Origin of the sequence: Burkholderia sp. Ac-20353 (assembly GCF_017104785.1) — a bacterium.
Classification (GTDB): domain Bacteria; phylum Pseudomonadota; class Gammaproteobacteria; order Burkholderiales; family Burkholderiaceae; genus Burkholderia.
In genome coordinates this window covers 1-57542 of the sequence record NZ_JAAGPL010000021.1, presented here as the reverse complement: position 1 = coordinate 57542, position 57542 = coordinate 1, and the positions used below count along the sequence as shown (strand labels likewise).

At 63.5% G+C, this 57542-nt stretch carries 50 protein-coding genes and 1 pseudogene (1 of these 51 running past the window's edge); 36 read left to right on the top strand and 15 right to left on the bottom strand.

Translation table 11 applies throughout. The annotated features are described in order from the left end of the window. A protein-coding gene (locus tag G3N94_RS10275; RefSeq protein WP_346778680.1) for a LysR family transcriptional regulator crosses the window boundary here: on the top strand, positions 1–254 show its 3' portion. It extends 766 nt beyond the left edge of the window; 254 of the gene's 1020 nt are visible here — the last part of the coding sequence; its start codon lies beyond the left edge, outside the window; its stop codon occupies positions 252–254. A 195-nt stretch (positions 255–449) separates the two neighbouring features. Here G3N94_RS10275 and G3N94_RS10270 read toward each other — a convergent pair whose 3' ends face one another. The 5 genes from G3N94_RS10270 to G3N94_RS10250 all read right to left on the bottom strand — a co-directional run bounded on the left by G3N94_RS10270 (position 450) and on the right by G3N94_RS10250 (position 3601). Continuing rightward, entirely contained in the window at positions 450–1232 is a 783-nt protein-coding gene (locus tag G3N94_RS10270; RefSeq protein ID WP_205792274.1) for a glucose 1-dehydrogenase, read from the bottom strand. A gap of 114 nt (positions 1233–1346) precedes the next feature. Continuing rightward, positions 1347–1574, bottom strand: a complete 228-nt coding sequence (locus G3N94_RS10265; RefSeq protein WP_205792273.1) for a hypothetical protein — start codon at positions 1572–1574, stop codon at positions 1347–1349. Positions 1575–1851: 277 nt separating this feature from the next. Then, a complete protein-coding gene (locus tag G3N94_RS10260; RefSeq protein ID WP_205792272.1) occupies positions 1852–2697 on the bottom strand; it encodes an MBL fold metallo-hydrolase in 846 nt (281 codons plus the stop codon). 18 nt (positions 2698–2715) lie between these two features. Beyond that, positions 2716–3042 (bottom strand): hypothetical protein, encoded by a 327-nt coding sequence (locus G3N94_RS10255; protein WP_205792271.1) that lies wholly within the window; start codon positions 3040–3042, stop codon positions 2716–2718. 7 nt (positions 3043–3049) lie between these two features. After that, complete coding sequence (locus tag G3N94_RS10250) at positions 3050–3601, bottom strand: sugar ABC transporter (protein ID WP_205792288.1); 552 nt, start codon at positions 3599–3601, stop codon at positions 3050–3052. An 89-nt stretch (positions 3602–3690) separates the two neighbouring features. Between G3N94_RS10250 and G3N94_RS10245 the strand changes: the two genes are divergently transcribed. After that, positions 3691–4743: an RNA-guided endonuclease TnpB family protein gene (locus tag G3N94_RS10245; RefSeq protein WP_205792270.1), complete on the top strand. Its 1053-nt coding sequence runs from the start codon at positions 3691–3693 to the stop codon at positions 4741–4743. Between the two features lie 183 nt (positions 4744–4926). Then, a complete protein-coding gene (locus G3N94_RS10240; protein ID WP_205792269.1) occupies positions 4927–5832 on the top strand; it encodes a LysR substrate-binding domain-containing protein in 906 nt (301 codons plus the stop codon). A 69-nt stretch (positions 5833–5901) separates the two neighbouring features. Here the strand turns inward: G3N94_RS10240 and G3N94_RS10235 are convergent, their stop codons facing one another. Continuing rightward, positions 5902–6312, bottom strand: a complete 411-nt coding sequence (locus tag G3N94_RS10235; RefSeq protein WP_205792268.1) for a RidA family protein — start codon at positions 6310–6312, stop codon at positions 5902–5904. Between the two features lie 60 nt (positions 6313–6372). Next, positions 6373–7413, bottom strand: a complete 1041-nt coding sequence (gene hppD / locus G3N94_RS10230; protein ID WP_205792267.1) for a 4-hydroxyphenylpyruvate dioxygenase — start codon at positions 7411–7413, stop codon at positions 6373–6375. 103 nt (positions 7414–7516) lie between these two features. Between hppD and G3N94_RS10225 the strand changes: the two genes are divergently transcribed. The 3 genes from G3N94_RS10225 (at position 7517) to G3N94_RS10215 (ending at position 9955) form a co-directional block, all read left to right on the top strand. Next, positions 7517–7981, top strand: a complete 465-nt coding sequence (locus tag G3N94_RS10225; RefSeq protein ID WP_205792266.1) for an Lrp/AsnC family transcriptional regulator — start codon at positions 7517–7519, stop codon at positions 7979–7981. Between the two features lie 181 nt (positions 7982–8162). Then, a complete protein-coding gene (locus tag G3N94_RS10220) occupies positions 8163–9086 on the top strand; it encodes a LysR family transcriptional regulator (protein ID WP_205792265.1) in 924 nt (307 codons plus the stop codon). Positions 9087–9229: 143 nt separating this feature from the next. After that, positions 9230–9955, top strand: coding sequence for an alpha/beta hydrolase (locus tag G3N94_RS10215; RefSeq protein ID WP_205792264.1), 726 nt, complete (start codon positions 9230–9232; stop codon positions 9953–9955). A gap of 221 nt (positions 9956–10176) precedes the next feature. Here the strand turns inward: G3N94_RS10215 and G3N94_RS10210 are convergent, their stop codons facing one another. Next, positions 10177–11187 carry a hypothetical protein gene (locus G3N94_RS10210; RefSeq protein ID WP_205792263.1) on the bottom strand — a complete coding sequence of 337 codons (1011 nt, stop codon included), beginning with the start codon at positions 11185–11187 and terminating at the stop codon, positions 10177–10179. Positions 11188–11454: 267 nt separating this feature from the next. Between G3N94_RS10210 and G3N94_RS10205 the strand changes: the two genes are divergently transcribed. From G3N94_RS10205 to G3N94_RS10160, 11 genes and pseudogenes are all read left to right on the top strand, one after another. Continuing rightward, the gene (locus tag G3N94_RS10205) at positions 11455–12081 is read left to right on the top strand and encodes a tyrosine-type recombinase/integrase (RefSeq protein WP_205792262.1); all 627 of its coding nucleotides are present in this window, start codon (positions 11455–11457) and stop codon (positions 12079–12081) included. 253 nt (positions 12082–12334) lie between these two features. Further along, positions 12335–13207: an HNH endonuclease gene (locus tag G3N94_RS10200; protein WP_205792261.1), complete on the top strand. Its 873-nt coding sequence runs from the start codon at positions 12335–12337 to the stop codon at positions 13205–13207. Between the two features lie 772 nt (positions 13208–13979). Then, positions 13980–14588, top strand: a complete 609-nt coding sequence (locus tag G3N94_RS10195) for an SEL1-like repeat protein (RefSeq protein WP_205792260.1) — start codon at positions 13980–13982, stop codon at positions 14586–14588. A gap of 371 nt (positions 14589–14959) precedes the next feature. Continuing rightward, positions 14960–15088 (top strand): annotated as a pseudogene (locus G3N94_RS42310) (integrase); the annotation flags it as partial. Beyond that, positions 15085–15792 carry an AAA family ATPase gene (locus G3N94_RS10190; RefSeq protein ID WP_205792259.1) on the top strand — a complete coding sequence of 236 codons (708 nt, stop codon included), beginning with the start codon at positions 15085–15087 and terminating at the stop codon, positions 15790–15792. The pseudogene G3N94_RS42310 and the gene G3N94_RS10190, both read left to right, overlap by 4 nt. A gap of 108 nt (positions 15793–15900) precedes the next feature. Next, positions 15901–16434 carry a GNAT family N-acetyltransferase gene (locus tag G3N94_RS10185; RefSeq protein WP_205792258.1) on the top strand — a complete coding sequence of 178 codons (534 nt, stop codon included), beginning with the start codon at positions 15901–15903 and terminating at the stop codon, positions 16432–16434. A 76-nt stretch (positions 16435–16510) separates the two neighbouring features. Then, positions 16511–17380 (top strand): DUF817 domain-containing protein, encoded by an 870-nt coding sequence (locus G3N94_RS10180; RefSeq protein ID WP_205792257.1) that lies wholly within the window; start codon positions 16511–16513, stop codon positions 17378–17380. 219 nt (positions 17381–17599) lie between these two features. Further along, positions 17600–18409: a hypothetical protein gene (locus G3N94_RS10175; protein ID WP_205792256.1), complete on the top strand. Its 810-nt coding sequence runs from the start codon at positions 17600–17602 to the stop codon at positions 18407–18409. Positions 18410–18736: 327 nt separating this feature from the next. Further along, complete coding sequence (locus tag G3N94_RS10170; RefSeq protein ID WP_205792255.1) at positions 18737–21718, top strand: EAL domain-containing protein; 2982 nt, start codon at positions 18737–18739, stop codon at positions 21716–21718. A gap of 211 nt (positions 21719–21929) precedes the next feature. Beyond that, a complete protein-coding gene (locus G3N94_RS10165; protein WP_205792254.1) occupies positions 21930–23411 on the top strand; it encodes a DEAD/DEAH box helicase in 1482 nt (493 codons plus the stop codon). Between the two features lie 206 nt (positions 23412–23617). After that, positions 23618–24367, top strand: a complete 750-nt coding sequence (locus G3N94_RS10160) for a transporter substrate-binding domain-containing protein (RefSeq protein ID WP_205792253.1) — start codon at positions 23618–23620, stop codon at positions 24365–24367. A 159-nt stretch (positions 24368–24526) separates the two neighbouring features. On the opposite strand, the gene G3N94_RS10155 is transcribed toward G3N94_RS10160, so the two are convergent. Further along, positions 24527–24829 carry a DUF1330 domain-containing protein gene (locus G3N94_RS10155; RefSeq protein ID WP_205792252.1) on the bottom strand — a complete coding sequence of 101 codons (303 nt, stop codon included), beginning with the start codon at positions 24827–24829 and terminating at the stop codon, positions 24527–24529. Positions 24830–24932: 103 nt separating this feature from the next. Further along, on the bottom strand, positions 24933–25766 hold the full coding sequence (locus G3N94_RS10150) for a helix-turn-helix transcriptional regulator (protein WP_205792251.1): 834 nt from the start codon (positions 25764–25766) through the stop codon (positions 24933–24935). A gap of 65 nt (positions 25767–25831) precedes the next feature. Here G3N94_RS10150 and G3N94_RS10145 point away from each other — a divergent pair, with 65 nt between their 5' ends. From G3N94_RS10145 to G3N94_RS10135, 3 genes are all read left to right on the top strand, one after another. Beyond that, positions 25832–26335: a DinB family protein gene (locus G3N94_RS10145; RefSeq protein ID WP_205792250.1), complete on the top strand. Its 504-nt coding sequence runs from the start codon at positions 25832–25834 to the stop codon at positions 26333–26335. Positions 26336–26485: 150 nt separating this feature from the next. Then, positions 26486–27514 (top strand): D-alanine--D-alanine ligase, encoded by a 1029-nt coding sequence (locus G3N94_RS10140; protein ID WP_205792249.1) that lies wholly within the window; start codon positions 26486–26488, stop codon positions 27512–27514. Between the two features lie 135 nt (positions 27515–27649). Next, the gene (locus G3N94_RS10135; RefSeq protein WP_205792248.1) at positions 27650–28378 is read left to right on the top strand and encodes a M15 family metallopeptidase; all 729 of its coding nucleotides are present in this window, start codon (positions 27650–27652) and stop codon (positions 28376–28378) included. 89 nt (positions 28379–28467) lie between these two features. On the opposite strand, the gene G3N94_RS10130 is transcribed toward G3N94_RS10135, so the two are convergent. Next, a complete protein-coding gene (locus tag G3N94_RS10130) occupies positions 28468–28773 on the bottom strand; it encodes a hypothetical protein (protein WP_205792247.1) in 306 nt (101 codons plus the stop codon). 79 nt (positions 28774–28852) lie between these two features. Next, on the bottom strand, positions 28853–29848 hold the full coding sequence (gene senB, locus G3N94_RS10125; protein ID WP_205792246.1) for a selenoneine biosynthesis selenosugar synthase SenB: 996 nt from the start codon (positions 29846–29848) through the stop codon (positions 28853–28855). On the opposite strand from senB, the gene senA reads away from it, so the two are divergent. The 3 genes from senA to G3N94_RS10110 all read left to right on the top strand — a co-directional run bounded on the left by senA (position 29847) and on the right by G3N94_RS10110 (position 34490). Beyond that, positions 29847–31043: a selenoneine synthase SenA gene (gene senA, locus G3N94_RS10120; protein WP_205792245.1), complete on the top strand. Its 1197-nt coding sequence runs from the start codon at positions 29847–29849 to the stop codon at positions 31041–31043. The two genes, senB and senA, sit on opposite strands and share 2 nt — an antisense overlap. 147 nt (positions 31044–31190) lie before the next feature. Continuing rightward, positions 31191–32636: an HD domain-containing phosphohydrolase gene (locus G3N94_RS10115; RefSeq protein ID WP_205792244.1), complete on the top strand. Its 1446-nt coding sequence runs from the start codon at positions 31191–31193 to the stop codon at positions 32634–32636. A gap of 84 nt (positions 32637–32720) precedes the next feature. Then, complete coding sequence (locus G3N94_RS10110; protein WP_205792243.1) at positions 32721–34490, top strand: histidine kinase; 1770 nt, start codon at positions 32721–32723, stop codon at positions 34488–34490. A 120-nt stretch (positions 34491–34610) separates the two neighbouring features. Here the strand turns inward: G3N94_RS10110 and G3N94_RS10105 are convergent, their stop codons facing one another. Next, positions 34611–35363, bottom strand: coding sequence for a DJ-1/PfpI family protein (locus G3N94_RS10105; protein ID WP_205792242.1), 753 nt, complete (start codon positions 35361–35363; stop codon positions 34611–34613). Positions 35364–35450: 87 nt separating this feature from the next. Here G3N94_RS10105 and G3N94_RS10100 point away from each other — a divergent pair, with 87 nt between their 5' ends. The 10 genes from G3N94_RS10100 (at position 35451) to G3N94_RS10055 (ending at position 52871) form a co-directional block, all read left to right on the top strand. Then, on the top strand, positions 35451–36386 hold the full coding sequence (locus G3N94_RS10100; RefSeq protein ID WP_205792287.1) for a GlxA family transcriptional regulator: 936 nt from the start codon (positions 35451–35453) through the stop codon (positions 36384–36386). A 130-nt stretch (positions 36387–36516) separates the two neighbouring features. Next, positions 36517–37761: a polysaccharide pyruvyl transferase family protein gene (locus G3N94_RS10095; RefSeq protein ID WP_205792241.1), complete on the top strand. Its 1245-nt coding sequence runs from the start codon at positions 36517–36519 to the stop codon at positions 37759–37761. A 237-nt stretch (positions 37762–37998) separates the two neighbouring features. Then, positions 37999–39213: an NO-inducible flavohemoprotein gene (gene hmpA, locus G3N94_RS10090; protein WP_205792240.1), complete on the top strand. Its 1215-nt coding sequence runs from the start codon at positions 37999–38001 to the stop codon at positions 39211–39213. A gap of 419 nt (positions 39214–39632) precedes the next feature. Then, on the top strand, positions 39633–40943 hold the full coding sequence (locus G3N94_RS10085; RefSeq protein ID WP_205792239.1) for a hypothetical protein: 1311 nt from the start codon (positions 39633–39635) through the stop codon (positions 40941–40943). Continuing rightward, positions 40940–42979 carry a hypothetical protein gene (locus G3N94_RS10080; RefSeq protein WP_205792238.1) on the top strand — a complete coding sequence of 680 codons (2040 nt, stop codon included), beginning with the start codon at positions 40940–40942 and terminating at the stop codon, positions 42977–42979. Before G3N94_RS10085 ends, G3N94_RS10080 begins: the two co-directional genes overlap by 4 nt. After that, positions 42976–45762, top strand: a complete 2787-nt coding sequence (locus G3N94_RS10075; RefSeq protein ID WP_205792237.1) for a DEAD/DEAH box helicase — start codon at positions 42976–42978, stop codon at positions 45760–45762. The genes G3N94_RS10080 and G3N94_RS10075 overlap by 4 nt, the downstream gene beginning before the upstream one ends. A 238-nt stretch (positions 45763–46000) precedes the next feature. Further along, on the top strand, positions 46001–48502 hold the full coding sequence (locus G3N94_RS10070; protein WP_205792236.1) for a dynamin family protein: 2502 nt from the start codon (positions 46001–46003) through the stop codon (positions 48500–48502). Positions 48503–48523: 21 nt separating this feature from the next. Beyond that, the gene (locus G3N94_RS10065) at positions 48524–49195 is read left to right on the top strand and encodes a hypothetical protein (RefSeq protein WP_205792235.1); all 672 of its coding nucleotides are present in this window, start codon (positions 48524–48526) and stop codon (positions 49193–49195) included. Next, entirely contained in the window at positions 49192–51045 is a 1854-nt protein-coding gene (locus G3N94_RS10060) for a dynamin family protein (RefSeq protein ID WP_205792234.1), read from the top strand. Before G3N94_RS10065 ends, G3N94_RS10060 begins: the two co-directional genes overlap by 4 nt. After that, the gene (locus G3N94_RS10055) at positions 51042–52871 is read left to right on the top strand and encodes a dynamin family protein (RefSeq protein WP_205792233.1); all 1830 of its coding nucleotides are present in this window, start codon (positions 51042–51044) and stop codon (positions 52869–52871) included. The genes G3N94_RS10060 and G3N94_RS10055 overlap by 4 nt, the downstream gene beginning before the upstream one ends. A 40-nt stretch (positions 52872–52911) precedes the next feature. Here G3N94_RS10055 and G3N94_RS10050 read toward each other — a convergent pair whose 3' ends face one another. Further along, positions 52912–53964, bottom strand: coding sequence for an RNA-guided endonuclease TnpB family protein (locus G3N94_RS10050; RefSeq protein ID WP_205792232.1), 1053 nt, complete (start codon positions 53962–53964; stop codon positions 52912–52914). Between the two features lie 89 nt (positions 53965–54053). Between G3N94_RS10050 and G3N94_RS10045 the strand changes: the two genes are divergently transcribed. From G3N94_RS10045 to G3N94_RS10035, 3 genes are all read left to right on the top strand, one after another. Beyond that, positions 54054–54509: a hypothetical protein gene (locus G3N94_RS10045; protein ID WP_205792231.1), complete on the top strand. Its 456-nt coding sequence runs from the start codon at positions 54054–54056 to the stop codon at positions 54507–54509. Next, positions 54506–54838: a hypothetical protein gene (locus tag G3N94_RS10040; protein ID WP_205792230.1), complete on the top strand. Its 333-nt coding sequence runs from the start codon at positions 54506–54508 to the stop codon at positions 54836–54838. The genes G3N94_RS10045 and G3N94_RS10040 overlap by 4 nt, the downstream gene beginning before the upstream one ends. A 279-nt stretch (positions 54839–55117) precedes the next feature. Next, positions 55118–56206, top strand: a complete 1089-nt coding sequence (locus G3N94_RS10035) for a sigma-54 dependent transcriptional regulator (RefSeq protein ID WP_205792229.1) — start codon at positions 55118–55120, stop codon at positions 56204–56206. A 100-nt stretch (positions 56207–56306) separates the two neighbouring features. On the opposite strand, the gene G3N94_RS10030 is transcribed toward G3N94_RS10035, so the two are convergent. Then, positions 56307–57416, bottom strand: a complete 1110-nt coding sequence (locus tag G3N94_RS10030; RefSeq protein WP_205792228.1) for an LLM class flavin-dependent oxidoreductase — start codon at positions 57414–57416, stop codon at positions 56307–56309. Between the last annotated feature and the right edge of the window lie 126 nt (positions 57417–57542).

The following is a 57542-nucleotide window of genomic DNA, read 5'->3' as shown; positions in this document are numbered from 1 at the left end:
GGTTCGAGCCTCGGACCAACGCCACATGCCGTGGATCCGAAATGATCGAAGCGATGGTAGCCTCCGGCTGCTCGGTGTCAATCGTCCCCGGACTCAGGAAGCTGCGCTCGCCGCGCGGCGTGGCATGGGTCAAGCTGAGGCCGGAGGTTCGCCGAAAAATCTACGTCGCTTATCGACGCGGCGAGCGCAACCATCCAATGGTCAAGGTGTTCGTCGAGGAAATCGTCCGGACGGCATCGAGACTCCTCGGTTAGCCAAATCGCGATGATCGCGTCGCCAAGCGTTCGTTAGTTGATTGGAGCCAACGTTCGAGTGGCTGTGCTAACGCCGAGCTGAATGACCGCTCCCTGGCGCGGCGCCGCATCGTCAGGTCCCGGCCAGCTTGAGACACTCATCCGCACGGCCCAATTTCTACAAGCAGCGCCCGGTTTCTATGGTCGATGCATATCTCACCGGACGTGTGGAATTGAGACCCCGCCGTCGACCATCAAAGTTTGTCCAGTAATGAAACGGGCTTCGTCGGTCGAAAGCCAAACGGCGACATCGCCCGCATCGGCCGGATTTCCGACGCGGCGTAGGGGCGTGAACGACTCAATCAGATCCAGGTGCTCATCGCCGCCGAGCCTTTCAAACATAGGTGTTCTGATAGCACCGGGGTTGATATTGTTAATGCGAATATTGTGCGGACCATATTCGATCGCCACGGCGCGGATCAGCGCATCAAGGCCGCCCTTGCTCGCGGAATAGGCCGTAGATCCAACCGATGCACCCTTTGCCAGAAAGGAGGATGTATTGACGATAGAGCCACCGTTGCCGAGGCTTAGCATCGCAGCAATCTCATACTTGATCGACAACCACGCCCCTCTGAGGTTGATGCCGATGACTTCATCAAAATCGGCCTCTGCCAGTTCCGCAATCGGGGCGAAAGTGCCCTCAATCCCGGCATTATTGAACGCTGCGTCCAGGCGTCCATAGCGCTCGACAGTCACGTCGACCAGTTCACGCACTTGTTGAGCAACTGCTACGTCAGTGGAAACAGCGTAACCCACGCCACCGTTCGCCGAAATGAGTCGGACAGTCTCGTCGATGTCTGAGCTACGCCGTCCAGCAACAACCACTTTTGCCCCCTCCCTGGAATAAGCCAAGGCGGCGGCACGGCCAATACCGGTTCCGCCACCAGTAACGAGTGCAACTCGACCTTCAAGACGGCGAGATTGAAACTCTCGGGGCATGTTTTATCTCTCTTATGGGGAAAACAAAATCCAGATCGGGGATTACAAGATCGTCCCATGCTTTTTAGGCATTCTGCCCGAATCGGCGTGCAAAAGTGCACGCAAGATTGAAGGTCAGCCAACGATCGCGCGTCGCAGCCGTCGAGCCGCGTCCGGCATGTTACTCGGCAGCGTCGCACCGAAACCGATCACGAGCCCGGCTTCGCCGCCGGCCCGATGATGAGACGACAGGGGCGGCGTCTGCAGCCCCAGCGCCGTCGCGGCATCCCACACCGCCAGATCCGCATCCGGCGTGGCTGCTCGGCGCAGCTTTGCAACGAGATGTAGCCGAGCATCAGGCACGGCTCCCCGGTCCAGCACGTCCGGGCAATGGCGTTCGAGCGCGGCCAGCAGTGCGTCCCGCCGCTCCGCCTAGAGCATCCGCTTGCGGCGCAGGTGTGTCGCGAAGTGCCCTTCGCAGATGAACTCCGCAAGGACGATCTGCATCGGCATTGCGTTCTTCAACGCACCGGGCGGTGGCAGCGGCGCGGCGGCACACGCTCATGCGATGCGCGTCGGTCTGAATGCGATATTGGTGCCGCTTGCCGCAGGCTTCTGTGTCACCGTCTGTTTGCGGGCCTCAGCCTTCGGTCTCGTAAAGCAGACCGTATTCCCCTCTCGTTCGCTTGATGCGTGCGAAACCGAGTTCCCCCAAATGCATGCCGGCGATCAAAAGCCCGTCCGAGCTGACCTGATCCAGTAGCCGTGATCGTGTGGTGACTGCCAGCGACGCGTCCTGATCGAAGGCAATCGATACGTCCGGCCGCTGAATCTGGATGTGCGGGAAATGAACCACATCCCCCCAGACAAGCAGGCCCTGATCACGGGATTCGATAACATATCCGGTGTGTCCATCGGTGTGTCCCGGTAGCGGCATCGCGCTGATACCGGGGAGCACTTGCCCGTCGTCGAACGTACGGAGCTTGTCACCATAAGCGTCGAACACCTGACGCGCTACCAGGAAGTTGCCGCGTGCCCGCTCGCTGGCGCGACTCAGGTTTCCGTCGTCCTGCCAAAACTTGACCTCTCGCTGATGCGCAACCAGCTCGGCATTCGGGAAGGCGACTTGTGCTGCTCCATTCACCAGCCCGCCGACATGGTCGGGATGGGCGTGCGTGAGCAGGATGGTGTCAATCGTGGAGGGTTCGATACCGGCAAGCACCAGGTTGGCCTTCAGGCGGCCGCCCCATTGCTTGAACCCTCCCGCGCCACCGTCGATGAGAATGGTGCGGCCCGCCCCGCGTACCACGTAGCAGTTGATATGCACGGCGGCGGGCTCCTTCTGCCCTGCGTCACGCTGCATTCTGGACGCCTCGGACGTGTCGATATTCGCGAGGAAGTCGAGGCTGGCGGTGAGATAGCCATCGCTGATGGCGGTAATCGTGAAATCCCCGACTTGCTGACTGGGAAAGGTAAGGGTGGACACAATGCTTCTCCGGACCTGTCAATTTCGGGCGTGAATGTTCGACGCGGCGTAACCAAAACAACGGATGCGCGCCGTGAGACCGGTGCGGCGAGCGATGGCGTGATCCAACGCTTCCATGAACTGGTTCATCACCGGTGGCGTGCGAAACGCCTCGACGCGATACTGGATTTCCGCGAAGACGGGATGTCCGTGCCCATGGCGGACATCCAGAAAAATGACGTGAACGTTCTTGAGCTGCGCTTCAAGAACATTCGTACAGAGTTCGACGCAGTCGCGCGACAGCTCGGCAAGGCTCTCGTCGGACGGCATCCGCTTCGCATCGATATGGAAAGTGATGTTTGGCATCGCGAACCTATTCCTGCGCAGTCGGAACGGAGCGGGTGGAGCGGGCGCTCGTCAGTTGCGCCGTCATCGGCGAGTAAAGGTGAATGTCTTCGGCGATGTTCTCGACAAGCTGAGCGTCCTTCCGGGGCAGTACGGCGAGCCAACGGCGCTCCGGAAACTTCTCCAGCGCAACGGCCTGCATGGCCAGCGGTTCGACGCCCATCCGGATCAGCGGATCGGGGCCGTTTGCACAAAGCACGAGGAGTTGATCGTCTTTTACCGCTGGGGCGAGGCCGATGTCGCTGTAGAGATTTCGATGCCAGTCGGTGATGTGTTGCTGCCACCTCGCGAAATTGCCGCCGCCTTTCTGGCGATATTCGTCGCCGGTCAGCACGTCGAGGCCGTCAATCGTGTGGATGGCCAGATAGACGGGGCAACCAGCGCTTATCGATTTGAACCGCTGCGACGTGTGAAACCCGGTCACCGAGATAAGGGCGGGCAGCTTTTCAAGGCTGTAGAAGTCGTTCCATTCGGCTTCGCTGTTGAGGTCGGCGAAGCTGCATTCCACGGTATAGATCATCATCAGTTGCTCCTAGAGACCTCGCCATTGATGGCGAGGAGGAAAGGAGCGCCGCCGACAGGCGGCATTCCTTCGTTAGAATGACCGGCATGATTCTTGTTTATCGCTACCGGGTGAAGTCGCTCAACGGCTTGCTGAACAAGCAGAGCCGCGCGGTGAACTACGTCTGGAACTTCTGCAACGACACGCAGAAGCACGCGCTCAAGTGGAACAAGAAGTGGCCAACGGGTTTTGAGCTGAACGTGCTGACCACCGGCAGCAGCAAGGAACTGGGCATTCACTCCGGCACGGTCAACGCGACCTGCGAGCAATACGCGAAATCGCGCAGCCAACACCGTCGCCCCTACCTGCGCTATCGCGGCAGGAAATCGCTGGGCTGGGTGCCGCTGAAGGGCCGCGACCTGAAACGCGAGGGCGACGCGTTCCGCTTCGCCGGCAACACCTTCCGTGTATTCAACAGCCGCCCGCTTCCCGACGGCAAGATCAAGGACGGAACCAACTTCGCACAGGATGCGCGCGGCAACTGGTTCCTCAACATCGTGATCGAGCTGCCCGATGTTCAGGCGCGCCCGATCCGTTCCGGCGTCGGCATCGATCTCGGTCTGAAAGACTTCGCAACACTTTCGACCGGCGAGAAGCTGCCGAATGACCGGTTCGGCCGACTCGCGGCCGACAAGCTGGCGAAGGCGCAACGGGCGCGCAAGCACAAGCGGCATATCGCGAAGCTGCACGCCAAGGTGGCGAACTCGCGCAACGATTTCCAGCACAAGCTCGCGCTCGATCTGGTGCGACGCTTCGATTACATCGCGGTCGGCAACGTATCGGCCGCGAAACTCGCCAGAACCAGGCTGGCGAAGAGCGTCTACGACGCAGCCTGGTCGTCCTTCCGGGACAAGCTCCGTTACAAGGCGATGGCGCACGGAGCCACGTTCGTGGAAGTGGACGAAAGCGGTTCGACCCAGTCCTGTTCGTCGTGCGGATCGAAAGACAGCACGACGCGGCCGAAAGGTATCGCAGGACTGCGAGTAAGAGAGTGGACCTGCAGCAACTGCGGTGTCGAGCATGATCGTGATACCAACGCTGCGTTGAACATTCTCCGATGCGGACGTGCATCGCCAGTCGTGGGAATCCGCTCCCTTTAGGCAGCGGAGAACGTCAACAGATTGTCCTTGGAGGGGGATCCGCATCCTGCGGCGAACGTTCCATGTTCATTGCAGTAACGTAATGCTAAGCTCGCGTTTCCAGCGTATAAAACGAAATAAAGTCAGGCTTCAGTGATATTTGCTCAAGCTGACCGTGAACCCCCTCTGATCGGCGAGACGCCCATGCCACGCAAGATTCCAAGCAATTCCGCACTCCAGGCGTTCGAGGCCGCGGCCCGACACGGAAGCTTCGCCCGAGCCGCCGAGGAGCTGGCACGGACGGAGGGCGCCGTCAGCCGTCAGATTGGCCGGTTGGAGGCGTTTTTGGGCGTCACCTTGTTCGAGCGAATTGGCAATCGGGTACGGCTTGCACCCAACGGTGCGCGATATGCGGTGCAGGTTCGCGAGACTCTGGATCGGCTGGAACGGGACAGCCTGTACCTGATGGGGCAGCCCATCGAGGGCGCGAGCATCGATATCGCCGCCATTCCGACCTTCGCCACTCGTTGGCTGATCCCCCGGCTGAAACATTTTCAGAATCAGCATCCGAACATTACGGTGCATATCGCCGAACGTATGGAGCCGTTCCTTCTCGCGGGTAGCGGTTTCGACGCAGCCATTCATTTCGAGCATCCGGCATGGGCGGGGATGCATCTGCATCCGCTGCTGGAGGAGGTGCTTGTGCCTGTCTGTAGTCCGGCGCTCCTCGCGGGCGCCGTGGCGAACCCGTCGCTGGATGAACTGCCACGCCTTCACCGGCGACAAAACCCGGACGCCTGGCAGATTTATGCACAGGAGTCCGGCATCGTGCTGACCAATTCGGCGATTGGCGCACGTTACGATCTCCATTCCATGCTGATAGAAGCGGCGCTGGCCGGCCTGGGTGTCGCTTTGGTGCCGCGCCTTTACATCGGAGCCGAACTCGAGCAGGGCCGTTTGGTCGCGCCCTGGCCCGATGGCAAGGCGATTACCAAAAACTTCTGCCTCGTCCTGCCTGAGCCGATCGAGTTGGCTGACGGGCCACTACAGGCATTTGCGAAATGGATGCTGAATGAAGCCCGAGGACAAGCGCCTCATCGCAGCGCCTGACGCTCATCACGAAACGGCCATCCCTCGGGAGGCTCCGTCGCCAGGCGGTCGCCTCGCTGCGAACTGACCTCAGGTCGCAGCCACCGCCTTGATCTCGACGAGGAGGGCCGGCCGCGCCAATGCCGCCACCCCGAGAATGGTCCACGCCGGCGCATTCTCCTTGATATAGCGATCCTTGATTTCGCGAAACACCGCAAGCTGGTTGCCAATATCGACGTGATAGCTGACGAGCTCGACGAGATCATCGAAGCCCAGCCCGGCTGCTTGCAGGATCGCGCCCAGCCGCTGAAACGCGAGATCGATCTGTTCTTCGACGTTCGCGGGAACGGTCCCGTCAGCCCGGATCCCGATCTGGCCGGCGACGAACAACAGACCCCCTGCCGCAACAGCGGGAGCATAGTTGAACGTGTTGAACACATCGGTGTTGCCGAGAACCGGATGGGGATTCGAAAGAGTGATGGTGGTCCTGGATGCTTGCATGGTGGGTACCTGGGTATCGAAAGAGACTATTGGCTGACTGTTGGTTGACTATTGGCTGAGTTAAGAGGCGTTAAGCGATCCGCGCCGGACCTGGTCCTGTTCCTGCGATTCGAAGAGCGCCTTGAAATTGCCTTCACCGAAGCCGTCCTCGCCGCGCCGCTCGATGATCTCGAAGAAGATCGGTCCGATCTGGCGTCGCGTGAACCGCTGCAGCAAGATCCTTCCATCACCCTTGCCGTCCAGGAGGATTCCCCGGCGTTCGATGCTGTCCAGCTTCTGACCGTGGCCCGGAACCCGCGCGTCGAGATTCTGGTAATAGGTCTTCGGCGGGGCCTCCATGAACTCGATTCCCGCTGCTTCCAAAGCGTCGATCGTCAGCTCGATGTTCGAGGACAGAAGCGCAATGTGCTGAATGCCCTCGCCGTTGTAGTCACGGATGAACTCGTCGTTCTGGTTCAATACGCCGGGCTCGTCATGTGCGGCCGCGGCAATCGGGATCGAGACCTTCCCGCAGGGGCTGACCATCGACCTGGCCCGCATGCCGGTCTGGTTGCCTTTCACATCCAGATACTGCTTCTGAACAAATGCGAAGGTATCCTTATAGAAATCGGCCCACCGATCGAGGTTCTCCGGCCTCACGATATTCGACGTGTGATCGATCGCTTCGATCGCAGCCCCGACAACCGCGGTAGATTCGCCCAGCCGGTAAGGAACTGCAAACTCCGACATGAAGTCGTGATCGACGAAGTAAACCAGGCTGTCGCCGATACCCGCGATGGCAGGTGAATCGACGGCGAAATCGCCAAAGGCGGCGGGCGTCGCCAGGCGCGCGCCGCCCTCGAGGGCTTGCGCCAACGCTTTCGCCGCGTTATCGACCTTGATACCGATTGCGCGCGCCGAAGCGCCGTGGACATCGCGGAACGGGTTTGGCGTCGGATTTGCGATGACGACAGCCTCGTTCTGACGCAGAAGGACGGCGCCTGTCCTTTCGTGTTGTCCCACGACCCTGAACCCGAACTTCCCGAACAGGGAAACGAGCGCCTCCTCGTCCGGGCCCACGAACTCGACGAAGGCGAATCCCGATGTAGTAACGTGCTGCATATGGCCGTCCGCAAATAAGTTGGCAATGACTCAAGTTTGCTTCATATTTGATCGATGGCTGCTTTAGAATCGAAAGTCAGCATCTACTTGTTCTTTTGTTTTCATGGAAAACACCGACCGAAACTTTCTCGATGCGACGGACCTGAAGCTGGTCAGGATGCTGCTGCGTGACGGCCGGGCGCCCTACAAATCGCTTGCGGCCGAGGTCGGGCTCACGGCCCCGGCATGTGCCGAGCGGGTTCGCCGCCTGAAGGAGCGGGGAGTCATAAAGGGGTATCGCGCCGAAGTGGACTGGACACGCGTTGGCTTCCCGATCCATGCGGTGATCCGGATCGGCGCTTCAGCCGAGAGAGGCACGAGCCTTCTGAAGACGTTTCGCGAGACGCCAAACGTCGTGGAGGTGCTGCGGGTTACCGGGTCGGACAGCTACATTCTTCAGGTGCTGGCCCGGTCAAGCGTGGAACTGGAGGCTGTCATCGACAGGATCGGCAGCTTTGGCACCATCACGACGTCCCTTGTGCTTTCGGTACCCGTGCCTGCGGCCGAACGTGTGAGCCAAGTGCTTTAGGCTGGCTGGCATGGTGATCGGGCGGCCGACCGTGAGCGTCTGCTTTGAGGCAGCAAATAAAGGGGGCATGGCCTGGAACCGGAGCCCGCTCCAGGCGGTCTTTATCGTGCACGGGAGCAGCCCCGAAAGGGCTGTATGAAAGTTCCGTGCTTCGAGTTATCACCGAAGAATCCAATACAGCATGAAGCCCCTGGATCTGACGCGTTTCGATCTCAACCTTCTGGTTGTACTTGAGGCGCTTTGGGCCGAAAGGCACGTCGGCCGCGCGGCCGAAAGATTGCATTTGTCCCAGTCCGCAACCAGCCACGCCTTATCGAGGCTGCGTACAGCCTTTGATGATCAGCTTTTCATGCGTAATCCCCGCGGGATCGTGCCGACACCGCTGGCCATGGAGTTAATGCCGAGAGTCGCGGCGGTGCTCGAGTCGGTCAGGCTCGTCGCCAGTCCACGTGGCCCGTTCGATCCAGGTCGTTTGCAAGCGACGCTCTCAGTGGCGGCCACCGATCACGCCGTATTGACCGTCATCGCCCCTGTCCTGGCCAAGATTCAGGCCGCTGCGCCGGACGCCGTGCTGAAGCTCGGGCCGGCCGATGTCGAATCCTCTCTGCGCATGTTGGACGCGGGCGAACTCGACATCGTGCTAGGGTCGGGCTCTTTTGTTCAGATCCCGCAGCGCTTTGATTGCCAGCTTGTCCATAAGGAGCGTTTCGTCGGCATCGCGCGCAAGGGCCACCCGGCTCTGATCAAGCGAGGCAAGAAGCTGCACATGGACCTGGATGACTTCGCTCGCCTGCTCCACATTCTGGTTTCGCCGCGCGGCGATACGCGGGGCGCTGTCGACGATGCGCTGGAGAACCTCGGTCGTACCCGCAAGGTGACCGTTACCTGCCCGAGCTTTCTGGCTGTTCCGTTCATGGTTGGCGCTTCGCAATCGATTGCCGTTGTTGCTGAGCGGGTCGCATTGCGGATGCAGGAGACCGCGCAGTTGAGCCTTTTTGAGCTGCCCTTGGCGCTACCCACTTGGGAGGTGCTCGTTATTCGAGCTCGAGGGCGCGCCAACGAGCCCGCCGTTGAGTGGATGACGAACATGATTATCGCCGGCTAAACATCGGCGTGGCCTTGCTGCGGCCAGAGCGCCCCGGGGCCATGAATCTCGTGCATCGACATGGTGTGTAAATGCCATTGGATCGAATGCCTCGGTCCTCCTAGAGTTGGGTCGACGTTTATTCAACCCGCCAGGAGTACCCCATGAAAACAGAGCCCACCTTGGTCATGATCCCTTGCTTCGCCGGGGCCCCGTGGCAGCTTGACCAGTTGACCTGCTTGCAGGATCGCACCATGCGTACCCTTCGTTTGCCGGACGACGTGTGCGAACTGGAAACGTTGGCCGACTTCATCGCTGACCAGGTGAAGGATCTCGAAAGCTATGTCCTGGTTGGCGATTCGTACGGCGCGGTCTCCACAATCGCGGTTGCGACGCGGCAGCCGAAGGGTCTTAAGGGCCTGGTGATCTCTGGTGGTTTTGCCAAGAGCCCAATCTCGTCGCCCTTGCTCAAGACGCTGGCAGCGCTTGCACCATTCTTCCCCGGGCCCTTTTACCGACAGACGACCCTTCGGGTCCACGCAGCACAGTTGGCTTCGTCGTTTGACAGCGAGGGGGAAATCCCTTGGTCAACCGAAAAGAGTCGCGCCTTCTTCGTCAAGGAGACGCCCCACAAAGCCTACGTCAACCGCATGCGCTCGATCGAGAAGGTGGACTATACGATCCTTCTGAAGAAGATCGACGTCCCCACGCTGATCCTGACTCCCGAGGAAGACAAGCTGATCGGCGAAGAAGCCGCGGGGATCCTCCTGAAGGGTATAAAGGGCTCACAGGAAGTCATCATGCCGCGCACCGGCCACATGTTCAGATTCTCGCATCCCGGAGCCTACTCTCTCGAGATCAAGAAGTTTCTGGAGCGGGCATCGCTGTAAGCGTATGCCCACGGGCGCGGATTGCGTTTCCGCTGGCAAGTTGCGCGCGCCTTCAACGCACTGACTGCTCGAATGTCCGGTTCCGGGCACGTTACCTCGGCCCATTCAACTTCGGCTTTGGGTCGGCATCGCCGGTTGCTTTTGACCGCTGTCGGCCATAAGCAGTCAGTCATCCAATGCCGATGATGGACACTCGAGTGGCGCATCCAATTACATAAGGGTCATTCACGCCTACGTTGAGGCAGGACCAGTCCATCTTTGACCGCGCAAAATACCCGCTCGTGACACTGGTAGACGACGTGCCCGTTGTAGATGGCAAGCAGCTCACGGTTGTTACGCAAAAATTGAACATCAATCGGCTTAAGGGGAAGCGACTTTCGATCAGCAAGCACCTGGTCCAGGAACTCGGGATGCGCCTTGCCGTCCAGAAGCGTACGAGGATCGGCAAAAATATAGGTTATGAAAGCATTCCGACGCAGATTGAAGGAAAATGCCATATGCGGGCCATTGGCAATCGGCTGACTATATCCTCGGTCAGGAAGCAGACAGCTTTCATGATCATATTCACAGACCCATACGGCTAGATAATTGTCACGGTCTTCAAATAATTTTTTTATGATTTGATCAAAAAAATTGGGCTGCCCGTTTTCCAACGGCACGAGCAACATGAACAGAATCCGCAGCCATTCGAGATACTGTACATTGCTTATCCCGAGTTCCGAACATCGGTGTGCTTGATGCGGTTTCCTTCCGTCAACAATGCGCCGGTACATTCTGAGCAGCTCTGGATTTGTCGGGTCGTGTGCGGCAAGGCCAGGAAACGTGTTGATGATCTTTACAACCGAGAACGGATTTCTCACGAAGTTCAGAAGTTTGGCAGAAAACAGATTGATGATTTCGGTCTTTATGTCTTTGTTGTTTGCCTTGAGCTTATCTAGAAGATTACTGGTATGCGTTGCAACATGGCCTTCGTATTTTTGAAACAATGTTTCAAAATTGAACCGCTTATCGCTGTTGCCTGCTACATCAAAACTGAAAATATCCGAGGCCGACAAATTTTTACTGATGCGGTTTCCGTCCGGTTTTTCAAGAGCAAGTCCGTAATTTTCGCGGTCGACAAGTTTGAACGAATAAATACGCTTATTTTTATCATCAGCCTCGGGATTGGCGGCGTTGAGCCTCTGCTCGGCCTGGGTGACAAAATGTTGATTTTTGGTGTCGTTTTCGAACATGCTGCGTCCCTTGGTTGGTTCAGGCGTTGATCAGACCAAGCGCTGAAGAAGCTTGGCGAGATCAGGCTCCGTAGCGGCCGCCCGCACAACGGCGTCTAACCTCAGGGTCAAACAATACCGTTCATTCTAGCCGCCGCGTTCTGTATGACCGATCACACGCGGAAGCAGCCATTAGACAGATCGCTGATTAGCCGACCGTTCAGGGTCGGTTAGCGACCGCCTGAAGGAGCGCAGACTGAATCTCCCTTCGACTGAAAGGAGATTGTCATGAAAACCGAGAACCTGACTACCGGTCATCGTGTGCCCTGGAACAAGGGCAAACTTACCGGGCAAAAGCCCCCATTGAAGCTCCGAGAGATCTGGGCGATTCGGACGAGACTTCAAATGGCATCGAACATTCGTGAACTGGCGATTTTCAACCTCGCGATCGACAGCAAACTGCGGGCGTGCGACCTGACGCGGCTGCAAGTGCAGGATGTCTGCCCGGGCAGTCATGTTGGATCACGGGCGACAGTCATGCAGCAGAAGACGCAGCGGCCGGTGCAGTTCGAGATAACGGAGCAGACTCGCCGGAGCCTCGAAGCCTGGATCGGGTCGCGGAGCTTGAAGGCTGCCGACTATCTTTTTCCCAGTCGGCAGCATGCTTCGCCCCATCTGTCGACGCGGCAATATGCCCGACTGGTACATCGCTGGGTCGCCTCGATTGGACTCGACGATGCCGCGTATGGCACCCACACGATGCGCCGCACAGAGGCTTCATTGATTTACCAGCGAACGAAAAATCTGCAGGCGGTACAACTGCTGCTCGGACATACCAAACTGGAAAGTACTGTTCGCTACCTCGGCATTGAAGTCGACGATGCCATCGAGATGGCGGAGCAAACCAAAGTTTGATGGCATGACGGCCGGCGAGCGGTCGCTTGCCGGCCACAAAGCGTCGTTCGCCCGCAGCGTCGGTCAGACGTTCAGGCGTCGGCACTGCTCCGTAACCGGCCATCGGATCATCACCGACGAACGCTCGTTGATCGGCAGACTGTAAGAGAAGTCGCGATATGCAACGATCAATATACTGTCAGCATTTCACTACTGTACCTTTTCCATGCCTGATTTATTGACCTATACGGGCGAACCGCCCAATGCGTTTGCAATGAGCGTCATCGACGCACTGGAAGCGGAGGATTTCTTCGTCAAGACAACGGAGCAAGGCCCAAGACACGACCAGCGCAAAACCCTACACGTTACCTGGCGAGGCGTCGTCATAGGCTCGATGAACGCGGACCTTTGGGGACGAAAAGGGTATGCCTGCGCGTACCGATTCTCAAAGGCGGGATCGCGATCGTTCAGGAACAAGATTCCTGAAGGTTTCGACATGGGGACGTTCGCCAAGCAACATGGCTGTCACCCGGAAGCGCTATACGTCCACACTGACTACAGTGGGTCCTATCTTTGGGTCAAAGATAAAGCGACGACGCTGCTACTGATGCGGGACTGGGCAAGGCGCATCGACGAAGATTTTTTTCCGTCGACGGGAAGCAGCGATGCGGTGCAGATTCAGAATGATGTACTTGCCATCCTCGCGGACACATCGAAATCCGAAACTGAACGCCTCGCTGAAGTGGCTGTGCGACTGGGGCAAGGACAATTCCGTTCTGATCTGGACGCGGAGTTCGGCGGCGCATGCGCTGCCACTGGGCTGAGCGTCCGCCCGGCGCTGCGAGCTTCGCATATCCTGCCGTGGAAAAACTCGTCGGGCACGCAAAGGCGCGACCCCAAAAATGGGCTTCTGCTTTCGGCAAACCTCGACGCGTTATTCGACCGTTACATGATCACTTTTCGGCCCAACGGCAAACTGGAATGCTCGGCGGTTTTAAAGGGACTCGACCGGGAGAGGCTGGGCCCGATGCCCGATCTCGCGGTCATGCCCTGCGACGAACGGGCTGCGTACCTTCAGCTCCACAACGCCGAGTTTGAGAGGCTGGAGAAGAGGCGCGCCGAATACGTTAGGGCTTCCGTTCGCTGACAGTCGATCGGTAGCGGCGCGCCTGGGCGCTTGTGAATACCTCGCTGCTTGAGATCGCAACGTCTCCATTGACGGAAGGAGCGCGAAAGCAGTCGTTGCGGCGGCGGCAGTCCGAACGGGTGTTGAGGGTCGACTTCAGCCGACCGCATCGGGCAGTGGCCGGCCAATTTCTGACTTTCGACTGCGCGGTCGGCAGGACGCTCCAGTGGCCGTTTTGTCCCCCAACTTTGATCGCTCACAACGGACGGACGTTGGTGGCGGGACATCGAGCGCGCCCGATGACGCTGTCGTTCAACCGCGCGCAGGTGTCCCGCCTGCTTCAGTCTTGTAGCTACGCCTGAAGCTGCGTTCGCTCACGTGGAGTCGTGTGGCTAGCATAGGGACGGAAAGATCAGACGCAAGGTGTCCCACCATTCATGCGTACAAACGGCAATCGCACGCAATTTGGTAATGACGTGCGAGAGCGTCATATATCAAAAATGATGCCTCGAACGTGACCGAGACATACGGCTATGACGTGAACAGTAATGTGGCTTACCTGACGGACAGCAAGGGGTAGTCGACGGTGAAATCGTTGGACGGTTTGGGGACAACGAAAATTGGCTCGTCGACTTGCTTCCGCGGCGGCGCCAATACAGACTGTGGCTTGAGACGAGACGAAGCATCAATGGCAGTGGGTTCGCGCCGCCGCTTCCAGTTACGTTGGACTGTTTGGGCAATACTATTACTGCTCGTCATCATGCGAAGGGCACAAATTTAGGTGGGCGCCAACATGAATGAATATGACTGCTGGTGCGTGGTGACAAGATTTGCCGAAAGAAAGCAGTATGATAGGGCGATTGAGTTTTGTGAGACTGAGCCATACTCAAGGCTTCCTTATTGTCAAAATTATCTTGGATGGACATTTTATGGGCTGAAAAAATATGAGACATCGGCTCATTGGTTCAGTAAGGCGGTAGAGCAGGGCAATGCTGAGGCTTTGTTTGGTATGGGCAGTATTTTTATGGCTCAAGGAGATTTGCAGTCCGCCATTCCGTGTTTGGAGGATTCGGCAAAGAAGGGTTTTTCAAGGGCGTATTTTTGGATCGCGCTGGTATATTATTATGGTAATAATGATGTTCCCAGGGATATGGGGCGGGCGACTCATTATTTCCAAATTGCAGCGGATCACGGATCCATTATGGCAAAGCGTTTTATAATATTCCTTGAGTCTCGGGGGTGGACGTGGAGGAGGTTTGTATGGTGGTTTAAACTTGCTCCGCTGTTAATTAGGGTAATGATTATTTCGTCGCGTAATCCGTATGATTTTCGAATTATAGATATCGGATATCAACACAAAAGTCCGTTTCCAAATCCTTACTACAAATTACCGGAACTTTAAAAATCTGATCACGACATACGGATTCCGTATCTGCGCTCGCGGTGCTGCCCGACGGGAGGTCCGCCTGGGGATCACGGGATCGTCGGATCAAGCTGTGGACCCTCAGTCGGTGACTTTTCGCTTTCAGCAATGCGGGTTTGTCGGCAAATGAGCCGGTACCTACCGTCCACGCACTCGAAATTTCGGCTGCGGCTGCTTCAGGCTGATTTTCTGAAGGCCCGTTCCACACCTGTGGACTGACGGCTGTGAGTCGGCGGCCGAGCGTCTCCTCCGGGTCGGGTAGCGCCCGTTGCTCCGGACTCAGACTGGATCTCCCTCAAGTGAAAGGAGATTGTCATGGGAGCGACAATCGGCATGGGGCCTTCGCGGGTAGAACGAAAAACCTGCAGGCAGTACAGCTGTTCCTCGGACATACCAAACTGGAAAGTACAGTTCGGTACCTCGGCATTGAAGTCGACGACGCCCTCGAGATGGCGGAGCAGACCGACGTGATTACGTGACGGCCGGCGAGCGGTCGCTAGCCGGCCACAACCGCACGTTCACATCGCTGTATGAATGGTCGACAATCGATGTCGAACATCTGCGTTCGCATGCTCTCGATGGATTGCCCATGAAAATGCCGACAATAGAGAAGCAAGACTCGCCCTACGGGTCAATCATCGTAATCAATGGCCCGAGCAGTTCTGGAAAAAGTACCTTGTCGAGATGCCTGCGTGATGAACTGCCGGGGCATCATCTGCATCTCGAGCTGGATGCATTTCGAAATATGGAGCCTGCGGGCTACTGGGACGTCGAGAAGCGATTGGCGCAGGTTCGCGTTGCTGCGTTATGCAGAGCGATAAATGCCACCGCCGCTACCTATTCCCGGCACGGTCAGGCGGTGATCGTCGATCACGTCCTTTCAGCCGACGCATGGCATTACATGCTTGAGGATTTGTTCGGTTTTCCTGTCTTCATCGTCGGTGTTTTTTGCTCGCTAGACAAATTGATTGAGCGTGAGCAAGCGCGCGGCAACAGGAAGATCGGGTTGGCCAAATCGCAGTTCGATTCGATCCACGCCGATCGCCATTACGACCATGTTGTTGACACGTCATCTTCGAGCGCGCTTGCCTGCGCGCAATCGATAGCGGAATGGTTGAGAAGTCAACCGGCTCCGATTGCGTTCGCGGAGATGTACCAGCAATTTTTCGGAAACGTGCGGTAGGCGGGTCTCGGCCAGAAGCGGGCGCTCGACGCCAAGGCGAGAATCGCTGACAATCCAGCCCCATAAGGCCCCCACGCAGGCCGTCTTGTCAGGAGCTTTCAACAGGAAATGGCGAGTTCAACGAGTTCCGACTGTGCAGGCGTTTCCCCTCATCGGCTGCATGTCCGTGATGCCAGGGCGGAGGACGTTCCCCTTCTTGCGACTATTCGCAACGATGCAACTGCGTACAAACTGAGCAGGGGAGACTTCGTTTGGGGACGAAGCGGGTGGACGGTCGAGGCGGCCCAGCGGACACTGGATCAAGGCGGTTTATACGTTGTCGAGCAAGACGGGATCGCGGCAGGGATGATGTCACTTTCGTGGCAAGACGACGAATACTGGGGACCACGGGAACCCAATGCCGGATACCTGCATGGACTTTCTGTTCGCGATGGCTTTCGCGGTCTTGGCCTTGGCAACTACGCAATCGACTGGTCTGCGGAATTCGTTCGCGCCCACAACCGTGATCGATTACGACTGGACTGCGAAGTGAAGAACGCAAGACTATGTGCCTATTATGAATCGCTGGGCTTCGCTCGCGTCGGAATGAAACCGTTTCCTAGCGGATATATTGCATCGCTCTACGAGCGGATCATCCGGTAGATCGGACGAAACGGGGCGCCATGTCGAACACTGACCTGCCGCTTTCCAAACGGCCCTTTTTCTGACTCAGTTGTCGATGGTTACAACAAAAGCGAAGCAGCACCGGAACTGGATAGACTTTTGCCTGACTGCCTCAAGTCGAGGTCGTGCCCTGGCAGGCTCAAGGCGTGTATTTTTTGAGTGTCTCGCTTTCGGCATCAAAGAGGCTCGCTGTTGTCTGTTCGCCGCGGCAATTTTTCTGGCGATGTTTACGGTGCCGCGTGCAGGCTTGCTGGGTATCCCTCGCTACGATTTGCTACTGGTGATTGCTCTGGCGATCCAGGCTGTCATGATTTGGGCCAGACTCGAATCTGTCGATGAAATCAAGGCAATCAGTCTGTTCCATGTGATCGGATTCGGGCTCGAGGTATTCAAGACATCGAAGGGAATCCAGTCATGGAGTTATCCAGACTTTGCGTATACGAAGGTTTGGGGTGTTCCGCTCTTTTCGGGTTTCATGTACGCAGCGGTCGGCAGCTATGTGATTCAGGCATGGCGGATTCTGGAGCTCCGCGTGCGGCATCATCCACCGTATTGGATGGCGGGTGCGATGGCGGTGATGATCTATATCAATTTCTTTACGCATCGCTACATCGGTGACTACCGCTGGTACCTGGCATGTGGATTGGCCGGACTGTATGCCCGCACGACGGTTTATTTCCGCCCGTTGGATCGTCGCAGAAAGATGCCGTTGCTTCTGGCTTTCGTGTTGATCGGATTCTTTCTGTGGGTCGCCGAAAACATCAGTACGTTCTTTTCAATTTGGCGGTATCCCAATCAGATCGGCGCGTGGGCTACGGTGAGTGCGGGCAAATGGAGTTCGTGGTCGCTGTTGATTGTCATGACGTTCACGATCGTGGCCAATCTGAAACATGTCAAGGCCAGAATTCACGTGCCAACTGCGTGAGGAACCTGGTCGTCCTGGCATGGATAGTGGTTCCTGCATCGCCAATTCAATTGAATTCAATTCGATTCTTTCAGCGGCCTTGACCTGCACAGACGCATGAAGCGTCCGAGGCGAAGGTGAAGCTGGATGCCCGTTGCAAAGCTGCCGGGCGATGTGTCATGCGAAGCTCCGAGGCGCTGCGGCCAACCGGCCACAGCGCAACTCAAAAAGGAACTGAGCATGTCCCAAACCCACGCAGACGTTATTTCCCAACCGAGCCCGGTTCTGACTGCATCGATGGCGCCCACGCTGCAGCCCGGCGCTCCCCGACCGGGACGCCGCGTCGAACGATTGCCGTTTGCCGTGCGCGTCGTTGCCGACGGCGACAGCATGAAGCGCGCCCTTCAGATGCGCCAGGCGGCTTACCAGCGTCACGTCCCGGATTTTGCACGCACGATGGATCAGCCGGAGACCTACGACAGCGATCCCGGCGGCCTGATCCTGCTCGCCGAATCGAAGCTCTCCGGTCGCCCGGTCGGAACGATGAGACTTCAGTCCAACCGCTTCCAGCCGTTATCCCTTGAACAGTCGGTAGATTTGCCCGACTGGGTGTCGGGGCGGCTGATCGGGGCGACGCGCCTCGGTGTGGAGACCGGCGAGCCCGGCCGGATGGTGCGCCTCGCGCTTTTCAAGGCGTTCTATCTGTACTGCCTGCAAGAGCAGATCGACTGGATGGTGGTGGCGGCGCGCACCCCGCTTGACCGGATCTATGCGGGGCTGCTGTTTTGTGATGTCTTTGGCGAGAAGGAGTTCCGGCCGCTCGCCCATGCGCAAAACATCCCGCATCGTGTCATGGCATTCCAGCCGGGTAGTGCGGAGGCGCTCTGGCGCGGCGCACAGCACTCGCTTTACACGTTCATGATGATGACACATCACCCGGATATCGATCTGACTGCCGCGCCTTCCCTGGCCTGGTCAGAGCCGGTGCCGGCCGCGCTCGGGCAGGGGGCCGTTGCAATGCGCGCAAGCACTGCCTGGGCTACGCGGTGACCCGTGCGCGAAAGCGGTGAACGCTAGCGCTGTATCTCATGAAGATTGGGTGGCAGGCCATCGGTAGGTCGTACAATGGCGTGCACGGGGATGCAGTGCTGGAAATGCCGCGATCCACAGTCGGGTCGCTGGCCGGGGACACTACCGCCCCGGCCGGTGACCCGTGATGAGATTCATGTGTGACCGCGCGACTTCAATGGGCGCCACTTGACTGGCGTCGGTAAAGGATCTCGGACCTGGAAGCCGGTCCATGGAAAACAACGGATGATAACGCTAAGGCGCGCACACCTTTCTTTCACCGGCGGCGGTGTCGACCGAACGGCGTCGATGATTGAGACGCTTTCCTTCCTGTTTTCGTATTACGCGGTCCCGGTCGCGATCGGCATGCTGTCCCTGCTCGTGCTGCTGAATCCCGGTGCCCCTGCCGATGTACCGGTCGGCACGCCGGTCGCGCTGCGCGTGCTCGCCGATCCGGCTGGCCGTCTGGACGCGCCGACCGCCGCAACTGCCCTGCAACGCACGCGTCCGATCGATCAATATGACACGCGGCTAAGCGAAACACCGTTCTGGTTTGCTGCGACCGTCCCGACTCACGTGGCCGGCGCCACACAGCCGCCCGCGAATGGTTCGCCCGCGTCGCGCGTCGTCCTGCGAATCCCGTCTCGCCACATCCAGCAGATCGCCTGCTATGACGGAACCAGCCTCGAGCCGCTGGGGCAGGTATCGGACCAGCGCACGGTATCCGGCAATCTGGAGCGCTCCGGCAACGGCGTCTCGCTCATGCTCGGCCAGCGTACCGAAGCCTTGTGCCGTGCCGTCTTCAGCGGTCCCGCCGCCATCAGTGCAACCTACCTGTCGGACACCGAACAAAAAATAACCAACGATACCTTCTATCGCCGTGCCGGTCTGCTCGAAGGCGGACTTGCCACGCTCGCTGTGTTCGTGCTCGTCGCGGCGTTCATCAACCGTGACTGGGTGTATGTCCTGTTCGCGGCGTGGCTGTTTGGCAACCTTCGTCTCGGTGCCATCTCGATGGGTTGGGACACATTGTGGCTCGGCTCGCCTATTCCCGTTGGCTGGGTCTCGTTGGTTCGCAAGATCACCGTGCCGGTCTACTACATCCTGACCTGCACGCTCTTTGCCACGTTGTTTCGCCACGACCTGCCGCGCATCGGCTATCAGCGGCTCTTTCGCGCGGTCCTTGGGCTTGGCTTTGTGCTGCTCGCCGCATCGATCGCACTACCGGTGCCGATGTACTTGCCGCTCATGTGGGTCACGGCAAGCTTCGCGATTGGCGTGGTGGTGTTCATGCTCGGCCGGTTGCTGATCTACGCCCCGTCGCGCACGGCCATGTGGTATGGGGCCGCGCTCGCGGTGACGCTGCTTGCGAGCCTCTCCGAAGTCGCGACGGCAGCGTTCAAGACGCGAATTCTGATTCACGGCTTGAACAACGTGACCGCCGCGCTCATCTCGAGTTTGATGGCGGCGTTTGCGATCGCCGAGCAGATCCGGTCGGAACGTCAACAGCGCGCGCGCATGCGGGCCGAGTTGAATCGAACGTACGCGCTTACGCCAGTCGGGCTCTTTACGCTAAACGCCGACGGCAGCTTTGCACGTTTCAACCCCGCGCTTCAAGCCATGCTCGGGATGCGTGCCAGCGATGCGCACCACCATTGGGACGATTACTTCACGCCGGGAAGCTGGAAGCCGCTTTATGACCAGGCGATGGCAAGTGGCGACGCCGTCGAGCGCGAGTTGGCGCGGGATGCCGCGCCGCTTGGCGATGAAGCAACCGATGACGATCCATCAGAGGCAGCCGGCGCCACGCATTGTCACTATCTCGTGCGTGCTGCTCAAGCCGGCACCCAGCTCGAAGGCTCCATCCAGGACGTCACGGAGCGCCAGCGGGCCGTCCAGACACTACGCTATCTTGCCGAGCACGACCCGCTCACGGGGGCGCTGAACCGCCGCGGGATCGAGCGCGAGATGCACGACATCACCGAACAGGCGGTGGCCACTGGCGAACAGCGCATCATCGGCTACCTGGACCTGGATCGCTTCAAGCTCATCAACGACTTGTACGGGCACCACATCGGCGACGAGGTATTGCGCCAGGTACGGCAGCGAATGGAAGGCGAACTCGCTCCGGCCGACCGCATCGGTCGCATTGGGGGCGATGAGTTCGTGATCCTGTTCGGCGCGTCACCACTCGAAGACGCGGCAATGGCTGCGCAGAAGATGGTCGACACCATTGGCGGCGCACCGTACCGGATCGGCAAGCGTGCGTTCCAGGTTCGGGCATCGGCAGGCGTCATCGAATCACCACCGGGTCTGCGCGCCGAAGAGGCGATCTCCATGGCGGACGCCGCGTGCCGCGACGCGAAACGCAATGGCAACGGCCGCGTGGTCACGTATCGCAGCAATGCGACAATCTTCGGTGAGCGTGCGCGCGACTTGAGCCTGATCGAAACGTTCAGCGGCGATTTGCCGAGCGACGGGTTCTACCTGGCGATGCAGCCCATCATGTCGATGGAAGCGCCATACGATGCGCTCGACTTCGAGGTATTGCTGCGTATGCGCGCGCCGGACGGCAGCACGATTCCACCTGTGCGTGTTATCGCGGCCGCGGAAGCCAATGGCACGATCTCCGCGCTCGACCAGTGGGTGATCCGAACGATACTCGAGTGGATCGACCGCCATCGTGCGAAGCTGACGCGCACGCGCTTCATTTCGGTCAATGTGAGCGGCGCTTCGTTGAACGACGAGCACTTCGTCTCCGAGATTGGCGCGCTTTTCCGTCGTTATCGGCACGTGGTGCCGATGCTCTGCATCGAGATCACCGAAGGCGTCGCGCTGCATGATCTGGACAATACCCGGCGGCTGATCGACAGTCTTCAGCAGCTCGGCGCACGCGTCGCACTCGACGACTTCGGCTCCGGCTATACGTCGTTTCCGTATCTCCGTGACTTGCCGGCCGATGCGCTGAAGATCGACGGCGGATTCGTGCGCGACATCCATCATCTGTCCGCCAACGCGGCCATCGTCGAAGCAGCCATCGGCCTCGCGCGCAATCTCGGCATGCAGAGCATTGCGGAATGGGTGGAAGATGCAGCCACGCTCGAAGTACTGCAGAGCATGCGCGTCGACTTCGTGCAAGGTTTCGGCATCGCGCGCCCCCAATCGCCAGAGACGATTCTTGCGGCGACTTCGGCAGCGGATTTCATCGAAGATCCAGCGATATTGGCATTGATCGGGAAGCGAGAACTTCATCAGTCCGACGACGACGGTCCCCCGGGCCAGCTGCATTAGTCGTATGGTGTGTCCGCCTCGCGGATCTCGTGCGTAGCCGCACGACGGTGAAGTCAAAGTCAAGCAGGTAATGGTTGACACAGGCCGCCGCGGCGTCCGGCACCGCTACATTCTTCAGCGGCGATCAACGTCGATCTTCCGGACCATCGATCTGCGCGGGGCAATCTGCGCGGTAACCGCTAGAATTGCGGTTTTAGCCCAGAATACGTCCATGTCCTTTGCCTCGCTTGGCCTGATCGATCCGTTGCTGCGTAATGTTCAGGACCTCAATTACCAGACACCTACGCCAGTGCAGGTCAAGGCGATTCCTGCTGTGCTCAGCGGCAAGGACGTCATGGCTGCGGCACAGACCGGTACGGGCAAAACGGCAGGTTTTGCGCTGCCGCTGTTGCAACGGCTGGTGCAACACGGCCCGGCGGTGTCCAGCAACCGCGCGCGCGTCCTGGTGCTGGTGCCCACGCGTGAACTGGCCGAACAAGTGCTGCAAAGCTTTATCGCTTACGGCAAAGGCCTCGACTTGCGCTTTCTGGCCGCGTACGGCGGCGTGAGTATCAACCCGCAGATGATGAAGTTGCGCAAAGGCGTGGACGTGCTCGTTGCCACCCCGGGCCGTTTGCTGGATCTCAATCGCCAGAACGCAGTGCAGTTCGATCAAGTGCAAACGCTGGTGCTGGATGAAGCCGACCGCATGCTGGATCTGGGCTTTGCGCGCGAACTCAATGCCGTCTTCGCTGCGCTGCCCGTTCAGCGCCAGACCCTGCTGTTCTCTGCGACGTTCACCGATGATATCCGCGCGATGGCGGCGAGCATTCTGCGCGGCCCGGTCAATATCAGCGTCAGCCCGCCCAATGCCACGGCCAGCAAGATCAAGCAGTGGGTGGTGACGGTCGATAAAAGGAACAAGCCTGAGCTCTTCATGCACCTTGTGGCTGAGAACAACTGGGAGCACGCGCTGGTGTTCGTCAAAACCCGCAATGGCGTGGATTACCTGGCGGCCATGCTGGATGAAGCGGGCTATGCGGTCGACACCATCCACGGCGACAAACCGCAACCCGCGCGCCTGCGTGCGCTGGAGCGCTTCAAGACGCGCGAAGTCCAGATGCTGGTCGCCACCGATGTGGCTGCGCGCGGGCTGGATATCGACGACCTGCCGCTGGTGATCAACGTTGATCTGCCGATCGTCGCGCAAGACTATGTGCACCGTATTGGACGTACCGGCCGCGCAGGCGCCAGCGGTGTGGCGGTGTCCCTTGTGTGTGCCGATGAAGCACCGCAACTGGCCGCGATTGAAGCGCTGATCCGGCAAACGCTGCCCCGTGAAGAAGAGCCGGGTTTTGAAGCCGAACACCGCGTGCCGCAAACCAGCGCGACGGGCGAGCTCATCAAGAAACCCAAAAAGCCCAAGAAGCCCAAAGTGCCGCAAGCTGCGCCGGGCGCCACGCAGGTGCTCGGCAATAAATCGCGCCCGCAAAGTGGCGAGAACAAACGCAAGCCTGCGTCGCAGCGCGCTGTGGCCGCGGGTAAAGGGACAAGCGGCACAAGCGGTACAAGCGGCACAAGCTTGTCCAGCGGTAGTCCATTCAGTGTGCAAAAGCCGCGCAGCAAACCCGCCGGCAAGCCCGCTGCGGGTTCACGCAAGCCGGCTGGCAAACCCGCTGGTGGCCGCGTCAAACGTGTTGCATCGACCGGTTGAATCCGCACCCGGATGCGGTTGTCGTTTCCGCGCCAGCGCGTGAGGCCGCGCGGGGTCGTCGACAGCCTTCCGCGTCCGCGGCAGCCAACGTTGCGGTGCGACCTTCGTCGACGGTCCGGGTTCGGCCGCAACGTAACGTTCGTCTACCGCAGTAGAATTGCCGACAGCCCCACTGATTCGTCCGTTCCCTTTCTGCGAGAAGCGCAATGAAAGTTACGATCGCCTACATAGAAGAACCTCCGTTCGGCTGGACCGAATCAGGTCAGAGGGCGACGGGAGCAGACATCGAGTTGGCGGAACAGGTCCTGACGGCGATTGGCGTCACTAGCATCAAGCACCATCCGACAACATTCAACGAGTTGCTCCCCGGAGTCCGGATGGGCCGGTGGGATATGAATGTCCCACTTTTCGTTACACCCGAACGCGCCGCGCAGGTCACGTTCAGTCTGCCGGTCTGGGCGATCAGCGACGGATTTCTCGTTCGAGCAGGGAATCCGAAATCACTTGACAGTTATTCAGCCGTGGCCGCCCGGCACGATGCCCGCCTTGGAATCATCACCGGACAGGTGCAACACGAGTCGGCTCGAGCATCTGGTGTGCGTGAGGAGCAGTTCGTCATATTCGAACAGCAATCAGATGCAATCAACGCACTGCGCTCCGGTGAAATAGATGCGTATGCGAGCACTGCCTTGGGCAATCGCGTACTTTCAACTCGTATTGGCGGTCTGGAATTCGAGGCCGTTTCGCACGAGACCGCCGGCATCGGTCGTCAACGCCCGCCAGTCGGGGCATTTTCGTTCAATAAAGGCAATGGGCGCCTGCTTGATGCGGTGAACAAGCAACTTCGTTTGTATTTGGGAAGCGATGATCATCGAACTCGCATGGCGAAATACGGCCTGACGAACAACGAGTTGGAGCCCGCACGTGTCAATGGATGCGCCCGGCGCGATGAGTAAGCAACTGGTGCAGCGGGGTCATGGTTACGAGGCATACCCGGAGGCCAGAATCGGCCATGAGCGGTCCTTCATGATTGAATCGCGAAGGACCGTTCATGCGCAAAGCGCCGCCCTTTAACGAGCGGCCGGAACCGACGACTCTTCCGCCAGAATCACATCCTACGAGGTTACGGCTGCAACTCCTTCCAGCGCGATAATCCTGGTCGTCGCGCATCTCTCACGGAGCGCCCTGAGGCGGACGTACTCCGGCGACTCATACCACGCCATCAAGGAATCCATGTCGGGAAACTCGACGATGACAAGGCGGTGCGGTTGCCAATCACCTTCGAGCACTTTAGTCAGACCACCACGGCCCAAATATTTCCCGCCATAGCGCGCCTCGGTAGCCGGCACTTCTCGTTTGTACTCTTCAAACAGAGCCGGGTCCTTCACATCGACATCGGCAATCAGATATGCAGTCATGGCGTGATCCCTTTCACGGAAGTTCGACGGCCTACGGTCACTGTTTGATTGTAGGCGCCCTCGCGTCGACCTCCGAGTACGGCCAGGCTGCGTCGTTCGCGCATCACTGACGGTAGTGATGCGGAGCGATGCCGATGATGCGCTTGAACATCGTCGAAAATGCCGTCGGACTGCTGTAGCCGAGGTCATAGGCGACGCGCGTGATCGAGCGGCCCTGCGCAAACCAGGCGATGGCCGCGAGCAGGCACGCCTGCTCGCGCCACTCGACGTAGCTAACCCCCAACTGTTCGCGGAACAGCCGCGTGAAGCTGCGGCGACTGAGCCCGACCCGGCTTGCCGCTTCGTCGAGACTGAGCGACGCGGACGGAGCCGCGAGCACCTCCCGGCAAAATGCGGCCAGGCGAGGCTCTTTCGGCAGCGGCGCATTGAGCGCCAATGGCTGCATCGCGGCGATCTCGTCCACGAGCAGATCCATGATCCGTCCCGCGCGCGTCATCGGCTCATACAGCGCAGGTTGTCGTACGGCCTCCGAGATCAGGTCCCTGAGCAAGTGGGACGTGCTCAGCACACAGCAGTGACGCGGCAACAGGCTGGCCTGTTGCGCGTCCGAGTGGACAAACGCGTTGAGCATCCGCACCTGGCCACTCATCTGCATTTCGTGCGGAACTTCGGCGGGGAGCCAGACCGCACACTGCGGTGGAACGATCCAGTTTCCCGCCGTCGTCAACACCGTCATCACGCCTTCGGCTGCGTACGCGAACTGGCCGCGCGCATGCGTGTGGTCGGGATGCGTGAAACCCGAAGGATAGATGCGTTCTGTCGCTATGACGTCCCTGGGGACTTCCTCATAGCTCACCGGTATGGCGACTCGCATGGCCCGAACTATTGTCTGATTGACCTGATCGTGAGCGTGAAACAACGAACGGAAATCTACCATGCCTGTTGCACGCAGTATTCGTATTCCGCTCACTTTCCATCGATCGCTTTCCTGAAGAGGCAACAATGACACTGCGCAACGAGCAAATGCTGGCCCGATACAGTCAATGGGCCAATGAGTCGATCTATGACGTGGTGGCAGGCCTGCCCGAATCGGAGATTGCGGCGCCCCGTGAAACCGTCTTCGGGAGTGTTCTGCGCACGTTGGGGCACAACTACGCCGTCGGCGCGATTTTTCAGGCGCATCTGGAGCGACGTGCACACGGGTTCACCGTGCGCAACGTTCCCGATACGACGACGTTCGGCGAACTGCGCACGATGCAACGCGAACTCGATACCTGGTATGTGACGTGGATCGACAGGATGCAAGACAGCGAGCTGGATGAGTCAATCCGCTTTCAGTTCGTGGATGGCGGCGAGGGCGTGATGACGCGACGGGAAATGTTCTTCCATGTCGTCAATCACTATACGTTCCACCGCGGGTTCGCCGTCGATACGCTGCGCAGGATGTCTACGGTCGTCCCGGCCACGGACATCACCGTCTATCTCTGCGATCACGCCCGGAAGTAAGCCATGCCTGTCACATGTCACTCATTCGTATCAATCCCACACGCGTTGAATGGAAGCATGCGGAAAGGTCTGTATATACGCTATAGTCAGACAATTGTATGATTTAAAACTTTTCGTCGTTCCACCGGTTTTCATGGCGCGGAGAATTCAGTGCGAGATTCCAGGCTGAAAATTGCAGTACTTTTTGGTGGCGATAGCACGGAGCGTGAAGTCTCCATTGCGAGCGCCGGCCAGGTAGTCAACGCACTGCGAAGCCTGGGCCACGACGTGGTTGCGGTGGATTCCGCGCGAGGTTTGCTGGCATCCGAAGAGGAAGCTCGGCTGCTGGCATCGCGAGTGGACGAAACGCCTCCATCGTCGCAGGCGTTGACCGAGTTTCGATCGAGCTTGCCGAAGATACTTCCCGCCGGCGACCTCGCCGACGTCGACGTCGTGTTCCTTGCGCTGCACGGCGGCGTTGGCGAGGATGGCACGATTCAGGCGATGCTGGATTGGGCCGGCGTCGCGTATACAGGCAGCGGGCATCTGGGCAGCGCATTGGCGATGGACAAGGACACCGCGAAGAAGCTGTTCGTCGCTGCCGGCATCCGAACGCCCCACTGGTTGATGGCACCCTGCGACGCAGACGAGGTGCTGCAGCGCATCGGCTATCCGCTCATCGTGAAGCCGAATCAGCAGGGCTCGACGGTTGGCCTGTCACTGGTGCGGGATCCGGCGGACCTTGACGCCGCGGTGCGTCGCGCCGGGGAATTCGATACGGAAGTGATGATCGAGCAGTTCATCGCCGGCAGGGAGTTGACCGTTGGTGTGCTGGGCGATCGCGCCTTGACGGTCGGTGAAATCGTCATCGCGCCGGATGCCGTTTTCGACTACAAGGCGAAGTATCAGGCGGGCGAAGTGCGCGAGCTGTTTCCAGCCGACTTGCCGCAGCACATCGTCGAGGCCGCGCAGCAGACCGCTCTGCAGGTGCACGCACTGTTGAAACTCGACGGCTACAGCCGCACCGACTTCCGGCTCGACGCGCAAGGCAATCTCTGGTGCCTGGAGGTCAACACGCTGCCGGGCATGACGGCAACGAGCCTGCTTCCACAATCCGCCGGCGCATCCGGCATATCGTTCGCGCAATTGTGCGAACGCATCTGTCATGCAGGGATTGCGCGCCACCGATCGCGCAACTGACGTCGGACGCTGCAAGCGCCTGCCGACCATCGATTGCCGCTGGTCGCTTTCCCTGTCGCCGGGCAGACGATCGTCCGGTCGTACAGAACAGATCCATCCCCTTCATCTGTGGTTACTTGCGCCTGAGGCCGCTCGATGCTGACGCTAGCCGATCCGATGATTCGCCAGATGCCGTTGGTCGAAAGCGCGAATCCGTTCGTCAATCTGGAAACGTTCGATGAACGCATCGCGGTCGATTCCAGCCGCGTGCTCACCGAGAGCCGCAGCGATCATTTTCTGTGGGTTCGGCTTGAAGTGGCCGAGCGGCTGAGTGTGGCAAATCGGCTCCTGCGCGCGCCATTTCGCCTTCTGATCGTCGAGGGTTATCGGCCACTCGCCGTTCAGCGGGCGTACTTCCGTGAGCACATGATCACGCTGCGCCAGCGATATCCTGACGCCGACGAACATGCTTTGATCGACCTCGCGAGCAGGTGGGTTGCCCCGCCCGACGTCGGCGCCCATCCCACCGGAGCGGCGGTCGACCTGACGTTGCAACGTGCCGATGGCAGTCTTGTCGACATGGGCGGCGTGATGAATGCTACGGATGACGAATCGTCTGGAACCTGTTACACGAGCAACGCTTTTATCTCGCGCGAAGCCGCGCGACATCGTCAGATCCTTTTTGATGCGATGACTGCGGCCGGTTTCGTGAACTATCCGTCCGAGTGGTGGCACTGGTCGTATGGGGATCGGTACTGGGCCGTGTGCGAGAAACAGCCACAGGCGCTTTTCGGGCCCGTCGAGGAGGAGGCGCTGATCGAGATGGCCCGGTCGCCGGTCTCGGCCATTTCGCCCATCGGATGCGGCACGGGTACATCCGGCTAGCACGCTTGCCGATCCGCTCGTGCCGCGACGCTGCCGCGATCGCGACGGTTTCCGGATGTAACCGGTCAGGCCTTCGGGCTGCCCGCGACTCAAAAGTCCTTGCGCATCTTGCGAAGCAGGTCACCGCCCGATTGGTGCGTGTTCACCGCATTGATGATGTCGGTGAGAAACCAGGGCAGGGTCAATTGCGCGTCGGGATCGGCAACGCATACGCGGATCAACGGGGGTTTTGACGGGGAGCGGGAGATTCGCGTCGCGTCGGGGGAGGTCGGCGGGACACAATTTCTTGCATCCGCCGGAACGGCGGGCACGTTGTCCTGACTTGCGCCGTAGGCTGTCGGCAAGCTGACGACGGCAAGCACAAGCAGGGCAGCGGTAGAGCCAACGTGCTTCATTCGAGTCTCCGGCGATGTTCGTTGGACAAAGCGGCCGGGTACGAGTTCGGTGATGGCCGTCCACCGCAAAGACCCGCGATCAGGCCGGCCGCAGTGCGTCGGCAACCAGTGCGATCACGGCCGCGCGTTCCGTCGCGGGCGCGAACAGTGGCGCGCGGCGCGCGCACTGCTGCCGCAACTGCGCGAGAAAACCGGCGTCGCGGCTCGCGCGCTCGAGCAGCAGCGCGAGCTGCGCGGCGTCACCTGCCGGGAAATACCCGCCGTAATCGCGGCCCAGCATGCCGACGTTGCCGGGGATGTGACTGGCCAGCACCGGCACGCCGCTCGTGACGGCCTCGATGATCACGTTGGCGCCCCCTTCCATCACGCTGGAAATGACCATCGCCTGAGCCTGCGCGATGCGCCGCCGCGTGTCGGCGTGCGGCAGGTTCTGCAGCCAGACGTAGCGCTGCCCCGCCGGCCAGGCCTGCGCCTGCAGTGCGCGGGCCGCTTGCAGATACGTGTCGTCGAGGGCGCTGCCGATATGCGTCAGGCGCACGCGTGAATCGTCGGGAAGCAGCGACAGCGCCCGCATTGGCGTCAGCGGATCCTTCTCCGCGCGCATATGGCCGACCAGCACGACATCGAACGCGTCCCCCGGTGCCGCTGCCGCATGGCATGCCGGGGCCGACTGATAGATCACCCGGCACTTGGCGCGATGCGCGGCCGGCAGCTCGTCAGGCCCTTCGTCCTGCAGCACGACGAGGCCGGTCGCGAGATCGAGGGAGCGTCGGGCGGACGCATCGCTGCGGATGTCGCGGTACAGGTCGGTGCCGGTCAGCACGACGATCAATGGGCGTCCCGGGCACGCAGCGGCGAAGCGGGCGATGGATTCGGCGGAGCGCCGCGCGTGCAGCGCGATCAGGCACGCCGGCGGCGCGCCGTCGTGGCTTTCCGGCGTCCATTCGGCGGCCACCGTGACGGTGTAATCCTTCTGCAGAAAGCCGGACCAGCGATGGGCGGTCTGCCAGTTGCCGTTGTTGGCTTTGCGCAGTGCCGGGCTGATAATCGCGACGTTGGCCTTGGGAGGACGCATGTCGATCGGGTCTGAAGGGGTTGCAGCCAGAAGCATAAGCAAGTTTGGGCTCCGTGCGGCGTTTTCCGCATCGCACAAGCGCACCTGGGCCATCATCGAGGATCTGTCGCCGTCCGGGTGGCAGGTCCGCTACGATCCGGGGATCAATCCGCCGTTGTGGGAGTACGCGCACGTCGCATGGTTCACCGAGCACTGGGTGCTGCGGGAACCGCGTCCCGACGCGAGCGGCCGCCTGGTCGCCACGCTGCCTTCGATCCTGGCGGACGCCGATTCGCTGTTCGACTCGATGCGCGTCGCGCATCAGTCGCGCTGGCATCTGCCGATGCCGCCGCTCGACGCGGTGCGCGCGTACGTTGGCGTCGTGCTCGAGCGCGTGCTCGCCAGGCTCGACGACGCTGACGATACCGACGACGCGCTGTATTTCTTCCGGCTCGCGCTGTTCCACGAAGACATGCACGCAGAGGCGCTGACCTACATGCGCCAGACGCTCGACTACGCGCTGCATGCGCCGGTTGCGATGCCCGCGGTCCGGCCGGAAGCCGGATCGGTCGGGGCGGGGGGCGACACCTTCCTGATGGGTTCGCCGGCCGGCAGCGGATTCGTGTTCGACAACGAGAAGTGGGCGCATCCGGTCCGGCTCGCGCCGTTCCGGATCGACACCGCGTGCGTCAGCCATGCCGCGTTCGCCGAATTCGTCGCGGACGGCGGCTACCGCGACGGGCGCTGGTGGTCCGACGCCGGCCTTGCTTGGCTGCAGCAGAGCGGGCTCGCTCATCCGGCGCGCTGGCGCATTGCCAGCGGCGCGCCGTGGCAATGGGAATGGCGCTGGTTCGGCGAATGGGTGCCGTTACCGCTCGACCGGCCCGTGTGCCACGTGAACGCGTACGAGGCGCAAGCCTATTGCCGCTGGGCCGGCAAGCGCTTGCCGACGGAGGCGGAATGGGAATACGCGGCCACGCATGACCTGATCGACTGGGGCGGATCGGTATGGGAGTGGACGGCCGATCCGTTCGAGCCTTTCGCGGGCTTCTCGGCCGATCCGTATCAGGAGTATTCCGCGCCGTGGTTCCATACGCATCGCTCGGTGCGGGGCGGATCGTTCGTCACGCGCGACCGCATGCAGCATCCGCGCTACCGGAATTTCTACCTGCCGCACCGCAACGACCTGTTCGTCGGATTCCGCTGCTGCGCGTGACGGCTGCAGTCGCGTGCGTTGCCCCGCCGCGTTGGGGAAAAAGGCCGGTGTCGCGGCGGCCTTATTCGTGTTTTCCCGGATTCAGAATTCACCATGCAACGCCGATGTTGCAGAGGTGGCATGAAGAAAACCAACACGAGGGCCATCATGACGACGCCTGCAACAAGCGGCATCAGTTCCACGCAGGATGAAACAGTCGATGCGATGCAGCCGGCCGGCGACCCACCTGCCGCCGTGATCCTGCTCGTCGACGACGAACCGGGCGTGCTGTCGGCGCTCAGGCGCCTGCTCAGGCAGTCCCGTTACGACGTCCGCACCGCCGACAGCGGCGAGGCGGCGCTCGACATCCTGGCGTCGGGCGACGTCGATCTGATCGTGTCGGACATGCGCATGCCGCACATGAGTGGCGTGGAGTTTCTCGCCCGCGCGCGCGCGATGTATCCGGACACGATGCGCATCCTGCTGACCGGCTACTCGGAGATCGAAGCGGTGGCGCGCGCCGTCAACGAGGGCGGCATCTATCGCTACCTGAACAAGCCGTGGGACGACCACGACCTGCTGCTGACGATCGAACAGGCGCTGGAGCAGCGGCGGCTGCGCAGCGAAGCCGAGAGGCTCGCGGCGTTGACGCAGACGCAGAACGAAGCGCTGCGCCGCTTCAACGCGGAGCTCGAAAGCCAGGTGCGGGCCCGGACCGAGGAACTCGGCCAGACGGTAATGTTCCTCGAGGCCGCGCAGCGCGACATGAAAAGCAATTTCACCGCGATGGTCCAGGTTTGCGCGAGCATGGTCGAACTGCGCTGTGGCGTGGTCGGCGGGCAGTCGATGCGGATCGGCGAGATCGCGCGGCATCTCGCGCTCGCGTGCGGGATGAGCAGCCACCATGCGAAGGACGTCTATTTCGCGGGGCTGTTGCATGGCATCGGCAAGCTGTCGCTGCCGGACGAACTGCTGCACAAGCCGCTCGTCCGGATGACGACGGATGAGCAGCGCTTGTACCAGCAGCATCCGCTGCGCGCGCAGATGGTGCTGACGCCTGTCGCGCAGCTCCATCACGTTGCGTCGATCGTGCTGCACCAGTACGAGCGGTTCAACGGCCGCGGCACGCCGGACGGGCTCGCGGGCACCGACATTCCGCTCGGCTCGCGGATCATCGCGGTCGCGCGCGATTTCGAAGGATTGCGCCACGGCGAGATCGGCGCGCCGCAGTCCGCCGAGCAGGCGATCGATGTGCTCAGGTCGCAGGCCGGCGTGCGCTACGACCCGCAGATCGTCGAGTGCTTCGTCGGGCTGATGAAGCGTCCGGCGGAATTGGGCATCGCGCCGTCCGTGGCGGAAGTGAAGTCCGAGCAGCTGTGCGAAGGGATGCAGCTCGCGGACGATCTGCGGACGCATCGCGGCGTGCTGCTGATCACGAAGGGGAGTGTGATGACGTCGCACCAGATCGACCTCGTCCGCCGTTTCGAAGCACGGGAAGGGACGCCGTTCGACATTCTGGTGCTGGCCGCTGCAGGCAAGCCCGCGTCTGCAGCGGCATCAGCGCAAGCGCAAGCGCAAGCGCAAGCACCGGCGGCCGGCGAACCGCCGGGCTGACGGTCGGCTGCGGCACGGCCGCCGTGCTTCGCGACCGATCGCGCGGCACGGCAACGCGATCCCGACTCTCCGGAGCGCCCGACCATGCACGGCACGTACAACCTTTCGCTCGTCCTGCTGTCGCTCGTCATCGCGACGCTGGCTTCGTATACGGCCCTCGACCTGGCCGCGTTCATCTCGCTGCTCGACAAGCGGAGGATCAGGCTGGCGTGGCTGAGCGGCGGCGCGGCCGCGATGGGCACCGGCATCTGGTCGATGCATTTCGTCGGGATGCTCGCGTACTCGTTGCCGATTCCACTCGGCTACGACCTGACCGAAACCGGCGCGTCGCTCGCGATCGCCGTGCTGGTGTCGTATTTCGCGCTGCAGGTCGTGACGCGCGCGAAGCTGACGCGGGCGCGTCTCGTCGTCGGCGGCATCCTGATGGGCGGCGGGATTGCCGGCATGCATTACACGGGCATGGCCGCGATGCGGATGCAGCCGGCGATCCGCTACGACGCCGCGCTGTTTGCCGCATCGATCGGCGTCGCGATCGTCGCGTCGACCGCCGCGTTGTGGATCGCGCAGACGCTGCGCACGCAGGCGGCACGCGCCGCGAGCGCGCGACGCATCGGCGCGGCCACGATCATGGGGATCGCGATCACCGGCATGCATTACACGGGGATGGCGGCCGCGCATTTCGCGCCGGACGCGCGCTGCGGCGCGGCGAACGGCATCGACTCGCCATGGCTTGCGACGACGGTCGCGCTGTTCACGCTGGCGACGCTGGTCGTCACGCTGATGATTTCGCGCTTCGACGCGAGCACGGCGTTCCTGCGCGGCATGGCCGACACGCTCGAGGAACTCGTGCAGGTGCGCACCAGCGAACTCGAGCGGGCGCTGCGCCGTTACGAGCGGACCACGCAGACGCTGCAGCGGACCCGCGAGAACATGGAGCGCGAGATCGAGGAGCGCAAGGCGGCGCAGGCGCGCCTCGAGCGGGAGAAGGACGAACAGCGCCGGCTGCTGCATGAACTCGAGGCAACCCACGTCCAGTTGCTGCAGTCGGAGAAACTCGCGTCGATCGGACAGCTCGCGGCCGGTGTCGCGCACGAGATCAACAATCCGATCGGCTTCGTCAGTGCAAACCTCAACATGCTGAAGACCTGGGTCCGAAACCTGCTCGACGTGGTGGCCGCGCATGAAGCCGTCATCGCGCAACTGGACGCCGACGCGCGCGGCACGCTGGCCGCCGCGAGAAAGGACGCGGATCTCGACTACATCCGTGGCGAGATCGCGACGCTGATCGACGAATCGATCGACGGCACGATGCGGGTGCGAGGCATCGTGCAGGACCTGCGCGATTTCTCGCGCCCGGGCAGCGACGAATGGAGCATCGTTGACCTCCACGCGGGCCTCGAGAGTACGCTGAACGTCGTCCACAACGAACTCAAGTACAAGGCCGACATCGTGCGTGCATACGGCGACGTTCCGTCCGTCGAATGCCTGCCGTCCCAGTTGAACCAGGTGTTCATGAACCTGCTCGTCAATGCCGCGCAGGCGATTCCCGAGCGCGGCATCATCACGATCCGCACGTCGCATGACGGCGATACCGTGTCGATCGCGTTCAGCGATACGGGCCGCGGCATGTCGCCCGATATCGTGCGACGGATTTTCGATCCGTTCTTCACGACCAAACCGGTCGGGCAGGGCACGGGCCTCGGGCTGTCGGTGTCGCACGGGATCGTCGAGCGTCATCGCGGCGTGATCGACGTCGCGAGCGAGCCCGGGCGCGGCACCACCTTCACGATCCGGCTGCCGGTGCGGCACCAGCGCGCGGAGATGGTTGCCGCTTCGTTGCAGCAGAACGCATGACTTTGCCGGTCTGGCCGCGCGCGATCTGCGCTGCGACGGAGGCCATCGCGTCGATGCATTCGCGCGGATCGTGGCCGCTTCGCGCGATCGCGCGCTGAACGTCGTCCACGCCGGCGGCGCTCAGTCCACGTTGCCGTCGTGCGCGTCCGCGCGAGCGTGCCCGGTCGACGGCGCATGCCGCGCGTCCCGGAGATCGCGCGCCGCACGCTCCACCGCCGCGTGACGGTCCGGGCGCAGACGGTCGAAGCGCATCGTCACGGCTTCGAGTATGTGCGGCGCCGCGCGCTCGGGGCGCCCGCAGTCGAACGGCGGCGCCGGCGCGTATTCGATCCCGAGCTGGACCGCTTGCGCATAATCGGGCCCCGCGATCTCGGCCATCACCGTGAGCGCCATGTCGATGCCGGCCGTGACGCCGCCACCCGTGATCACGTTGCCGTCGCGCACGACGCGGCCGTCGTCGACGATCGCGCCGAACGGCGGCAGCAGGTCGCGCCACGCCCAATGACATGCGGCACGTCTGCGATGCAGCAAGCCCGCGGCGCCGAGCACGAGCGACCCGCTGCACACGGAGGTCACGTAGCGCGCGCCGCTGGCGAGGCGGCGCACTTCGCGCAGAAACGCGGCATCGCCGAGTGCGTCGATCACGCCGAAGCCGCCGGGCACGGAGATGAGATCGGCGCGTTCGATGTCGGCGAGCCGCTCGACGTTGGCGATCGTGAGGCCGCTGTCCGCACGGATCGATCCGCCGTGAACGGACGCCATCCTGCACTGTGCGCCGGGCAGACGGCAGAACACTTCGTCGGGGCCGGTGAAATCGAGCTGCGTGACGCGATCGAACAGCGCAAAAACGACAACGAACGCTTGAGTGGTCATGAATCCGGATCCTCGCATGGGTTGACGCACGACAGCATCGCGCTCTATCGTCGCGGCTGCAATGTCATGTCGCCCACCTTTTCTGCCATGGTCCATCGCGTCGCCGTCCTCGTGTTTCCCGATTTCCAGCTGCTCGATGCGGCGGGGCCGGTGGCCGCATTCGAGATGGCCGACTACCAGCGCGACGCGCACTATGCGTTGAGGATCGTTGCCGCGCAGCCGGGGGTGGTGCGCAGTTCGTCGGGCGTGAGTTGGGCCGCCGAAGCGCTGCCGAGGACGAACACGTTCGATACGCTGCTGGTCGCCGGCGGCGATGGCGTGGATGCCGCGATGCACGACCCGCGCACGATTCGTTTCGTGCAACGCTGCGCCGCACGGGGCTTGCGCGTCGCGAGCGTGTGCTCGGGAAGCATGCTGCTTGCGGCGGCGGGCGTATTGGACGGCCGCCGCGCGACCACGCACTGGGGATGCGGCGAGCAGTTCGCGCAGTCGTTCCCCGATGTCCGGCTGGAGCTCGACCATATTTACGTAAACGATGGTCGCTTCTGGACGAGCGCCGGAATTTCGGCGGGCATCGATCTGGCGCTCGCGCTGATTGCCGAGGATCGCGGCGAGCACATCGCACGCATGGTGGCGCGGCGGCTCGTCGTTTACTACCGGCGCCCCGGCGGCCAGTCGCAGTTCTCCGCATTGATTGAAATGGATAGCGCGCAAGGTCGCTTCAAGCCATTGCTCGATTACGTGCGCCGCAATCTCGGCGCGCGCCATCGTGTGGGCGAGCTGGCCGAGCATGCGTGCATGAGCCCCCGTCATTTCGCACGGGCGTTCCAGGCCGAGACCGGTCTCACGCCGGCGAAAGCGGTGGAAAAACTGCGGGTGGAGGCCGCGCGCGCGGCGCTCGAAAGCGGCGCGACTTCGCTTCAGCGCGTGGCGACCGAGTGCGGTTTCGGCGATATGGAGACCATGCGCCGCAGCTTTCAACGCTTGCTGGGCATGCCGCCCTCTGCGCTGCGGATGCGGTAGCGCGTGAATCCACCGTCCGGGTCGGGTCACTGTCGGCCGAGGATTGCATGATTGCTCGTCCGGATGTTGAGCGATGCTTGCGTCTCAGGGATGATCCAGAATCAGGCGAACTCCTTGGGCGAAATCCGTCGTGAAACCCGGTCACGCTTCGCGCAACACGCCGACGGTCCTGTTCGGCGCGTTCGATCGACACAATTTCGGCGACCTGCTGTTCCCGCACGTCGTCGCGCGGATGCTCGACTGCCGCGACCTGCGTTTCGCGGGCCTGGCCGCGCGCGATCTGCGTTGCGACGGCGGCCATCGCGTCGACGCATTCGGCCGGATCGCGGCGGCCTCGCGCGGTCGCGCGCTGAACGTCGTCCACGTCGGCGGTGAACTGCTGACCTGCAATGCGTGGGAAGCAGCCGTCATGCTGTCGCGTCCGGACGAATTCCCGATCAACCTCGCGCAGGCCGGCGCGTGGGAGCGGAACCGGCCCGCTTTTGCGCATGCACGGTTCGGCGCCGCATCGCTGGCGCCATACGTGCTGTCGCGGCACGCGTATCCCGACGTGCCGATGCGCCGCGTTGCCTTCAACGCGGTTGGCGGCGTCGCGCTCGACGCCTGCGACGCTGCGTTGCGTGCTGAAGTGCTGGCCGCCGTCGCGGCGGCTGACGACGTCAGCGTGCGCGACCGGTACACGCACGCGCAGTTGAGCGCGGCGGGCATTCAGGCGCGGCTCGTGCCCGATCCGGCCGTCATGACCCGCGCGCTGTTCGGCGCGCGGATTCGCCGCCATGCGGGCGAGCGCGCGGTGCGGGACGTGCTGCAGGCCTTTCCCGACGGCTATGCGGCCGTGCAGTTCAGTGCGGATTTCGGCGACGACGCAACGCTCGACGTCATCGCACGCGAGCTCGACCGGACGGCTGCGTCGCATCGGCTCGGCGTCGCATTGTTCCGTGCGGGCGCGGCGCCGTGGCATGACGATCTCGCGTGCTATCGGCGCATCGCCGGCCGGATGCGGCACGCATCGGTCAGGGTCTTTGAATCGCTGAATCTGTGGGACATCTGCGCGCTGATCGCGCAGAGCCGCGTGTATTGTGGCAGCAGCCTGCACGGCAGGATCGTCGCGATGGCGTTCGCGCGTCCGCGCATCAACATTCGCCATCCGTCCGACGATACGCGGACGACGAAGCTGACTGCATTCGCGGCGACATGGGAAGCGGCCGGCATCCCGGCCGTCGTCAGCGTGGACGAGCTCACCGACGCGATCGGCGATGCGCTGCGGGCCGATCCGGCGATGCTGGAGGACAAGGCGACGGAGCTGGCCGACCTGTACCGTAAAGGATTCGCGCCGATGCGCGATTCGTGCTTGCGGGATGCAGATGCCGGTTGATCCGCGATGCGGCGGGGCGAAGGCGGCATCGGTATCGATTTCGGCATCGGCGACGCCCGGAATCACGACCTATAGTTCAGATCGGGCTGTCCGGGCGGCCGCTCCTGCCCGGCGCGTTTCCGGCTGCGGATGCCGCCCATTCTCGTCCGACTGAACGGGCGCTTGTCTTGCGACGCGGCGCGGTTCACATGAGGGCGCGTCTGCCGTTACCGAATCATCGGATCATGGAGGTGCAGCATGCTTACCCAGCGGACGAAAGACATCGTCAAGGCCACCGCGCCCGTCCTGGCCGAACATGGCTACCCGATCATCCAGCGGTTTTACACGCGGCTGTTCGATGCGCATCCCGAGCTGAAGAACGTGTTCAACATGGCCCACCAGGAACAGGGCCAGCAGCAGCAGGCGCTGGCGCGCGCAGTCTATGCGTATGCGGAGAACATCGAAGATCCGGGCAGCCTCGCGGCCGTGTTGCGCAACATCGCGAACAAGCATGCGAGCCTCGACGTGCGCCCGATCCACTATCCGATCGTCGGCGAGCACCTGCTCGGTGCGATCAAGGACGTGCTCGGCGACGCGGCCACCGACGAAATCATTTCCGCGTGGGCGCAGGCATACGGCAACCTCGCCGACGTGCTGATGGGCATGGAGAGCGAACTGCGGGAGAGCAAGTCGGAGCAGCTCGGCGGGTGGTCCGGGTGGCGGACCTTCGTCGTCAAGGAAAAGCGTGTCGAGAGCAGCGTCATCACGTCGTTCATTCTCGAACCGTCGGATGGCGGACCTGTCGCGAACTTCGAACCGGGGCAGTACGTGAGCATCGCCGTCAACGTGCCGGCGCTCAACCTGCAGCAGATCCGGCAATACAGCCTGTCCGACATGCCGAACGGCCGCAGCTACCGGATTTCCGTGAAGCGTGAAGACGGCGACGCGGTGCGGCCGCCCGGATATGTTTCATCGTTGCTGCACCATCATGTCGACGTCGGCGACGAGGTGAAGCTGGCCGCGCCTTACGGCACGTTTCACATCGACGTCGACGCGACGACGCCGATCGTGCTGATCAGCGGCGGCGTGGGGCTCACGCCGATGATCAGCATGCTGAAGCGGGCGATTCAGGACCCGCGGCGGCAGGTCGTGTTCGTTCACGGCGCGCGCAACAGCGCGGTGCATGCGATGCGCGACCGGTTGCGCCAGACGGCGGCCACGCAGGCGAACTTCCGCGCGATGATCTTCTACGACGCGCCGCTGGATAGCGACGTCGAGGGCAAGGACTACGATTACGCGGGCTTCGTCGATCTGCACAGGATCGCCAGCGAGGTGTTGCTGCGCGACGCGGACTACTACGTTTGCGGGCCGATACCGTTCATGCGGATCCAGCACGACGCGCTGAAGAACCTCGGCGTGCATGAGGCGCGGATTCACTACGAGGTGTTCGGGCCGGACCTGTTCGACGAGTGATCGAATGCCGTTGCGCGTGCGCGCGGCGGGCCGTACCCGCGAGCGCGCATGTCGCGTGGTGCCCGCGCCGATCGAGCAGCGTATCGCTCGACGCATTGAACGCAACCTCCAGGCGCGCGACGAACGCGCAATCACGGCCGCACACGTTTGCGCGAGCGCACTCCGACATGAACCCGGCGCCGCCGCTCAAGACACGATTTGTCCCGATGCACGAATAAAGTGGCGACACGCGATCGCCGGCGATGCCGTGCGCGCGACTCGCGTGCGGAACCGGACAACCGTGATCGACATGTCCGTCCCGGCAGGAATCGCATCTTCCGAACCATGCAGTTAAAGAAATCGCGCGGTGCGCCGTTATCCGGTCGAACGCGCCACGTGCGCGCGTTGCCGTTGAATCAACCATCTTGACGGTGTCACACATGCAGATGTCGTGGGGGCTGCTGGGCCCTGAAATATTGCCGGCCGAACGCCGGACGCGGACGCTGAACCTCGGCGCATCCGTGCGTGCATTCAATGAACTGGCGGTGCCGGGGCTTGGCGGCCTGTGGTTCGCGAAGCAGCTTTTCCTGGCCACGCTCGGCGTGCGCGCGGCCGAGCACGCGCGCACGGGCCGGGTGCAGGTGACCAATATCGAGGCTGGCAACGCGATCGAGGCGATTGCGTGCTGGTCCGGTTTCCGACGCAACGGGCACGCGCCGGATGCGCGCTTGCGCGGATTCCGCAAGCTGAACGGCCAGCAGGATCTGACCTTCGCGCGGGTGCGCAAGCCCGGGTTCTATGTCAGCCAGCCGATGCGCATGTCGATCGTCCAGGCATTGCCGTCGCTCGGCCTCGTCGACGCGGGCGCAAGCCGCTTCAATGCGTTCCGCTGCACGCAGACGGGCGACGCGCTGATCGACGCGCAGGCCAGCGGCTATGAGCCGTGCTACTACTCGCAGGGCGTGCTCGATTATCTGGTGCAGTGGATGAGCCGTGGCGAGCGCCTGACGGATAACAGCAAGCTCGCCGTCGCGCTGTCGCCGCTTGAGCCGATGATGCCGGACGCGCTGGCGCTGGTCGCGCAGCAACTGCGCATGGGCGGCGACGCGGATTCACGGCAGGCGCGGCGCAGGGCCGCGCTCGCGTGGGTGAACGCGGTACGCGAAGCCGGGGACGAGGAACGCGTGCTCGGCTGGGACCAGCGACCCGTCGCGATCGATGACGCGCACTGGAACGATCTGCGTGCGGGCGCGCGGTTCTTCCGCGCGCGGGACGAAGCGCTGGCTGTGCTCGATGCGCTGGAAAGCGCGATCGCTGCCAACGGGAGCCGCCCGTGCTTCGAGCTCGGCGGCGACCGCATTCCCGATACCGTCGCGGCGCGGCTCGACGCGCTGAAACTGGCTGCGCAGGCATTCCTCGACGAAGGGCACGGCGACATCGGCGCGAATCAGTTTTGCCGCGAATGCATCGATCCCGACGACACGAAGCGTGTCGAGACGCTGGTGCTGCGGGACGAGCGGGTATTGCGCGTCAAGCACCGGCAGGTCGTTCCGGGGCCGGCATTCCGCGAAGGCGCGACCGGCACGCCGGATCCGGCCGATCCCGACGAAGCGGCGCCGACGGTGCGCGCGGGGATCGTCTGGCCTGCGGGGATCTCGTATCGCATCCAGAACCTGTTTCTGCTGAATGCCGACCTGCACGGCGAGCTCGGTCACTGGCTCGAATCCCGAAATCCGGAGGCGGACGAATGAGCAGGAATGCACGGGCCGTGAAGCGGCCGTCGCTGGCGCAACTCTTCGACGCGCCGGATACCTATCTCGGTCACTTCGGCTGGCTATGCGGTTATTCGGCCGATGCGGCCTTTCTCGACGACGCGGCGGAGCGCTTCACGGGCCAGACCCACGCGCGGCGCGCGGCGGGCGGGCGCATCGCGCTCGCGATGATGCTCGATCCCGGTAACCCGCTGATCACGACGGTCGACGTGCCGGGGCTGATGCATCTGCCGTTGCTGCAGCGGGCGCCGCGCCCGTTCCGGCTGCTGCACGCGAAGGTCGCGGTGCTGGGCTTTCGCCACCAGACGGACGCGTCGCGCTGGCGGCTGCGTGTGATCGTCTCCACCGGGAACTGGACGCGCCAGACGCTCGAGGAGAGCCTCGACCTCGCGTGGAGTATCGACGTTGTCAGCGACGCGCTGGATCACGGCGACGACGATGTGAAGATGGCGTGCGCCGATGTGCGTGCCGCATGGCGGATGATCGAGCGGCTCGCGCCGCACTTCGATACGCGCATTTTCACGGCAATCGGCGATGCATTGCCGGGCGAATCGGCGCATGCGGACGGGCAGCTGCGCCACTGGATCGCGCTGTGCGAGCAGGCCGCCGGCCGCGCGCGCGCCCGCTTCGTCGACAACTGGGACAAGCCGTTGCTGACGCAACTTCCTGCGCTCGCGGAACGCGCGACGGGCGGCGCGGCCTGCAATCGGCTCGCGATGGGTTCCGGATTCTTCGAGTCGATGTCGGCCGACGCAGGCGGCGCGCCGCCCGCGCTGCTGAAGATCATCGGCGAGCTGAAGCGCGCCGGAAGGATCACGCAAAACTGCCAGATCGACGTGTTCGTCAATCCGGATGCGTGCCAGGCGGTCGCGCAATCGGTCACCGCGCTGGCGGAGCACGGGGTGACGGTCCGGCGCGCGCACGCACCGGAAGCGGTGTTCGGCGCGGCGGCGGGCGGCCAGCGCACGCTGCACGCGAAGTTCCTGTTTGCCGCGAACGAGCGGGGCTCCAACGCGTGCACGAGCGCATGGCTGTATCTGGGATCGGGCAATCTGACGAAGCCGGGTTTCCTGTCGTCGGCGAATACGCGTGGCGGGAACCTCGAGGCCGGCGTCGTATTTGCCGCCGAGTCTCTGCAATGGGAAGCGCGGCGCGGCGTGCCGCCTGAGCAGGTTGTCGGCAACGTGCTGCCGGTGCATCGGGGCGAAACCGTCGACACCGATCACGCACTCACGCCCGGCGGCGACATGCCGGAGCGTCCGGATGAATGCGTCGCGGCGCCGATTGCGTGGTTGACCTGGTGCGACGCGGACACGGTGGAGCCGGCCAGCTTGAGGCCGTCCGAAACGATGGACGAGCTGTTACATGTCGCCGTGCTCGATCCGGCCGGCGCGCCGTGCGCCAGGCTGGCGCACGGCTTCGCGTGGCCGGGCGAGCGCCCGCGGCAGGTCGAGGTTCGCTGGGGCGATGCGGACGGTGCCGGCAGCGCTGGCAGCACCACTGTGAGCACCACCGTGCCGGTGCTCGACGAGTACGGGCGCGTCGCGGCGACGCCGCTGACTTCACTGGATGTCGAGGATCTCTGGTGGCAGCTCGCGAGTTTCCCGATGGCGCCGGACGACGATGCGCCGGATCGCTTCGGCGAAGGTTTCGATCCGATGCTGTCCGGCGCGGATGCGGTGCCGTCGGCGGACGGGCGGACCTATCCGATCCGCCAGATGATGGAGTTGATCGAGAACATCGCGCAGCGGCAGACGGTGATCGACGAGGCTGACTGGCACGCGTGGTGCAGCCGGCTCGAGCAGACGCTCGTCCGTGCCGCCGGCAGCGCGGGCGTGACGGCCTTTGCCGAGCTCGAGCTGAATCCGTTGTCGCCGCTTCGCGCCGCGCCGTTCCGTCCGGGTTTCGCGGAGACCGGCGGCAACGCGGCGGGTGTGCGCTATGAAGCCGCGCTCAGGACGATCGAGCAGGCGTGGGCGGTCGGCGCGCTGCCGGCATTGAGGAGCATCAGATGAGTGAAGTATTCCTCGGGTGGGACGCGGTCAGCGCGCGCCTGATGCGCGTCGCGGAAACTGCGCGCGCAGCGTCCGACGAGCCCGTGCAGGCCAACGGCTGGCGACTGAACGACGGGCAATGCGCGAGCCTGCAAGCGATTGCCCGCCGGCTACCCGCGAACGGCCTGATTGTTGCCGACGAAGTCGGCATGGGCAAGACGCGGATTGCGGTTGCCGTCGCGCGGGCCGTGATCGAGTGCGGCGGGCGTGTCGCGATTCTCGTGCCGCCCGGCCTCGGGTATCAATGGCGCGCGGAGCTGCGCGACGGGAAGGTGCAGGCGCCGATGCTGCTGCGCAGCCTGTGGCAATACCTGTGTGCGTGGCAGAGCGACGATCCCGCCGCGCGCCAGCCATGGTTCGGCGAGCGCGCGGTGCTGATCTCGCATGCGTTTGCAAATTGGTCGCTTGGGGAAAATCGCCACGCGTGGCGCTGGCGGCTGTTGCCGGCGCTGTGTGCACGATGGCGCGACCGGCCGCGCGGCAGCCAGCCGTCGCGGCAAGGTGACCGGCCGCCGGAATACCTGCGCCGCGCGGTGGCCGACATCGTCGAGGCGGCGTCGAACGAGCCGGACGGACCGATGGCGCAGCGGCTGGCCGGGCTGTGCGACGCGATGATGCCGGCTGACGGGCGCCGCATGCGACTGAACGCCGCCGACGCATATCGTAGCGGCGGCACGCTGCGCCCGGCGCTCGAACGCGCGGTCGGCGTGGGCCTCGGCGGCTTCGACCTGGTCATCATCGACGAAGCCCACAAGAGTCGCGGCGACGACAGCGGCTTGTCGAAGCTGCTCGACAACGTGGTGCTCGCATCGCCGTCCGCGCGGCGCATCGCGCTGACGGCGACGCCCGTGGAGCTCGATTCCGGGCAATGGAAGCAGACGCTGCGGCGGATCGGTGCCGATGCCGACAGCGTCGGCGACGTGATCGAGCGTTACTCGGACGCGGTCCGGCGGGTGCGCCAATGCATCGGCAACGACGATGCACGCGGCGCGTACAAGGACGCGGCGTCAGCGTTCCGGCACGCACTCGCGCGATGGGTGTTGCGGCGCGACAAGCGCAACGACCGCTACGTGCAGGCGTTCGCGCGTATCGCGAACGAGCCGGGCCATGCGTATCGGCGCGAACGCGAGATCCTGGTCGATACCGCACGGCTCGACGATCGGTGGAAGCAGGCGGTCTGCGCGGCCGAAGCGCTTTCGTTCGTCGGCAGGCAGGCGGAGGACGCCAAGCTGGCGCGTGTCGCGACACGCCTGCGCCTGACGATGGGGAATGGCCATGGCATCGCGACGCTGATGGACCGCGCGACGCGCGATGCCGATGCCGACCGCAAGCAGGAGGAGCACGACCGCGCGTCCGCCGACGAGCCTGCGTCGGCGGACGCCGTATCCGAAGCCGACGAGAAGGCACGCCAGCGCGCGCAGTGGTGGATCGATGTGGCAACGCGTCCGTTCGGCAACGGCGAGGAGCCGCTCTACGACCACCCGGCGATCGTGGCAGCCGTCGACGCGATCGAAGCGGTCACGGCGCGCGGCGAGAAAGTCCTCGTGTTCGGCCGCTTCACGCGCCCGTTGCGGGCGCTGGTCGATCTGCTCAACGCGCGCGAGATGCTGCGCTGTCTCGACGAACACAAGTCGTGGCCGCAGCGCAAGCTGCATGATCGCGAGTGGCCGGCGGTTCAGGCCGCCTGTCGTCAACTGAAGCGTGCCGGCAAGATCCGCCGTGATGCACTCGAACGCGACGCGCTCGATCGCGCGCTCGAACAGCAATACCGGGCGCTCGAAACCGAGCGCGAGAAATACCGCGACGACTTGCTGAGCCTGATCGAGCAGGGTTTGGCCGACGATGCGTCGAATGCGTGGGCCAGACATCTGTTCAACGCATTCCAGCGCGCCGACGACGCGCGGCGGGCCGGCAGCGGCGACGCGAACCCGCGTGCGCTCGTCGCGCGCGCGATGCACGCGCTGCGGGCCGGGGATCTCGAGCGGCGCGATCCGTCGGTCTATGCGGCCGCGTTCGTCGAGCTGATCGAGGCGACCAGCGATCGCGACGTCGAGCATGCCGATCAGGATGCCGCGGGGGATGCGGAATTCGACGGCGTCGATTTCGATGCGGCGTGGAAGACGGTCGAGGCTAGGCTGAGCGAGGAGTTCAACCGTCCCGAAGGCGGCTTCGCGCGCTTGATGCACGGCGATACGAAACCGGAGACGCGCCGGATGCAGCAGCTCGCGTTCAACCGGGCCCATGTATATCCGCGCGTGCTGGTCGCGCAGTCGATGGTCGGACGCGAGGGGCTCAACCTGCATCGTGCGTGCCGGACCGTGGTGCTGCTGCATCCGGAATGGAACCCCGCGGTCGTCGAGCAGCAGATCGGCCGCGTCGATCGCCTCGGCAGCCTGTGGGAATCGATGATCGAGCGCGCGATGCACGGCGCGGAATCGAGCGACGTTCCGCGGATCGAGTTCTGCCCGGTGGTGTTCAAGGGCACGTACGACGAGTTGAACTGGCGTGTGCTGCGCGAGCGCTGGGAGGATCTGCGTGCGCAGCTTCACGGTGTCGTCGTTTCCGCGCATCTGGCGGCCCGGCATCCGGAACAGGCCGCGTTGATCGACGACATCAACGGCGCTGCGCCGGACTTCGCGCCGCGCGGGGAGCCCGATCCGGAGCCGCCCGCCGGCGCGCAGCGCGCGGCGGAGAACGACGACCGGTTTGCGGCGCGCGGCAACGATCGGGAGCGTCGCGGCTGACCGAGTCCATTGCATCGCGGGCTTCGGACACGAAATGTCTGAAGTCCGCGATATCTTTCGTTGCAAAATCGCTCAGGCGGGGCGGCGACGGGTCAAGAGCGCACGCAGCCGGTTGCAGCGTGCGCGCTAAAGATCGGGTCACGGATGCCGTTAGATCCGTTGCGGCCGTTCACAGTCGAAGCGGATGCCGTGCCGGACGGATACCGGCCTGCCGTTTTCATCACGTCACTTGATATTCATGCAAAGAGCACGCGCGGGACAGGCCGAACTCGGCAAGCTGATCGAACAGATCCGGGCAATCATCTCGGCCGACGACTCGGTCGGCGAATATTTCCAAAGCGAACACGACTGGCTGAACCGTCAAGAGCAGCGATGGCAGAACGCCACGTTCCGTATCGGTCTGATGGGTGTCACCAGTTCCGGAAAATCCACGCTCGTCAATGCGCTGCTCGGCACGGAGTTGCTGCCGCGAGCGGTGCGTCCGAGTTCCAATAGCCTGGTCGTTTGCGGGTGGGGCGAGCGACTCGAATGCATGGTCCATTTCCTCGACCCGGCCCGCAAGCCGAAAGTGCTGATCGGCAGCGGGATCGCGAAGCGGCTCAAGTTCTACGCCGACGAGGAGACCAATCCGGGCAACCGGGAAGGTGTCGAAGAAATCCTGCTGCGTTCGCCGGATTTCCGGTTCCGGCGCGACGTCGTACTGATCGATACGCCGGGGCTCGATGCCTACGGCCATGACGACCACGAGCGGCTGACACTGGAAGTGTTGCTGCCGACACTGGACGTCGTCATGTTCGTCACGACGTGCAAGGCCAACTCCGACGAGAAGATGCGCGATTACGTGTGCATGGCGGACGAGCTCGGCAAGCCGGTGGTCGTCGTGCAGAACATGATCGACAGCGTGACCGCGAAGCTGGGGCGCCACGGCGAGGAACTGAAGAGCCGAACCGAGGTGCTTGCCGAGCATCGCCGGCGTGTCGAAGGCGTGCTCGCGAAGGCCGGCGTCCGATCGGTGTCGATCAGCCAGGTCTCGGCCAGGATGGCACTCGACAACTGGGACGACGCGTCCGGGATGCCGGAATGCGTCGCGTCGATCGAGCGTCAGCTCGATGCGATGGCGCCCGCGATTGGCGCCGGGCGCCGACGGCAGCTGGACGACTGGCTGCGCAAGCTGATCGAGCGGGATCTCAAGCCGGGCGACCCGGCTGCGGTGCTCAGGCGGCAGCGGGCCGAGGCCGAGCAGCTGTCGACGCTCGGCGGTGAACTCGCCGAGCGCTATGCGCAGTTGCGCGAGGAGGCCAAGCGCGTGCCGGCCGCGCGCGCCGAAGAAGCTGACGCGCTACGGCGCGATGCGGCGTCGCTGACGGCGACCGGCGTTGACGCCGCCTACGCGATGAAGTCAAGCGTCGAGAAATGGCAGAAGCTGTCGGTGACTCGCCTCAGCCAACTGAACAAGCGCCTGAATGCGCAGATCAAGGATGACTGCGACACGCTGAATCTGCTTATTGAAGACATTGATCTCGGCGCGAAGCTCGTGCGTCCGGCCAGCTCGCTCGATTTCGACACCGCCGAGCGCAGTCGGTCGGTACGGACCGAGCAGTCGGGCGGCTGGGGCTGGCTGAAGCGCAAGGTCGATGTCTTCGACCAGAACTGGGGCTACAACGAGCGAACCGAGCGCTGGACGGAGATCCGCGATGTCGATGCGTTCCGGAAATCCATCGGGCGCGCGATCGACAAGGAACTCGACTTCGTCGGCGGGTTCGTCGAAGAGTTTGTCGCGCGCCTCGCGAAGATCAGCGGGCAATTCAAGCGCGAAATCGTGGCGCAGGAGAAAGGCGTGCGCGCGAAGATGTCGGCGGCGAGCGCGATCGTGCAACGCAAGGCCATCGCGCAGCAACTCGAACCGTTGCTGGCCGAACCGCGGCGACCCGCCAGCGCCGCGCAGGCGGACGCCGATGCAGGCATCGCGTCCGTCACCGCGCCCGCCGTCGAACCCGAATGGCACGAGGTTGATGTGCCGGCCGCCGCGCTGTCGATGGCGCGCCTCGCGAAACTGATCTCGCGCCGGCGTTTCCTGGAGCTGCGGGACCAGGTGCTGGCCGACGCGGCAGCCAGGCGCAACCGCGATGGCCGGCGCATTCTGATTCTCGGCTACGACGCGGACAGTGTGGGCGATTTCGTGAACCGCTTCTGGTTCGACCAGCTGGAGGTCGATGCGGGCAGCGCGCCGGGCTTAGCGCCGGGTTGCGCACAGGGTTTCGCATCCCAGTGCTTCGACGGCGGCCGCTTCGACGAGATCGCGGTGGCCGTGCCGGATGCCGGCGCGCTCGACGCGGTGCGCGACTATCTGGCGGCGCCGTGCGTAATTTTTCTGATGCTCGACATCCAGCAGATCGGCGCGACGAAAAGCGCGCTGGAGCGAACCGGCATTCCGTACGGCTCGCTCAAGCGGCCGATCGTCGCGGTCGTTCAATCGATCCGCGAACTCGAGCAGTCCGACTCGGTCGGCGAAGCGTTGCACGAGCTGAAGACGCTATGCGACGAGCGTCGCTATCCGCTTGCCGGCGTGCTGGTCAACGACGAGAAGGACGTCTATTCGAGGCTCGCGAACCGGCTGCTGGTGCAGGAGACGCCGTTCGCGACGATCGCGGAGGAACAGCAGTTCATCAGCGCGCTTCCCGAGCACGCCCGTAAAGAGGCCGTCGCGATCATCCGCTCATGGAAAGCGGTCCCGGCCTGATTCCCGTTTCAAGGACAACTCATGATCAACCAGACGCGTATCACCGTCGACGATGCGACCCGGCAGGTGCTCGACGAACTCAGCGGACACCTCGCGCAGGCCCCCGCGTGGGCCGGCCAGCTCACGGACGACATCCAGGAAGCAATCCGCGATGCGACGCGCGCCGCGCTGGCCGCGCCGATCAAGTCGATCGGCCAGATCGACGCACAGCTTGGCGCAGTCCAGGTCCGGATCGCATCCGTGACCGACACGCTGACCGGATTGTCCGGCGCGATGCAGGCGCTCGACGCGCGTATCGACGCACGAATCGGCGCGCAGGCGTCGGCGCTCGACCAGCACGGCCGCGCGGTCGACGGTCTCGTCGCACGCAGTGACGACGCGCGCGCAGCATCGGCCGAGCAGACCCGCGCGATCGTCGCGCTGCAGCAGCAGGCGCAGGCAACCGGCGACAAGACGGACGCGCTGCGCTCGGCTGCCGACGCGCATGCGCAGCAGCTTGCGGCGCTGCTCGACCACGCGCGTAAACTCGATGCGGCCACCGACGCGCTGCTCGGCACGCACGCGGTGCTGCTCGACGTGCAGACGGCTCAGGCCGCCCAGCGCGATGCGTTGCAAACCGTGCTGAAACGCGTCGAATATCTGTCGAAACCTTGGTGGAAGCGGCTGTTCGGCGCCGCAGGGAGCGCGCGATGAAGAACCGCACCGCAATTCTGGAATTGCTGGCCGAGCCGCAACTGCTGACGCTCGGCGAACGTTACGACCCGCAGGACGGCGACGGCGACGGCGGCGCGCCGGGCCTGGTCGGGCGCGTTGGCGCGTACCGCGGGCAACTGTCGGCCGAGCGCTTCGTGTTGCCGATCGCCGGCATTCAGGGCAGCGGCAAGAGCACGCTGCTGAATGCGCTGGCGTTCGACGAGCCCGTGCTGCCGATCGATGCCGACGAGACCACCTGCGTGCCCGTGGAGATCACGTGGGCCGCCGAGCGCAGCCCGCATGCGCTGGTCCACTATGCGGACGGCCGGGTCGAGACGTTGCCGTGCACCGAGGACGCACTGCGTTCGGTCGTGCACAACGAGAACAATCCCGGCAACGTGAAGCAGGTGACGCGCGTCGTGCTCACGTCGAACCGCGAGCTGTTCCGGCACGGGCTCGTGCTGGTCGATCTGCCGGGCGTCGGCAGCCTGACGCAGGCCAACAAGGCGACCACGCAGCGCTACCTCGCGGAAGCGGTCGGCGTGATCTTCATGCTGCGCACGGTGCCGCCGCTGACCCGTTCCGAAGCCGTGTTCGTCAGGCTGCAGTGGGCGTCGCTGCGCACCGCAATCTTCGTGCAGAACCGCTGGAACGACGAGTCCGACGACGAGGCACAGGCCGGCTGCGAGCACAACGCAAAGGTGTTGCAGCAGATTGCCGGGCAGGCGGGTATTCCGCTCGACGCGCCGCCCGCGATTCGTGTCGTGAACGGGTTCGACGCGCTGCGCGGTGCGCTGTGCCGCGATGCCGCGCTCGTCGATGCATCGGGGCTCGGCGCGCTGCGTGCGGATCTCGACCGCTTCGGCGGCAACTGGGTGGAGCGGGTGACCGACACCGTCGCGAAGGCGTTCGGCGCGGACCTCGACCGCCTGGCCGCCGTGGTTGGCGACCGCCTGGCCGAAACGAAGCTCGACCGCGGCGCACACGCGGCCCGCATGGCCGACGACGCGCAACTGCATATCGAGCGCCTGCAGGCACTCGACGAGCGCGGCGCGAGCATGCGGGAAGACGCGGAATCGTTCCGTCGAACCGTGCGCAAGCAACTGCGGACGTGGGGGACCGACAAGGGCGCGGAATTGCGCAACCGGATGCGGACCAAGATGCGTGCCGGCATCGTCGACGGGGCCCGCCTGACGCGTGCGCTGGCGGATGAGCAGGCCGAGGCGACCGACGACATTTTCAATCAGGTGCAGGAGGATGCGCTCGCGATGCAGGACCGCTTGCGCATGGATCTCGACGGGCTCGACGCATGGTCGGCCGATGCGCCGAATATCTCGTTCACGGTCGACAAGGCGGAGGCCACGCATTATGAGAATCTGGCTGCCCGGTTCGGTGCGGTCGCAGGCGGTGCGGGCGGTACGTGGGCTGCGGTGGAGGCCGGTGCGCTGATCGGTGGCTTCGGGGGGCCGGTCGGCATGGTGGTGGGCGGCGTCGTCGGCGGGCTGCTGGGCGCGATGGCGGGCCAATGGCTCGGCGGCAAGGCGAAGGAGGGCGTGACCGAGCTGCGTGCGCGTGCGGTGGAGGGCGAGGTGTTTGCCGCGATCGACCGGTACGTGGCGGAGACGGCGGCCGCGCTCAACCGGATCGCCGACGAATTCGTCGAACAGCTCGACGCGGTGCTCGAACAATGGCGCGCGGCGAAGTCGGCCGAATATGAGCAGGAACGGCAGAATTCACTGGCGATGATGAACATGTCGGCCGACGAGAAGGCGCGCGTTGCCGATGCGCTGACGGCCGATCTCGCCGCGATCGGCGTACTGCGCGGCAAGCTGACGGAGGTGTGCGCATGACGGATCGTTCCCACCACTGGATCGACGGCGCGGGTCAGCTCGTCGACGTGCTCGACAGCGCCGGCGACGACGCGCGCGCGAGCGTCGCGCGGCTGCTGCTGAGCCGCCTGTCATTGCCGCAGGCGTATGTGACCGTGGTCGGCGAGACCAGCACCGGCAAGTCGTCGCTGATCAACGCGCTGCTCGGGCAGGACCTGTTGCCCGCGAGCGCACGCCCGACGACCGGCGTCGTCACCCATGTCGCGTGCCGCGACGAGGCCGCATCGCGCTACTTCGCGATCTATCGCGACGCGACCCAGGAGGCGATCGACTACGAGCGGTTCCGCGCGCTGAGCGAGACGCCTGACGCCGACATGTTGCGCCTGCAGGTCCGCGCGAGGCCGAAGGCAGCCGGCAATGTCGGCCTGCACGTGTTCGACACGCCCGGCTACAACGCGTTGATGAGCGGGCATGAAGAAGTACTGATGAGCTTCCTGCCGAACAGCGACGTGATCGTCTTCGTCGTCGGCTACCGCACGGGTTTCGGCCAGTCCGACCAGGATCTGTTCGAGGCAATCGCGGCCGCGACCGCGCACGACACCACGATTCCGCTGGTGCTCGCGATCAACCGTGTGCCGGAAGGCTGCGGCCCCGACGACAAGCGTGTGGCCGAGATCAGGCGGCTGGCCGAGGACGGGCTCCGGCGTCCGCTGACACTGCAGCTCGTCGCGTCGGCGAACCGGCCGGCGAGCGGCGCGCCGCTCGTGCAGGGGCCGCTCGCGGCCGACGCATTGTGGGACGAAGTGCGCGGGCACGCGTTCGACCCCGCCGTGCTTGAAACGGTGCACGCACGGCTCGCGGCCGCCGTGTGTGCGCTGCTCGACGACGCCGATGCGGTGCTCGAACGCGAGGAAGCCGGACTGTCGGCCAGCGCCGACGAAGCTGCGGCGATCGCGCACACGCTCGAGATCACGCGCGCCGCGCGGGCCGAGTCGCTGCGCGAAATCGAGCGGACGATGGCGAATCTCGAAGCCGCGCTGCCGCGTCTGCTGGAGAGCCTCGCCGCGGACGCGATGCAGAAGGTCGAAACCGATGTGCTGAGCGCGGACCGATGGCTCGGCTACCCCGACTGCGCAGAGTGGATCGCGGGTCACTGCCTGCCGTTCGAGGTGCGTCGGATCGGTCGCCAGATCGAGGCGCACATGGAGGTCGAGATGGTCGCGCTGAACCGGCGACTCGAGGAGATCGCGAACACGGCGATCGGCGAGCTCGACAAGACGGTGTCGCTGCGGCCCGACGACCCGGTGCGGCGCTTCACGCTGAACGTGTCGCGCACGCTCGCGCAGCGTCTGGCGGGCAACGCGGTGAACGCGATGCTGAGTGGGCTGGGCGGTGTCGGCGGCGCAGCCGCAGGGGCCGGCAACCTCGCGAAGATGGCGGTGAAGCGGCTCGGAGAACTGTTCGGCCAGCGGTTCGGGCGCGAGGTCTACAACCAGATCGGCCGGATCTTCACGAAGCGCATGCTCGAGCGGCTGAGCGTTGCGGTGACCGTGATCGTCGAGGTCGCGTCGTTCGTCTACGAGGCGAAAGTCTGGCAGAGCAAGCTGATCGAGCAGAGCCGCGAGGCCCTTGGCGAATGGCGAGCCGAGACCGATCAGTTGCTGCGCGAGCAGCACTTGCCAACGCTGCGCGAGTCGAACGTGGCGATTATCGATGAGTTGTACGGCGAATTCGAAATCGATACGACGCCCGCGCCGGACCGCGCTGCGCGCCTCGCCGACGTACAACACCTGCGGCGACAGCTTGCGGACCTGCGTGCGCATCTGACGCAACACGTCAATCCCTGAACACGACACGAGAGGAACACATCTTGACGTCCTCTTCCGCCTAAACGCGGGAGATTCCCACAACTGGCGATGCACGTCCGCATCGGAGAATGTTTACCGCAGCATTGGTATCACGATCATGCTCGACACCACAGTTACTGCAGGTCCATTCCCTTACTCGCAGTCCCGCGATACCTTTCGGCCGCGTCGTGCTGTCTTGCGACCCGCACGCCGAACAGGACTGGGTAGAACCGCTTTCGTCCACTTCCTCGAACGTGGCTCCGTGCGCCATCGCCTTGTAACGGAGCTTGTCCCGGAAGGACGACCAGGATGCGTCGTAGACGCTCTTCGCCAGCCTGGTTCTGGCGAGCTTCGAGGCCGACACGTTGCCGACCGCGATGTAATCGAAGCGCCGCACCAGATCGAGCGCGAGCTTGTGCTGGAAATCGGCGCGGGCGTTTGCCACCTTGGCGTGCAGCTTCGCGATATGCCGCTTGTGTTTGCGCGCCCGCTGGGCCTTCGCCAGCTTGTCGGCCGCGCGCCGGCCGAACTGGTCATTCGGCAGCTTCTCGCCGGTCGAAAGTGTGGCGAAGTCTTTCAGACCGAGATCGATACCGACACCGGAACGGATCGGGCGCGCCTGAACATCGGGCAGCTCGACCACGATGTTGAGAAACCAGTTGCCGCGCGCATCTTGCGCAAAGTTGGTTCCGTCCTTGATCTTGCCTTCGGGAAGCGTGCGACTGCTGAACACGCGGAAGGTGTTGCCGGCGAAGCGGAACGCGTTGCCCTCGCGTTTCAGGTCGCGGCCCTTCAGCGGTACCCAGCCCAGCGATTTCCTGCCGAGATAGCGCAGGTAGGGGCGACGGTGTTGGCTGCGCGACTTCGCGTATTGCTCGCAGGTCGCATTGATTGTGCCGGAGTGGATGCCGAGTTCCTTGCTGCTGCCGGTCGTCAGCACGTTCAGGTCGAAACCCGTCGGCCACTTCTTGCGCCACTTGAGGGCGTGCTTCTGCGTGTCGTTGCAGAAGTTCCAGACGTAGTTCACCGCGCGGCTCTGCTTGTTCAGCAAGCCGTTGAGCGACTTTACGCGGTAGCGGTAGACAAGGATCATGCCGACCATCCTATCCCGCGCAAGAAGCTGCCAGTCAAGAGCGAACCTTTCCCCCCCGCCATGAATGGCGGGGTTTCTTGGAGCAACTGATGAGCGATGATTCGATGGATCTGCCGGCACGCCGGCCGGCAACAGTGCCTGCCGAGCGTCCGGGCGTGCCGGCGGCACGGCGTGGCGGGCTGACGGAGCAACAGGCCGACGTGCTGATCGGCGGTGGCGTGCGGGTTGCGGAAAACGTGACGACGATCCTGACGAACATCACGGAGATCGTGCGCATCCGGGCCGATTCGCAGGCCCAGATCGACCAGATCGCAGCGCGCAGCAACGCAGTGCGTGAAGCGTTTCGAGCCGAGGTCGAGCGCCTGTCGGCGATGCGCGAGACGATCGTCACCCGCGGCGATACGGCGGTCAAGCTGATTCGCGAAGTGCTGTCGAGTATTCCGGAATCGGACCCGCAGTCGCGTCAGCAAGCGATGGAGATGCTCACGAAGATGGTCGAGATGATCGTAGCGGATCCCGGCGCGTCGTCGGTGCCGCGGTCGTGATCGCTGATCTTCCTGCGATCGCCGCCGATCTCGTCGAGCTGGTCCGTGCGCTCGAGCTGGAGCGCGCAACCCAGCTCGCGCAGGCGGCACGGCGCGACGCGCACCGCGCGCATTTCGAGGATCGCCAGCAGACCGTCCATGCGCTGACGCTGGCGATCGCGGAGGCGAAAAGGCAGCGGGCGAAGCTGCTGTCGACGGTCGATGCATTGCCGCCGGCCGAGCAGGCGCGCGCGCGCCACACGGTCGAAGCGATCTGCCGCTCGCTGTTCGACGAGCAGATCGCATCGCTCGCAACCCGCAAGCGGCAGGTGTCGCGGCCGGCGCGATAGGTGCGATAGGTGCGATAGGTGCGATAGGTGCGATAGGTGCGATAGGTGCGATAGGTGCGATAGGTGCGATAGGTGCGATAGGTGCGATAGGTGCGATAGGTGCGCGGTCGCGACGCGGCTCGATATGTCGGCGGACATGCCAACGCAAGCTGAATTCGTTATCAGCGTGCGTGAGTGATGCATTGCATCAATCGGCATTTTGCGTTCCGTCCAGGTTGATTAAGATCAAACCCTCAGGCGGACGCTCACATCGATAACCGGTCCGCCTCGGCACGGATCATGGACAACCGCACAGACTCCCCCCGGCTTATTTCGCTGCCAGAGAGCGAGCACCGCCCGCTGTCGGTGCGCGCGAAGGCGCTTGTATTCGCGGATCCCGTGTCGCGCGCCGTGCTGCGCTTCGTCGAGCAGATCGGGCCGAGCGTCGCGCCGGTGCTGATCCTAGGCGAGACGGGTACCGGCAAGGAACTGGTCGCGCGGCACATCCATCACGTCAGCGGCCGCAAGGGCGCGTTCATCGCGGTCAACTGCGGCGCGATCAGCCAGCAGCTCGCCGAGAGCGAGCTGTTCGGTCACGAAGCCGGCGCGTTCACGGGCGCGCAGGGCCGCCGTGCCGGCTATTTCGAGGAAGCGCACGAAGGCACGATCTTTCTCGACGAGATCGGCGATCTCGCGCCGCCGCTGCAGGCGAAGCTGCTGCGCGTGCTGCAGGAGGGTGAGGTCACGCGCGTCGGCGCGACGCGCGCGCGGCCGGTCGACGTGCGCGTGGTTGCGGCGACCAACGTCGATCTCGAACAGGCCGTGATGGCCGGCAACTTCCGCATGGACCTGTTCTACCGGATCAATCTCGCGCGCGTGCGGCTGGCGCCGTTGCGCGAGCGGCCGCAGGACATCCTGCCGCTCGCCGAGCATTTCCGCGCACGCTACTGCGCGCAGCTCAAGCGCGCGCAACCGATGCTGTCCGAGGGCGCCGTGCAGGCGTTGCACGCGTATCCGTGGCCAGGCAATATCCGCGAGCTGGAAAACGTGATGCATCTCGCGCTGCTCGTATCGAACGGCAACCTGATCCGGCCCGAGCACCTGAAGTTCTCCGAAGCGCTCGCGGGCTACGTGCGGACCGACGACGCCGCGACGTCGCTGCCGCAGGACGACATCCGCGCGGGCGTGCGCCGCCTGTTCCGCGCACCCGGCGAAAGCCTGCTGCGCGACATCGAGGCACTGGTCGTCTGCGAGGCGTTCGAGCATTGCCGGTTCAGCCAGGTGCGCACGGCCGCGCTGCTGGGCGTCACGCGCAACACGATGCGCACGCTGCTCGCGCGCCACGGGTTGCTCAGCGAGCCGCGTCCGGAATCGGCGTTCGACGAATGAGGGCACGGCACGCATCGGTACGGTACTGCTCAGCGCGGCTCAACTCAGTTCGGCTCGACTCAGCTCGGCGCGACACGAGACCGGCACGGTCAACGGTCGGTCACGGCAGGCTCGCGCGCGCAAGCAACGCACGCACGCGCGGCACCACATGCGTGCCCACGCGCGTCGCTTCCTCGAGGTTCGGATACGACGACAGCAGGAATTCCCCGATGCCGAGCATCCGGTACTCGTGGATGCGCGCAGCAACCTGATCGTAGCTGCCGACGAGCGCGGTGCCCGCGCCGCCGCGGATCAGCCCGACCCCGGCCCACAGGTTCGGGTACACCTCGAGTTCGCGCAGCGAGCGCAACGCGCCGCGGCTCAGCGCGGTCTGGCGCCGCTGGCCGACCGACTCGTATGCGGCGAGCTGGCGCTGTGCGTCGACATAGGTCTGGTCGGAAATCCCGCTCAGCAGCTCGTCGGCGCGCGCCCACGCGGCGCGTTCCGTCGCACGCGCGATCACGTGCACGCGCAGCCCGAACCGCATCCGTCGGCCGTACATCGCGGCCAGCGCGCGCAGCCGCGCGACACGTTCGCGCACGACGTCGGGCGGCTCGCCCCACAGCAGGTACGTGTCGGCCTGGCTCGCGGCCACCTGCTCGGCGAGCGTCGACGCGCCGCCGAGATACAGCGCCGGTGGATCCGCGAGCGGCACGCCGGCATGCGCGGGATTCAGCATGTAGTAGCGTCCGGCGACCGAATGGCCGGCGCCCTGCCACAGCCGGCGCAGCACCCGCAGGCATTCGGACGAACGCTGGTAGCGCCGGTCGTGGTCGAGGAAATCGCCGAGCGCGCGCTGCTCGTAGGCGCTCGATCCGTTCACCGCGAACAGGCGCAGGCGGCCGCCGCTCATGCGCTGCAGCGTCGCCGCCTTGTGCGCGATCTGTTCCGGTTGCTCGAGCCCCGGACGAAACGTGACGATGAACGCGATGCGCCGCGTCGCGCGCGCGAGCTGCGCGCCGACGAGCCACGGATCCTCGAAGCCCGCTGCCATCGGCAGCAGCAGGCTGCCGAAGCCGGCCGCCTCGGCTGCGGCGGCAACGCTGCGCAGGTACTCGGGCGTGGCCGGCCGGTAGTCGCGCATGTACGTCGGCGGGCGCGGCAGTCCGCTGTTCGCGAGATGCGGGCCGTCGCCGTTGGTCGGCAGGAACCACGCGAAATCGACACTCATGCTTCGCTCCGGCGGCGCGCCGCGCTGCGCGCCACCGCGCCGCACGCATCGTCGAACGTGGCGACGCGCGTGAACAGCGTACGGGCCGGCGGCGGCGCGAGGCCGCGTGCGCGGTAGGCGCCCTCG

Excerpts from the sequence above, each read along its gene's own strand:
- G3N94_RS10165 (WP_205792254.1), top strand. The coding sequence starts at position 21,930 with ATGTCCTTTGCCTCGCTTGGCCTGATCGATCCGTTGCTGCGTAATGTT.
- G3N94_RS10080 (WP_205792238.1), top strand. The coding sequence starts at position 40,940 with ATGAGCAGGAATGCACGGGCCGTGAAGCGGCCGTCGCTGGCGCAACTC.
- G3N94_RS10070 (WP_205792236.1), top strand. The coding sequence starts at position 46,001 with ATGCAAAGAGCACGCGCGGGACAGGCCGAACTCGGCAAGCTGATCGAA.
- G3N94_RS10210 (WP_205792263.1), bottom strand. The coding sequence starts at position 11,187 with ATGTTCGAAAACGACACCAAAAATCAACATTTTGTCACCCAGGCCGAG.
- G3N94_RS10185 (WP_205792258.1), top strand. The coding sequence starts at position 15,901 with ATGGCGAGTTCAACGAGTTCCGACTGTGCAGGCGTTTCCCCTCATCGG.
- G3N94_RS10255 (WP_205792271.1), bottom strand. The coding sequence starts at position 3,042 with ATGCCAAACATCACTTTCCATATCGATGCGAAGCGGATGCCGTCCGAC.
- G3N94_RS10130 (WP_205792247.1), bottom strand. The coding sequence starts at position 28,773 with ATGAAGCACGTTGGCTCTACCGCTGCCCTGCTTGTGCTTGCCGTCGTC.
- senB (WP_205792246.1), bottom strand. The coding sequence starts at position 29,848 with ATGCGTCCTCCCAAGGCCAACGTCGCGATTATCAGCCCGGCACTGCGC.
- hppD (WP_205792267.1), bottom strand. The coding sequence starts at position 7,413 with ATGCAGCACGTTACTACATCGGGATTCGCCTTCGTCGAGTTCGTGGGC.
- G3N94_RS10235 (WP_205792268.1), bottom strand. The coding sequence starts at position 6,312 with ATGCAAGCATCCAGGACCACCATCACTCTTTCGAATCCCCATCCGGTT.
- G3N94_RS10155 (WP_205792252.1), bottom strand. The coding sequence starts at position 24,829 with ATGACTGCATATCTGATTGCCGATGTCGATGTGAAGGACCCGGCTCTG.
- G3N94_RS10200 (WP_205792261.1), top strand. The coding sequence starts at position 12,335 with ATGAGCGTCATCGACGCACTGGAAGCGGAGGATTTCTTCGTCAAGACA.
- G3N94_RS10075 (WP_205792237.1), top strand. The coding sequence starts at position 42,976 with ATGAGTGAAGTATTCCTCGGGTGGGACGCGGTCAGCGCGCGCCTGATG.
- G3N94_RS10060 (WP_205792234.1), top strand. The coding sequence starts at position 49,192 with ATGAAGAACCGCACCGCAATTCTGGAATTGCTGGCCGAGCCGCAACTG.
- G3N94_RS10065 (WP_205792235.1), top strand. The coding sequence starts at position 48,524 with ATGATCAACCAGACGCGTATCACCGTCGACGATGCGACCCGGCAGGTG.
- G3N94_RS10170 (WP_205792255.1), top strand. The coding sequence starts at position 18,737 with ATGATTGAGACGCTTTCCTTCCTGTTTTCGTATTACGCGGTCCCGGTC.
- G3N94_RS10180 (WP_205792257.1), top strand. The coding sequence starts at position 16,511 with ATGGTTACAACAAAAGCGAAGCAGCACCGGAACTGGATAGACTTTTGC.
- G3N94_RS10050 (WP_205792232.1), bottom strand. The coding sequence starts at position 53,964 with ATGATCCTTGTCTACCGCTACCGCGTAAAGTCGCTCAACGGCTTGCTG.
- G3N94_RS10030 (WP_205792228.1), bottom strand. The coding sequence starts at position 57,416 with ATGAGTGTCGATTTCGCGTGGTTCCTGCCGACCAACGGCGACGGCCCG.
- G3N94_RS10150 (WP_205792251.1), bottom strand. The coding sequence starts at position 25,766 with ATGGTAGATTTCCGTTCGTTGTTTCACGCTCACGATCAGGTCAATCAG.
- G3N94_RS10045 (WP_205792231.1), top strand. The coding sequence starts at position 54,054 with ATGAGCGATGATTCGATGGATCTGCCGGCACGCCGGCCGGCAACAGTG.
- G3N94_RS10205 (WP_205792262.1), top strand. The coding sequence starts at position 11,455 with ATGAAAACCGAGAACCTGACTACCGGTCATCGTGTGCCCTGGAACAAG.
- G3N94_RS10220 (WP_205792265.1), top strand. The coding sequence starts at position 8,163 with ATGAAGCCCCTGGATCTGACGCGTTTCGATCTCAACCTTCTGGTTGTA.
- G3N94_RS10100 (WP_205792287.1), top strand. The coding sequence starts at position 35,451 with ATGGTCCATCGCGTCGCCGTCCTCGTGTTTCCCGATTTCCAGCTGCTC.
- G3N94_RS10250 (WP_205792288.1), bottom strand. The coding sequence starts at position 3,601 with ATGATCTATACCGTGGAATGCAGCTTCGCCGACCTCAACAGCGAAGCC.
- G3N94_RS10110 (WP_205792243.1), top strand. The coding sequence starts at position 32,721 with ATGCACGGCACGTACAACCTTTCGCTCGTCCTGCTGTCGCTCGTCATC.
- G3N94_RS10270 (WP_205792274.1), bottom strand. The coding sequence starts at position 1,232 with ATGCCCCGAGAGTTTCAATCTCGCCGTCTTGAAGGTCGAGTTGCACTC.
- G3N94_RS10115 (WP_205792244.1), top strand. The coding sequence starts at position 31,191 with ATGACGACGCCTGCAACAAGCGGCATCAGTTCCACGCAGGATGAAACA.
- G3N94_RS10215 (WP_205792264.1), top strand. The coding sequence starts at position 9,230 with ATGAAAACAGAGCCCACCTTGGTCATGATCCCTTGCTTCGCCGGGGCC.
- G3N94_RS10145 (WP_205792250.1), top strand. The coding sequence starts at position 25,832 with ATGACACTGCGCAACGAGCAAATGCTGGCCCGATACAGTCAATGGGCC.
- G3N94_RS10160 (WP_205792253.1), top strand. The coding sequence starts at position 23,618 with ATGAAAGTTACGATCGCCTACATAGAAGAACCTCCGTTCGGCTGGACC.
- hmpA (WP_205792240.1), top strand. The coding sequence starts at position 37,999 with ATGCTTACCCAGCGGACGAAAGACATCGTCAAGGCCACCGCGCCCGTC.
- G3N94_RS10055 (WP_205792233.1), top strand. The coding sequence starts at position 51,042 with ATGACGGATCGTTCCCACCACTGGATCGACGGCGCGGGTCAGCTCGTC.
- G3N94_RS10135 (WP_205792248.1), top strand. The coding sequence starts at position 27,650 with ATGCTGACGCTAGCCGATCCGATGATTCGCCAGATGCCGTTGGTCGAA.
- G3N94_RS10240 (WP_205792269.1), top strand. The coding sequence starts at position 4,927 with ATGCCACGCAAGATTCCAAGCAATTCCGCACTCCAGGCGTTCGAGGCC.
- G3N94_RS10035 (WP_205792229.1), top strand. The coding sequence starts at position 55,118 with ATGGACAACCGCACAGACTCCCCCCGGCTTATTTCGCTGCCAGAGAGC.
- G3N94_RS10195 (WP_205792260.1), top strand. The coding sequence starts at position 13,980 with ATGAATGAATATGACTGCTGGTGCGTGGTGACAAGATTTGCCGAAAGA.
- senA (WP_205792245.1), top strand. The coding sequence starts at position 29,847 with ATGTCGATCGGGTCTGAAGGGGTTGCAGCCAGAAGCATAAGCAAGTTT.
- G3N94_RS10085 (WP_205792239.1), top strand. The coding sequence starts at position 39,633 with ATGCAGATGTCGTGGGGGCTGCTGGGCCCTGAAATATTGCCGGCCGAA.
- G3N94_RS10105 (WP_205792242.1), bottom strand. The coding sequence starts at position 35,363 with ATGACCACTCAAGCGTTCGTTGTCGTTTTTGCGCTGTTCGATCGCGTC.
- G3N94_RS10225 (WP_205792266.1), top strand. The coding sequence starts at position 7,517 with ATGGAAAACACCGACCGAAACTTTCTCGATGCGACGGACCTGAAGCTG.
- G3N94_RS10175 (WP_205792256.1), top strand. The coding sequence starts at position 17,600 with ATGTCCCAAACCCACGCAGACGTTATTTCCCAACCGAGCCCGGTTCTG.
- G3N94_RS10245 (WP_205792270.1), top strand. The coding sequence starts at position 3,691 with ATGATTCTTGTTTATCGCTACCGGGTGAAGTCGCTCAACGGCTTGCTG.